This window comes from Streptomyces shenzhenensis (assembly GCF_021462265.1).
Classification (GTDB): Bacteria; Actinomycetota; Actinomycetes; order Streptomycetales; family Streptomycetaceae; genus Streptomyces; species Streptomyces shenzhenensis.
The window spans coordinates 1-57,671 of record NZ_JAJONF010000003.1 but is presented as its reverse complement, the minus strand read 5'-3'; the positions used below and the strand labels follow the sequence as shown (position 1 = coordinate 57,671).

Genomic DNA, 57,671 nt, shown 5'->3' with positions numbered 1-57,671 from the left:
GTTTCAGTTCACCTTCTATCCCGACCCGAACGCGACCGGGCCGGGGCTGGGGCAGTACGCCGCGAAGGCCGACCTGCACCAGATCGGTGGCGGCTACGACGGTCACTTCTGGTACGCCCATGAACGTTCCCCCGATCAACTGGGCGGGGCCCACGGCAAGATGACCATCGACGGCTCATGGAAGCTGAGCGGGCCTCTCGACAAGAACCAGGCCATGGTCTACGTGAACATCCCAGACACGGGAGCGCAGACCCAGGGAGCGGTCTACGAGGTCGTCACCGCCCTGGGCATCGAGAAGGTGACGATTGATCAGTCCGCGAACTCGTCCAACAAGTGGGTTCCCCTCGGCGCTTTCCGGTTCAACGGCATGACTCCCGAGGTAAGGCTTTCGAACACCACCAGCAATGGAACCGCAGACAAGGACATAGCCTGGGGTGCGGTCGCCTTCGTTCCCGGCGACTTCGACGTGCCCGGGGGCAGGATTGCAGGTCTGGAACTACCTGATCCGGACGACAACGCACCGGACGTCGACTTCGTCGATGACGACCAGCAGAAGCAGCCCACCCCCGTCGGTCTGGAGTCCAATCCGCTGTTCCGCTCGCTCACAGGGGACGACTCGTGCTCTGGAAGCCTGGAAAACGGTCAGGGTCGCCAATGCGTCACTTTCAAGCCGCTGGCCAAGCCGACGACAGCGGTGGGAGTCACCCCTGCCGTCAGTGTTCCCTCCACGACCCTGGTCACATGGTGCGCTCAAGTAGGTCTGACGCAGACCTACACGATTGAACGGCGTGAGGGGTGCCTGGCGTTCACCACAGTGGTCCACTGGACGAAGAAGGACGCCGACGGAGCCGTGGAGACCGCTTCCGCCGCATTCAACGTGTTCGTCGAGACCAAGACGGCGAACTCGGCGACGTTCACGGAACGCATGTCGATCGTTCCCGTTGATATGGATGCCGTTCTCGGCGCCGTATCAGTGGACTACTGGGACACCCCGTGTACCCCTGACTGCGATACGACATACACGACGAACTGGAGTGACGCGACGTGGGCCAGCGTGGTCGACAACCACTGGGCCAGTGCGACGAAGGCGAATACCTGGAATACGCCGACAGCCGGCACGTCCCAGGAGTTCGATCGTGGAGTGTATCTGAGCTTCAAGGCCGACAGTCCCGAATGGAAGGGCCTCGTTCCGGTCGACAAGCCAGAGGTATCCCTGTTTGATCAGGTCCGCTGTGACAACGGGGTATCGGTCCCGAACTCAACCGGTTGCATCTTCGCCAAGCACATTCCGACGTTCACCCTGAACACCGCGAAATACCCCGCTGCTGCCGCCTACTACTGGCTGCTGAGGGAGGAGTTGCCGTCGCATCCGGGTAGCGAGGAACACGGGACACCGCTCCACCGGGAGAGGGACGGAACAGTGCGGGAAGCGAACAGGCGGAAGGTGTGCCCCACGTCATACACGCCCAACACCGCGGCGACGCCCGAGGCGACGACGAACAGTCCCGACGGCAGGCAGTGTGACGAGTTTCCGTTCGCCGCGACGAAGGAGAGCGGTGGCCAGTCCATAACCAACGGAGATGAGTGCGTCCAGCTGTACGCCCAGAAGAGCGATAGCGACGGGAAGTGGCGCTTGTACCCGGACGGGGGATACCCGCCATCGACGTGGAAGGAAGTCTGTGGCCGGGCTTCGATGTCGGCGAAACAGAACGAGGCCGCGGGTCGGGGCCTCTCAGCCTTCTACACGAAGGCGCGGATGGCCGACAATGATGCTTTCTACATCAAGGCGCCGTCAGTGGAGGGCTGCCGTCCCGATGAGATTTGCGTGGTCACCCCGTAGTTCCTGATCCGCTTGGCAGGGCGGTGGTCCGACGCGTCCGCGCTTCGGACCGCCGCTCCCTCCTATCCCCACATTACGAAGGCATGGTCATCGCTGCCGGAGAGACGAGGTGTTACCGGATCGGCATAGCCGGGCAGGCGGATTTCTGTCCCCTCGGTCAGGGCGGCGAGGAGATCCTGGAACATGTGCGACAGGCTGTCCCACACCTTCACCGGGCCCTCCGTGTCCCCGGCTTGCAGGCCGTAGAGCACGTTTCCGAACCGGTCTCCATCACGGTGATCGACGATGAGCTTGCCTCCGGTGATGTCCGTGGCAATCGGAACCCACCGGACATGGAAGGCGTATCCGTACATCCCGTCATAGATATCACGCAGGTCGGGATCTTCCGACTCGTTCTCGTCTACCCACTCCGCAATCGCTTCTTCCAGGGCTCGTTGACCTGTACGCATTCCCGCCGCGTCGTGCAATATAAACCCTTCGGGGAGAATGACGCCGGGGCCGTTGTGGCCCTTCGCGGCCGTGACGCCGTTGTGACGTTCCAGCCACGCCGCCAGATCGGGGTGTAGAGGGAACCGACGGTCGGCGATGGCATCGATGTCCTCCCGCGTGGCCGGTGAGTTCAGGGCGGCGTGGTCAGCGGGTGCGTTTTCCTCCAGCCATGCGTCGAGGCGGTCGAGCACAACGTTGAGGTCGTCAGTCATGTGAGAACTCTACGAGTTACCGGTGTGGTTCGTCCCTGTCCCCGGCCCCGCGGTGCCGTGGGACCCATGCTCAGCTCGCCACCCGGTTCGGGAGAGCGCTGGCGACCGCTTGTCGCTCAGGGGAAGCCGTCGGACATGGCTGCGTTCTGCTCATAGGCGCGAAGGATGACACCGCGGAGGGCCGACTGCTGCTCGGCACCGTGTCCTTCATGTCCGCGTGGACACCTGTCTGCGAAGGGCCGCAGGGTCTGGCGTGGCCCAGAGCGGATCACGGCGTCGACCGAAGAGGCGTTCCTTGTGCGGTTCCTCGCCCAGAGTGCGGTGCCCGACGCGCGCATGGCCGCTGTCGGCGAGGCGGTGCGCTTGGTGGACGTCGTCACCGGTTCCGCCGCCATCCTTGCCCCCGACGGAGAGGACTGGCTTGCGCGTGGGGGCGGACCGGTGAGGCTGCGGGAGCGGGTCGAGTGCGTCCTGGACGACTGCGACGCGGCTGGCGCGCCGGGCGGAGGCCTTCACCCCAGCACGTGTACGACGGCGGACAGCATCTGCGGCAGCCACAGCTACCCGACCCGCCGTTGCCCAGGCTTTGAGGCGACCGCAGGCTGCATGCTCCGGGCGCAGGCGGTCTGGGAAGCCTCGCGGGATCTCACGAGGGGCCTCAGGGAGTGCCATGCGTACGCTTTGTCAGCGTACGCACACGTTCTGTGGACAGTACGCGAGGCCTTGCGTCACGCTGGGTGCCGTCGGGCGTGGGGCGACGGACAGTGCGTGACGTAGGTACTGAACGGGAGGTGGCCGCGTATGACGGGCGGTATCGACATCATGGCCGATGGCAGCGACGGGGAGCCGGCCGGCGGTGAGCCGGATCGTGAGCCCGATCCCTCGGACAGTCTGCGGACGTTCGGGGCGGTGGCCCAGGCTCTGCGCGAGCACGCGGGGTACAGCAGGGCCGAGTTCGCGGAGCTGGTGCGGTACTCCAAACACACGGTCGCGTCCGTGGAGTTGGGGCGACGGCTGGCGGACGAGGCGTATGTGGAACGGTCGGAGGAGCTGCTGGGGAACACGGGGGCGTTACGGAAGTCGTCGCAGTACGTGACGCGGGGACGCGGGGATGTGGGGCTTGCGGCGTGGTTCCGGCAGTGGGCCAAGTTGGAGCGGGTGGCGGAGAGTCTGTGCACGTATGAGTGCAGGCTGGTGCCGGGGTTGTTGCAGTCGGAGGGGTATGCGCGGGCGGTGTTCGAGGGGACCGTTCCGGTGGCACCGGACGACCAGTTGGACGAGTTCATGGCCAGGCGCATGGAGCGGCAGCGGATGCTGTTCGAGCGGCCGACCATCCCGTTCAGCTTCATCGTTGAGGAGCACGTCTTCCGTCGCCGGTTCGGGAACGCGGACCAGATGCGGGAGATGTTCGATCGAGTGTTGGAGCTGAGCGCGCCGCGCAACGTGACGCTTCAGATCGTGCCGCTTGAGGCCGGGTTGCACGCGTGCCTGGACGGCCCGTTGCAGCTCTTGGAGACCCCGAAGGGACAACGGCTTGCGTACTCCGAAGGGCAGCAGAACGGCCGTCTGATCGCCGACCCGAAAGAGGTGAGCCTCCTCTACCAGCGCTATGACACACTGCGCTCGCAGGCCCTCAACTCCAAGGATTCCCGAGGCCTGTTGGAGCGACTCCGAGGAGAGCTATGAGCGTGACGGAACTGGCCTGGTTCAAGTCCAGCTACAGCGGCAGCCAGGGTGACAGCTGCGTCGAGGTCGCCCTCACCGAACAGGCCATCCACGTACGGGACTCCAAGGACGTGACGCGCCCGCACTTCGCCGTCGGACGTGCGGAGTGGTCGCGGTTCGTAGGGTTCGTGGCGGAGGCCTGAGCAGAGCGGCGTGCGCGTTGGCGCTCAGAAGATCTTGCAGAGTGTCATCGCACGCATGTCCAACTCTCCTGGCGATCCGAGGACAGAGTTGCGTCCTACGTAGATGGTGTCCCAGTTCGAGGTTCCGGCCGGGCACGCGCCGGAGCTGATGAGCAGGCCGCCGGAGAGGTCGGGGCCCGTTGTGCTGGCATCCGGTATGCCGAGGGTGGCCGGTTCGGCGGACGCGCCGGGCTCTCCCTGGTCGCCCTTGGCGCCCCGTTGGCCTTGCAGCCCCTGCTCGCCCTGAGGCCCCTGCGGTCCACGTGCCCCTTCCGGTCCCGCCGGGCCCCGCGCGCCGGTTGGACCGGTCGCGACGAAATAGGCGCCGGCCACCGCTCCGGCCGCGCCGGACAGGGTGACGACGGCTGCAGTGGCGGCTATGCCGATTGCGACGCGACGACGGTTCGTTCTCATGTTCTTTCCTTCAGGTCACCGGCGGTGCCAGCAGCAGCACTGTATGCCGCGAACGCTCGGGCCTGTTCCGTCTTCCGGAGCTGGCCCAGTTCGATGGGACGCAGGCCGTGGGGCCGTCCGAGGCGTTTGAGGATGGCGTCGAAGTACGGCACGGGCGTGTGCTCGGAGGCGACCACGAGGGAGGAGAGCAGCACCCCGTAGGTGGGCGGGCTGTCGACCGATACGAGGATCGCTTCCCTGGCCCGGTCGGTGAGGTCCGTCGGCTTGAGCCCGGCGGCAGCGGCGAGCGTGTGCCAGCCCACACAAACCTGGCGGCGGGCGGCGTCGATCAGTGCCCGCCGAACGGCTACGACCACGGCTGCCTTGGTGGTCCCGAGCTTGCCCCAGCGCACACGGCCGTCCTCGGTGGGGCGCTCGGCGGAAGCGCTCCGGGCCACCGGTACGGCTCGGTCGCCCCGCGCGTGGGCACGGTCCACGGCGGCCCGCCAGGCTGCCGCTACGGTCGGGGTGGCGGCGTCGGGCTTCCAGCCCAACTCCTTCAGCACGTCGCCGAAGAACGGGGCCGGGCCCGGGGTCTGCCCGTCCGCCTTCACCAGGGCCGACAACAACCGGCGCCCGGGAACGTAGGACCTGTCCACTGCGACCAGCAGCCGAACGCGGTCCGGATGAGACAACGTGGACGGCGAGATGCCCTGCTTCTTGAGCAGGGTCGACCACTTGATGGTGCCGTGCCCTTTGGCGACGACTTCCAGATGTACGCGGAGCCGGGCCACGAGCCGCGCCTCGTTCAGCACGTCTGCGGTACCGGCCTTCGCCTCTGACCCACTGGCCGAGGACTGTTGTCGTGCGGGTGTCGATTCGGCGAGAGCGTAGGCGGTCTTTCGCTCACGCTCCCAGATTTCCACCACCTTCGCCTCGGGCAGGTCGGATTTCCAGCCGAGGCCGGCCAGGACGTCGGCGAAGTACGGGGCGGGTGCGTCCGGGGCGAGGGCGGGTTTGACGAGCGCCGAGAGCACGGGCTTGCCGTCGGCTCGGGGGTGGTCCACCGCGATGAGCAGGCGGACGCGTTCCTCCGGTGTGATGTCGCCGGGCGTTGCTCCCGCGTGGCCGACGAGCGTCTCCCAGTTGATGAGGCCGCGGGCGCGAGCGACGAGGTCGAGCCTTGAGCGGAAGACGCGTATCGTCTCGGCCTCACCGAGGGGAAGCGGGCGGGGTGTGGAGGCGGCCGGTTCGGTCGTCGTGGGGGTTGGTGGGGGCGACTCGGGCGGCGGAGATGCGGGGCGCAGGTCCGGCCAGCGGGAGTCGGTCTGTTGAGGGAGGGGCGAGGCACCGTCGGCGTGTATGAGCCAGGCGGGCTCGGAGGAGGTCGCTTCGGTGAGCGGCAGCAGGTGGGCTGAGGAGTAGATGACGTGTAGTTGGTGAGGAGAAGGGACGGGGTGGGCGTGGGGCAGGGTGATCCGGGCCCGGACGACAGCTGAGCCGAGCGGCTGGAGGTCGGCCTCGTAGAGGCGTACGGGGGTGCCGTCCGGGTCGGGACGGGGTGCGGGGAGTTCGGTCGCAGCGGTAAAGGCGATGGTGCCCGGAGCAAGCGGGAAAGCCAGGGGCGTAGGGGCGCGAGCAGCCGTGCTGCTCGCGGGTGGTTCGGCGTCGAGGCGGGGCGTGATGATCCCCTCGTTCGACAGACGGCACTCGGTGAGGGCCGACCACGCGAGGCTGTTGTCCGGGTACTGCGTGCCGACGTACACCTCGCGGGTATCGCCCTCGGTGCGGCAGGAGATGCGGATGGCATGCCCGGCGGCGTGCACCTCGTTGTGCGAGAGCCCGCAGTAGGGTCCGTACGCCCAGTGGACGTGGGTGTGCCGGCCGGCAAGGCGTTCGCGGGTCTCCTGCCACTCGCGGAGGGAGAGGCGTGCCAACTGGACCCGGATGAGCCGGGACCGACCCTGACCGAACCGGACCTCGACGGCTCCACCATGGACCGAGCCGGGGTCCAGGTAGGTGACCTCGGCGTCCTGGTAACCCTGCCGCAGCAGCCAGCGCCGTAGCGCCTGCCCGATGTAGAGGTGGTCGGCGCTGGCCTCACCGGTCTCCGTGCGGCGGCAGTGCACGGGCGGCCGGTGGGCGAAGTGGCACTTCTTCTCCGTGTACCGCTTCGGAGTCAGCTTCTTGCCGCAGCCGCCGAGCAGGACTCCGCAATAGAAGTCGTCGCGGGTCCGGCCCCGCATGAACCGGTCGAAGTCGTCGTGGTCGTACGGCAGGAACATCGGCCAGTCCGACTCGGCCTGGCCGATGACCGCGGTCTGAACCTTGCGGGTGTCTTCTTCGGAGGTGGGCGAGACCATCCTGGCTCCTGGCTCGGGCAGCGAAAGACGTTGGGGCAGGTGCGGTGGCGGGGCCGTGGCCTGGGGAAGCGAGGGTGGAGGTGAAAGTCAGGCCTCCAGGGTCCCTTCGGGGTCGTCCTTGCTCTCAGCCATTACCCTGCCCCCGACAAAAGCCACGCCCAAGGCGAGTGCAGCGCCACCGACCAGCATGACTTTCTTGAGCGCCCCATCCAAGAAATTTTTATTCTCGCTGTCCTTCTGGGACTCCTCCCTTACAGCTTCCTGCATCTTCTCGATGAGTTCCCTTTTCTGTTCCCAAGTCAAGTCATCCTTGTCGAGCTCCCTCTTGAGAGTCTCCCTGAGATCCTGATAGGCTCGATGGACGTGTTCCTGACTTTCCTTGTTAGCCGAGAGCGTGGACTCATGCGATTTCTTTATCGCATCCACAACATTCTGGGCGAACTCCTTGAACGCGGGAAATTGTTCGACGATCTTCAGGGCTACCTCGGTACCCATGTCGGGCATCATGGCCACGAACCTGACCATCTTGTCCTTGGAGAGGTGTCTCCAGGAGTCGATTCCAAGCGCGCGCTTGATCTCATCTTCGTCTTTGTATTTCATGCCGCAGTTCCGTCCGAAGTCTTTGCTGGGTGGCGGGGGCCATGACCGGGAGGCGGGTTGAGAGTGGAGGTGTAGTTCCCGCCTTCGACGAGCGGGTTCTCCAGGGTGAGGCCAGCGACGGCCATGCGGTCGTACTCGGCGAGGATCAGTTCCTTGGTGCGGTACGTGCCGTACTTGGCCTCGTCCTTGCGGCGGACGATGGGGAAGGTGTCGAGGATGTAGTCCGCGTCGTCACGGGTAATTCCGTAAAGATGAAAGAAGAGGGCATCCAACTCGGAGCGGATGGCTTGTCGGCGCCCCTCGCTCCATCGGAAAGGCGCACCAATTTCGCCCATTTCAAGGGCGAAACCCTGCATGTCGTATGCGGTATATGCAAGCTCTAGTACTCGAGGGTTAACAAAAGCAGCGTGACGTTCGGCGTGCGTTGGCAGCAGTGTGGGCAACTGGGCGAAGATGAAGAAGTTCAAATTCACACCTCCCAACTTCTGCCGGGCGACATAGTCGAAAGCGAAAGACGAAAGCTGGGCATAGAGGACTGATACATGCTCAATACTTCCTGGGAGGATCACGTTTGCCGAATCTGCCACTCCCCCCCTAGGCGCTAGGAAGGCGATTACGCTCCGCTCGTCCAGGGAGCTAGTAATCTTCCTGAACCCGATAACCCATTCGCTTCGCCACCCCTTTTCGGTCAGTTTCGAGTCAACGGATGCCTCGGGAATCCAGTAGCGGGGTTCTGTGCAGTAGCCTGGGGTGTCTAGCTGGGTGGCTGACGGGGTGGGAAGTGCGCGTACACCCTTACCCTTCGAGAGATCGGCAAGTGCATAGTCGCCGAATCGATGGTTGTACTGGTGCAGCATTTTTGCTTCGTAGAGTGGAAGCATTCGTCTGCCATCGGCGGTAAGTTTATTTCCTTCGCTGCGCCAACCTTCTTCGCGTAGCTCGCCGCCCTCCCTGAAGAGATGCGAATCAGTGTTGGTCATGAACATGAGCTGGAAGTCGAGATTCCAAGAATTTCCGTGATTAGTACTCTCGTTGATTAGTACAGGGAGCCTCTTATATGTGCCGATTGTGATTTGTGCGTCACGTGAGCTCTTGAAGATCGGGCATGTTCCGGTGTTGGGGTTGACGAGTTGAATCTCTTCCGGGGTAACCTGCACGTGTCGGCTTGCATCATCAAGCTCCGCGACCGATTCCAGGCGAAATGCGAGGTCGAGCGGTTGGGTGTTAGGAATCGACCGCGAGACTAGCAAGCAGAACCTGTTTCCCTGAGCCCCTGCGACATCGCCAAAGAATCCGGTGTTTCGGAAATCATACAGGGAGACTAGCGACTTTCTGTTGATCAAATCCTTGAAGAAGTGCTGATTGAATGAGTCGGTTGCGATGCCGGACGGGATGATCTGGCCGACTGCACCTCGCCTCCCTGTCAGCTTGTGGGCAAGTTCGGAGAAAAGCGAGTACGTGTTCAGGCGACCATACGCTGTGAGTGGGAAATGGGAAGAAGAGTGAACGAAGTGCTTAAATCCGTCATTGGCGCGCTGCTCTTCCGTAAATGCCGCGAACAGTTCCGGGTCCTCAGTGGCAAGTTTCTTGATCATGCGGTTACGGGCGGCCATAGTTGAGGCCTGAGCGATGTCTGCTCGCGTTGCTGCGAAGAACTCTCTGGCGTCAACCTGAACTTGGTCCCACGGTGGATTTCCCAGCACACAGTCGAAACCGCCGGCCCATCCCGTACCCTTGTCCACCCCCGCACCCGACTCCGGTACAGAGAACACATCTGGAAACTCCAGATGCCAATGAAAGAACCGGTAGCGGTCCCTCAACCGGATGATCTCCTCGTGCGTGGTCTGCGGAGCTGCGTAAGTCGTCGGATCTTGGAGGGTGCGGAATACATCCTCGGTCACCGCAAGTGGCGCATCGGGTGCCTTGCGCCACATGAACGTCGCGCACCAGGCGTCGGATGCGTGGAGGGCATGAACGTAGGCGGCCGACTCTGCCCAGTTCTGGTAATCAGCCTCCTGGCGTTTCACTTCCGTCAGAGTGTCCGGCGACGCACCCGTGATACGGCGCAGTCCCGTTGCGAAGGCGGTATTGGCGACGTGTGCTTCGGTATGCAGATCGAACAAACCCCGCTGGCCGCCCCGCTCCAGATGATTTTGGCGTTCCAAGGCCTTGGCGAACTTCTTGTCGTCGCCTTCGACCGGCTTGAAAGCGGCGTCGGGGATGCCACCCTGCAATAGTGCCGGCGTTGCCCCGACCAGAGCGTTGCCGCACTTTACATGCGCGTCCAAGAACCCGAGTGGTTTGCCCGGCTCCAGGGCCTCCAGCCACAGAGACACCTTGGCCAGGTCCACAGCCATCGGGTTGAGGTCGACACCGTAGATGCACCGGGCGACGACCTCATGCAGGGCGTGGCGCACAGCGTCCAGCGTGGGCTCCGGGTTGCGTTCCCGGACCGCCGCGACCTGCTTGGCGATACGACGGGCCGCCGCCACGAGGAAGTGCCCGGAGCCGCAGGCCGGGTCGCAGACAGTCAGGGACAGCAACTCGTTGACGATGGCGTCGGCCGGATCGGCGGCTCCCGATCGCGCCGCTTCCTCCTCACCGCGCCGCACAGCATCCTCTATCACCGGGTCAAGCGTGGAGTTCAGCAGGCACTCGATCAACGACGACGGAGTGTAGTAACTGCCCGTCGTCTTACGGGTGTTGCCCGCCACCTCGACCAGCGTGAACATACGATCGGCCACGCTGTACTTCGGCTCCAGCTCCAGCAGGGACTCGTAGACCGACCCCAGTTCCTCCGCGTCCAGGTGCCGGTAGTCCACCGCCCGCCAGCGGCCCGAGCTGCCGTCGCGGACCTGGGAGAGGTGCCGTACGGCCGTCAGCAGGGCCTCGTTGGAGAGCTTCAGGTCGCGAAGCGGGGCATCCGCCTCCGTGTCGTTGAACAGGCCGCCGAGGCCGGGCAGGCCCAGTTCGGGGCGGCCCTTCTCGTCACCGAGTGCCGTGAGGACGATGCGCAGCGCCTCGTACAGGTCGCCGTGAGCCGTACCTCGCCGTTTCCTGGCGTGGGCGCGCAGCCTGGCCGACGAGAAGTACGTCTCGTAACGCTCGCGTGCCTGCGGGTCCGCCTTCGGCGACAGCAGCGCGTCGCGGTCCTCGGCGACGAACACGAAGAGCAGGCGGTACACCATGCGCAGCAGGGCGGCCTGCAGCGCCTTCGGGCGGACGTCCTCCCGCAGCGCCGTGTTCTCCGGGTGCCGCAGGAAACCCGTGCCCAGCGCGGTGATCGCCTCCTGGACGCCTTTGCGGAGCTGGTCCAGCGCGCGGGTGCCCGAGGCGATGGCCTCCGTGCGCCACTTTTCCAGCCAGCAGGACGATGGCGCCGCCCCCTCCGCCACCTCGAACCGCGACGCGTGCAGCAGCCGGTACAGCAGCACGAACTCGCTGAACAGCTCGCCGTCGAAGATGGCTTCCAGGTCGAACTCGACGTACGACGCGGTGGCGAGCGCGCTGGAGTCGCGGAGCAGGCGGACCTGACGGCCGTTGGTCAGGACGCCCCACAGGTGGGCCTCGGTGCGGTTCAGGCACTCCTGGAGCATCGACTGCGGCGGGACCGTGCCGGCGCCGCCGGGCCGCTTGTCCAGCTCGGCGTTCCAGGCCGCCTGGTGGATGAGGGCGTGGTGCCAGCGGTGGGAGACCGGGAACTTCTTCTCCGCGTCGGAGTCGGCGGTGATGCCTGCCGCACCGATGTGCGTCAGGCGGCCGAAGCCCAGTTCCCGCCAGAGCGGGGTCAGCCAGTCGTTCTCCGCGAGCCCGGTGGGGTCACTCGCCGGTACGCCCGTCACCCGGTCTTCCGGCAGGCGCTTGCGCAGCTCGCGCCACAGCGGCTTGAGGTACTCCCAGCTGCGCTCGGCCTCGTCCCGTACCGAACGGGACGACGGCAGGCCGTAGTCGGCGGGCTTGGAACCGGGGACATCCTTGCCCTCGGAGATCCGCACCAGCATGTCAGCCGGCAGCAGCCCCCCGACCGTGTGGACGGCGGTGAACACCTGGTTGCGGGTGGTGGCGGACATCAGGCGGACACTCCAACCGGAACAGAAGCAGAAGCAGAAGCGGCGGCGGGCAGGTACACGTAGGCGCCGAGGATGTCGGCGGGCTTCTGGGCGGTGACCGACAGGCCCCGGACGATCTCGCCGGAGGCGGTCCGCACCCGGCGGTGGGCGGCGTCCAGCTCGGCGGCGAGTTCGTCGCCGTAGGTCTCCAGATGGCCGTTGATGTCAGGGAGTTGGCCGAGGATGCGCGTCATCGTGCGCTCTCCGAAGTGCGGGTCGGTGTTCTCCGACGCCGTCGCCTCCAGCAGGGCGGCCGCCTGCTCCGGCGCGAGCCACGCCCCGTTCTTCGGCGCACCCTCGAACGCCAGCAGGCGCGCGTCCTCCGCCACCAGCTGCCGTTCGCCGCTCCGGGACGGCAGCGTGAGGTGGAAGCGGTAGCGGACCAGCAGCAGGGTCGTCCTCGTGGTCACCGCGTCCGTCGTGATCACCCCGCAGCGGCGGGCCGGGCGGGCGCCCTCCGCCTGGGTGTCCAGCGCGGCGTTGAGGACGTGGGACGCGAGCGCGCCGACCACCGGGTCCGTGCGGACCAGCGCCGCCTCCCCCCGCGCCACCGCCGGATCGCTCCGGAACGGGATCTCGCGGTCCTTCTCGACGACCTCCACGCCCACCACCGGCGCGAGCGCGTCCCGCAGGCCCGCCGGAGTACCGCCGACCTGCGCCGTGAAGTCCTCGGCCGCAGCGTCGGCGCCCCGCAGCACCGCGCCCAGCGCACCCAGCGCCTCCCGCACGAACGTCCGGACCTCCCCCACCCCGCCCAGCGCCTCCCGGATCGACGCGACCTCGCGGGCCACCTCCTCCGGATGGATCGAGCGCTGCGCGAACCGGGAACGGGACGTCCGCTCGCGTTCCGCCGCCGAGTTCCAGTCGCTGTCCAGCTTCGCCGTGCTCACCTTGAACGCGTCCGCGCTGAACAACGCGTCCTCGTTCTCCCGGCCGCGCATCAGCAGCCACTCCACGATCGCGTCCGTCACGCCCGTCGACAGCTCGTCGGGGACGGAGACCGAGATACCGAGGTCCTTCTTGATCTGGCGGTGCTTCTTGATCAGCACCTCCAGGACCTTGCCGTCGATCCCGTTGTCGTCGCCGTACAGGGTGATGACGCGGACCTCGTCGCGCCGCTGGCCGTAGCGGTCCACGCGGCCCTCGCGCTGGTCGTGGCGGGTCGGGTTCCAGGCCAGGTCGTAGTGGACGACCGCGTCGAAGTGGTGCTGGAGGTTGACGCCCTCCGACAGGCAGTCCGTGGCGATCAGAACCCGGCGGGCCGCCGCGTCCTCGCCGGCCTCCGCCGCCAGTGCCTCGATCCGCTCGATGCGCTGCTGCGGGGACAGCTCACCGGTGACCGCCTTGACGACCGTCTTCGCGCCCAGCGGGCCGCGCTTCTTGGTCTCCGGGTCGTTCTCCAGCTGCTCGGCCAGGTACTTCGCCGTCGGGATGTAGCGGCAGAAGACGATCGGGTTGTAGCCGTCGGCCAGCAGCGCCTTGAGGTGCTTGATGAGCGCCTTCAGCTTGAGGTCCTTCTCCGGGCCCTTCAACTGGGCCGCCAGGGATGCCAGTTCGGACAACCGCGACTTCACCGGCCCGTCGTCAGCCCCCTCGCCGGCCCCCTCCTCCGTCTCCGCGCCCGGGGCCACGTCCATGCCCTCCAGTGCGTCGCTGTCCGCCGCGTCGCTGTTGAGCGGGGCGCCCAGCTTGTCGGCCTCCTCCGCCGACGCCGCGATCGCCGCCGCGGAGCGCGTCGTCAGGGTCTGCGCGGCCGCGGCCGGGGACGACACCAGCGAGCGCAGCAGCGCGATCGCCGACCACCAGGCGATACGGGCCTCCCGCCTGCCCTGGCCGCCCGCCTCCTCGACGCGTTCGCTCGCGTAGGCGATCGCGTCGTCCAGCAGGGCCCGGTACTCGGGGGACAGCTTGTACGTCTCGTCCTTGAAGAAGCGGTCCGAGGGGAAGGCGGTGCGTTCGGCGAGGGAGTCGTCCGCCAGGCCGTCCTCCTTCGTGAGGTACTGACGTACGTCCGCGCGCTTGCGGGCCACGAAGTGCTGGGCGAGCAGTTTCCGGCCCGTCTCCGACTCCAGGTTCACGTGGGCCAGGTCCGGCTTGACCAGCCCGAGCAGGTTCCGGAACGCGGACTCCTTGCCGCTGTGCGGGGTCGCCGTCACCAGGAGCAGATGGCGCTCGGCGTCCTGCGCCACCCGGCGCAGCAGCTCGTAGCGCAGCTGGCTCTGCGCGCTCGCCGAGGTGTCGTCGGCGGCCACGCACGTGTGCGCCTCGTCGACGATCACCAGGTCGGGACAGTGGCGCACGAAGTCGTCGCGGTGGCGCGTGGACTTGATGAAGTCCGTCGACACGATCACGTTCGGGTACCTGTCGAACAACGACTGCCCGAGGTCCAGGCCGCGCTCCAGCCGCGACACCGTCGAGGACAGGACCAGCTCCGCGTCGATGCCGAACTTGCCGCGCAGTTCCTGCTGCCACTGCTCGGCCAGGGCCGGTGAGCAGAGCACGGCCAGGCCGCTGGCCTCGCCCTGCGCCAGCATCTCGCTCGCGATCAGGCCCGCCTCGATCGTCTTGCCGATACCGACGTCGTCGGAGATCAGCATGCGTACCGTCTTCTGGCGCAGGGCCATCAGCAACGGCACCAGCTGGTACGCGCGCGGCTCCACCGCGATGCCGGCCAGCGAGCGGAACGGGCCCGCGCCCGAGCGGAAGCCGACCCGCAGGGCCGTACGCAGGAGTCCCGCCGCCCGCTGGTCGCCGAGGTCGGCCGGCTCGGGCGGCGCGAAGCGGGCCTCCTCGACGGGCTCGAACGGGAGCACGGCGGCGATGTCGTCGTCCGAGCCGCCGAGCGGACGCAGGACGAGCAGGTCGGGCTCGCTCTCGGGGAGCACCACCCACTCGCGGCCACGGGCCTTCACCAGGGATCCGGCAGAGAACGTGAATGCCATAACGATCGTCAAATCCTTCTGGTGAGCGCCTAGTTGGCGGCCGGAGAGCCGAAGTAGCGGGTGTTGGCGGCGGCGATGGCGTCCCAGTCGGCGCCGTGCGGGAAGCGGACCACGTCCCAGGTGGCGTCGAACAGCCGTTCCTCGGCGTCGGCGTCTCGCATCGCGTCAGCCTCGGCGCCCGGGTCGTCGACGAACACCGCGACGTTCGCGCCCGGCAGCCGGTAGACGAAGTCCGGTGCCGCGTTCGCCTCCGTCAGGAACACGTCCTTCTCGTCCGGAAGCCGAAGGCCGCGTGCCTTCGCCCAGCCCAGGAAGTCGCCCTGTGCGGCCAGTTCGGCCAGCGCGGACGCCGACGCCTCGACCGGCGTGGGTTCGGCGGGGGATGCGGCCAGCAGCCGCCGGTACTGCTCCGACCGGGACTCGCCGCGCGACTCCCGCTGAGCCGTCGCCGACGCCAGCCGCACCAGCAGGGCGGCCACCGTGTGCCGGTTGATCTGGGCGTGGTCGAGCTGGTTGCCGTAGGTGAGGAGGCACTCGTAGCAGCCGCGCGCGCAGGCCCGTCCCGGGCGGTGGGCCTCGTCGCCCTCGTCCTTGCCGTCCGCCGAGAAGTGGCAGATCTCCAGGGCGCGGCGGGCCGCCTTGGCAACGGCGTCGTCCTCGGCCTGGAGGCGGCGCAGCACGCCCGCTCCGCCCTCCGCCGCCTCCATGAAGAGGATGCGGCGCCTGGGGCCGTCGTCCGGCGGCAGCAGCTCGCTGGACAGTTCGGCGTCCTCCAGCTCGAAGGCGGCCTCGATGCCCCGCTCCAGCGCGTACATCAGAGTGAGCGCGATCGGTTCGGGCAGCGCCTCGTCGAGGGTGACGACGAGGATGTTGCGGCGGTCCTCCACGAACGGGATGACCCGCTTCTTACGGCGCCGCTCGTTGCCGTCCTCGTCGACCGGCGGCAGCTCACTGAAGTCGCCGACCGCCTCGGCCGCGTCCTTGTCCTTCATCCAGCGGCCGTCGGCCAGGTCCAACCAGTAGCCCGGCGGCTCGTCCGTACGGGCGCGCACCCGGCCGGTGTTGGTGATCCGGACGGTCGCGGAGTCGCCGTAGGCGATCTGCGCCAGCTGCCCGTCCGGGTCGGCGATCGTCGCGTTGAGGCGGCCCTTGCGGATGCCGTGGTCGTGGAAGCGGTACGACGTCTCCAGCCGGAAACCGGCCCGGCGCCGCTCCTCCTCGTCCGAGGAGATCCGCTCCCGGCGGGTGGTGTACACGGTGTGCAGGTGCAGCAGGCCGTAGGTCGCCGCGCCCAGAGGCTCGCCGCAGAAGCCGCAGCGGTCCTCGCGCTCCTTGGGCTCGTGGTGGTAGCCGCAGTTCGCGCAGCGGCGGGCCTCGCCCGTGGTCAGCTCGCCGGAGGAGTCCGGCGGCAGCTGGATGCGGGTGACCTGGTAGCGGGCGCCCTCGTGGTAGATGAGCGCGCCAGGGCCGAACTCGCGGATGGCGAGGAAGCGGGGGCGCTGGAGGTAGTCGCCGTCGCCGCGGCGGCGGCCGATCGTCGGGATGTACGCGGCCAGCGGCAGGCGCGGGAAGCTGTAGCCGGGCAGGAAGCCCTCGGAGGCCAGGTAGCGGTAGGGGTTGAAGTCGGAGAGGACCGACTTGCTGTCGGCACTCTCGTTCATGAGGAGGTTCAGCTGTGTCTCGGCCTCGCGGCGGCGGGCGTTGGCGCGGATGCGGTCGCCCTCGGTGAGGCTGTAGTCCAGGCGCCGCTTGTTCTGGACGTACTGGTCGTCCAGGGCGGCCCGGAACAGGCTGCGCCAGCGGTCGAAGGCGCGGTCGAAGCGCTCCGCGACGGTCCGCACCTTGTCGTCGATCCAGTCGTCGTGCCACCACGTGGTGTCCGCGAAGTCCCCGAACAGCGGGCCGAGGACGCGCAGTGCCGCGCCCACCGTGCGCCGCTGGGCGCCGTCGTCGTGCGCCGCGTCCCGGATGTCCGGCAGCAGGTGCAGGGCCGGGTCCGGGCGGTCGCCGGAGTCCGGGTACGACACGTCGAGCACGTCGGGGACGGAGCGGCCCAGGCGCAGGCCGGCCTCGGCGATCCAGATGCCCTGGAGGTGGGAGAGGACCAGGTCCTCGTTGGCCAGGTCCAGGCGGGGCGGGGCCACCGCGCCCGCCACCATGCGCCAGGGCTGGCGGAAGTAGTACTGGTCGTGGCTGTTGCCCGTCGCGCAGTACGTCGTCACCAGGGCGGGCTGGCCGCTGCGGCCCGCGCGGCCCGAACGCTGGGCGTAGTTGGCGGGCGTGGGGGGCACGTTGCGCATCATCACCGCGTTGAGCTCGGAGATGTCGACGCCGAGCTCCATCGTGGGAGAGCAGTACAGGAGCTTCAACTCGGCCTTGCGGAAGGCCTCCTCGCGTGCCTCGCGGTCCTCCGGGGACACCTGGGCGGTGTGCTCGCGGGCGTACAGGCCGGACAGGGCGTCGGCGGTCTCCCGGTACAGCTTGAGGAAGAACGTGTTGATGCGCGGGCCGTCGCCGCTCTGGTAGGTGCGGGTCAGCGGGTCGTGCGCGCCCGACTCGCCCGTGCCCGCGCGCCACACCAGCGACTGGGCGGCCACCCGGTAGCCGGTCATGGCCGCCGAAGACGCCCTGCGGTAACGGCCGGCGCGCTGCGGGGCGACTTCCACCTCCTTGACCAGGCCCGCCTTGGCCAGCACCTTCAGCAGCTCCGCGATGATCAGCTGCAGGTCGTCCTGGTCCAGGTCGCGGAAGGTACGGTCGGTGCGCCGCAGGAACTTGCCGAACCTGCCCCGCGCCGACAGGAACAGGCTCGAACGGTCCGTGCCCCGCCGGGAGGGGTGCGGGTAGGCGGTGCCGACCCGCGGCTTGTCGGCGGAGGACAGCACCCACGGGTCCACCAGCCGCTCCTCGCTGGCGCGCTGGAGGGAGTCGAAGGCGTCGTCACGGAAGTACGACACGTCGATGGCGAGGGAGCGGCGCATCTCGTCCAGCAGCGCCTTCATGACCTCGGCCCGCAGCGCCGGGTCGGCGTCCCGCAGCGCCTGGTGCGTGCCCTCCCAGCGGTCCTGCTTGGCGGCGACCCAGCCCAGGTCCTCGTAGTCGATCTCCAGCAGACCCGTCTGCTCCAGGTTGGGCATGGTGATGCGCCAGCCGCGCTCCAGGTCCAGGTAGAGCCGGAAGGCGATCACGTCCCGCAGCGTGCGGGCCGCGTTGCGGGCCAGCGACGGCGGCAGCTCGCTCTCCCCGGTGTAGTCGGCGGGGGCGATGGCGAGCGCGTTGGTCACCGCCGAGGCCAGTTCCTCGTGGTGCAGCCCGTCGTCGCCGGCGTCCAGGGCCGCCCGGTACAGGGCCCCGCGCAGCTGGGTGATCTGCACGAAGTCGTTGAAGTGGCCGGCCTGGAGGGAGGCGTCCTGCCGGTTGTCGACGAAGGTGAGGAGCTTGCGCGCCCTCTTGTCGAGGGCCTCCTCCGGGACCGACTTCAGCGAGCGGACGATCGACGCCGAGACCAGCGAGGTCGCGGAGGAGCGGCCCTCCTGGTCCAGCGTCGCCAGCTTGGCGAAATCCCGGCCGCGCGTCTGCTCGTACGCCACACCGCAGTGCAGGCAGAACAGGAACGGCGACGGGATGAACGCGGCCTTCAGCTCGCCCTGGCCCTCGCGGCCGAACGTGTCGACGGTGACGGCCCTCGGCACCCGGTCGCGGTAGGCGCGCTTGACGACCTCCTGGCCCTTGTCGTCCAACTCCAGCCAGGATTCGGGCAGTCGGCGGTCGTCCACCGCGTACTGCACGTTGGACGGCCACTCGCGCTCGTGGTCGACGTAGAGGTAGCCGTCGCCCTGGCGGCCGCCGGTCGCCGAGGTGTCGCGGCGGGCCTCGTAGCGGACCTCGCCGTCCTTCTCCGTGCGCCACACGGTCAGGTACTCCTGGCCGCACTCCCGGCAGAAGGCCAGCGGCATCAGCAACTTGCCTCCGCTGCCGGGCTGTTCGAGCTGGTAGGAGCGGGTCAGGTGGCGGGAGGACTTGTCCTCCAGGGTGACGTAGACGGTGTCGCCCTTGGAGAGGAACTGGTGCAGGCGGAACGCGAACAGCGGCCGTTCGTTGCGCGGGTTGAGCGCCTGTGAGCCAGCCTCCAGGGTGGCGCGGATCGCCTTCGCGCACCTCTCCTCGTCGACGCCCGAGGTCTCGTGCAGCTCGCGTGCCGCGACCTCGATCTGGGTCGGCGGCCTGCGTACCAGGCGTCCCGTGGCGTCGTCCGCGACGAGGCCGAAGCGGTCCTCGATCCAGCGGGCCAGCGGGTCGCGCGCCAGGTCGTCGTAGGCGCGCGGGGCCGGGGAGGTGAGGCGCTCGGCCGGTACGGTGGCGGGCGGCTCGCCGGTCGCCCGGACCAGGGTCTCGCCGATGACGTGCTCGGGGCGGACCGTGGTGCCGAACAGGGTGCTCGCCACACCGGCGACCACCTGCCGCTGGTCCTCCAGCGTGCCCTCGGTCGACATGGTGGCCGACGTGCCGATGCACTGCAGGTTCTCCGCCTGGCAGGCCTCGCGGACCCGGCGGATCAGCAGGGCGACGTCGGCGCCCTGGCGGCCGCGGTAGGTGTGCAGTTCGTCGAAGACCAGGAACTCCAGGCCCCGCGCCATCTTGATGAGGCTCGCCCGGTCGGCCGGGCGGGTCAGCATCAGCTCCAGCATCACGTAGTTGGTGAGCAGGATGTCCGGCGGGTTGTCGCGGATCTCCTTGCGTTTCTCGTCGTCCTCCTGACCCGTGTAGCGGGCGAAGGTGACCGGCTCACGGCCCGCGCCGTAGCCGTCGCGCAGGTACTTCTCCAGCTCCCGGAGCTGGCTGTTGGCGAGCGCGTTCATCGGATACACGATGATCGCCCGAACACGCTTCGGAGCGTCCGGGCCCTCCTCGTCGCGCTCGTGCAGCACCTTGTCGACGATCGGGACGATGTAGGAGAGCGACTTCCCGGAGCCGGTGCCGGTCGTCAGGACGTACGACGCCCCGGAGGCGGCGGCGTCGATGGCGTCGCGCTGGTGCCGGTGCAGGAGGAGCGGCCGGCCGTCGCAGACGCTGCCGCCCTCGGTCTTCTTGGCCTGGAAGATACGGGCGCACTCGGGGTGCAGCACCTTCTGCTGGGCGAGCTCGACCACCGTGCCGCCGCCCTGGAAGAACGGGTTCAGCGACAGCCAGGGGTTCGGCCACTGGGACTTGTCGTCCAGGTCCTTCTCGACGTAGGCCTTGATGCGCTCGTCGCGGATGACGGTGCCGCCCTCGGTGAAGGAGCGGTAGTCGCGGATCAGATTCTGGTGGACCCCGAAGACGTCCATGCCGGCGCCGGAGCCGGTCACCGGGGCGGGCTGCCGCGGCGGAACGGTCACCGGGGCCGGGGCGGCCTCGCGCAGGGGGAGCGTCGGGTCCTGCTCGCTCCAGGAGGGGACGAGGCAGGTCTCGTCCGCCGGTACGGCGAGGGGGAGCAGGGCGTCCCGTACGGTCACGGCGTCGGCGGGGCGGTTCGCCGGGTCCTTGGCCAGCAGCCGGTCGACGAGGCGGGCGAGTTCGGCGGGGACGTCGCCACGGATCGCGCGGACGGGGCTGGGCTCCTGGTGGACATGCCGCTCGGCGAGCTCGTACGCCGACTCGCTCGTGAACGGAGGAACACCGACCAGCATCTCGTAGAGCACGCAGCCCAGCGCGTACAGGTCGGCGGCCTGGGTCACCTGCTTGGCCTGGCACTGCTCAGGGGCCATGTAGCGGGCGGTGCCCACGCTGACGCCGGTGCTGGTCAGGCGGGTCTGGTCCGGGTCGTCGACGATGCTGCCCATGCCGAAGTCGAGCACCTTGACCGTGCCGCCCCGCGTGAGCATGACGTTGGCGGGCTTCAGGTCCCGGTGGACCACGCCCTTCGCGTGCGCGGCGGCTAGGCCGGCGGCGATCTGGGCGCCGACGGCGGCGGCCCAGGCGACCGGGAGCTGTGACTCCTCCTCGATGAGGTCGCGCAGCGACTCGCCGTCCAGGTACTCCATGGCGAGATAGGGCAGGTCGTCGCAGTCCGTGGCGATGCCGCCCGCGACGAGCCGGGTGAGGTTGGGGTGCTCCAGCAGGCGCATGATGTTCACTTCGCGGGCGAAGCGCTCCACGGCCTTGGTGTCGCCGCCGGTGTCGATCCGGCCTCCGGTGCGGCGACGCAGGATCGTCTTCACGGCGACGGTGCGCTCGGGCGAGCCCTCGGGAGCGCGCAGGTCCTCGGCCCGGTGGACCTCCCCCATGTTGCCCCTGCCGATGACGCGCCCGATGCGGAATCTGCCGTCGACGAGCTCGTGGCTCACTGCCGCTCCTCTGCCTACTGCTCGCGTTCTCGCGGTTCCGGAACGGAACGCGCCCCCTGGTCTGCTGCCGCACGGCCCATCGTGTCAGAACGGACAGTGAGACAGCCGTCACAGTACACGAATCGCTTTGCGTTGCACAGAACAGTCATCCGTTGACATCGTCAACACGTCACCCTTAATCTCGCCGTGAAGCGAACGGGGGTGGGTGGCGTGCAGGATCGAGTCGCCGGTGAGGCGGGCGGGCCCGGCTTGAAGGGCGCGATCGGGGAGCTGCTGGCTCGACTGAGGCATGCGGCCATGGACGGCGTCGTGCCGGAGTCGGCCTTCGCACGGCACGTGCGCCCCCTGGGGCTCGGCCAGGTCGAGCAGGACCGGCTGCGAAGCGAGCTGGCCCGACTGGGTCTGCATGTCCGTGACGCAGGTGTGCATGTAGACGCGGACTCGCCAGATGCGGAAAAGGTTGCAAGATTCCGTGAAGAAAATGTGTCGGCCCGTGTCGGGCGGGTGCGAGCGCTTCTGATGCGCTACGCGGACGCCGACGGATATGTGACGTCCCAGACGCTCGACGGAGTGATCCGGCTGGCCGGGCTGACCGCCCGTGAAGCGGACGAGCTTCGGTCCGGGGCAAGGGTGAGGGATGCCGAAACCGGGGCCGAAGAGCCCAACACAGCGGAGGTGGTCACGTCGCCGCCGGAGGGCGAACCGGAGGCGGCGGAGGGCGAACCGGGAACGGCGGAGAGTGGGCCGGGAGCGGCGGAGCAGGAGGTCCTGCCGGAAACCGGCGAATTCGCCGACGCCGTGGCGGCCGCCATGTCCGTGCTGCGCGTGGACCGCGTTCAACCGCGGCCCGACAGTCGCCTCCTCAGCGCGGAGGCCGAGGTCGGGCTGGCCGTACTCGTGCGCGGCGGTGCGGACCGCGTCGCACAGGAGCCCGAGGAGGCGGAACTGTGCGCGCTGCCGCCCGGCGACCTCAGGATCCGGGCCCGGGACTGCCTCGTCCTGCACAACCAGCGGCTGGTGCACGCGCTCGTCCGTTCCTACCTGGAGCAGGGGCTGGACTACGAAGATCTGTTCCAGGTAGGCGTGCTCGGACTGATGCGGGCGGCCCGCAAGTTCGACCCGACGATGGGCAACAAGTTCTCGACGTACGCGACCTGGTGGGTACGGCAGCAGATCGGCCGGGCCATCGCGGACGAGGGCGCCCTCATCCGCGTCCCGGTCCATATGCACGAGCAGATGCGCAAGGTGGCGGCCGCGGAACGCACGCTCGCCGCGCAGGGTCGGCCTGCCGGGGTCGTCGACGTGGCTGTTCTCTGTGACCTGAGCGTGCAGAAGGTGGCGGAGATCCGAAAGCTGAGTCGGCGCACCGATTCACTCGACCGGGTCATCGGCGACGGCACCACCCTCGGCGACTTCGTCGGGGAGCGCCAGGCTCTGCCGTCGGTGGAGCAAGGTGTGGTGACCGCACTCCTGATGGAAGACGTCATGGCGGTGGTGGACACCTTCCCCGAGCGCGACGCCCGGATCCTGGTCCGTCGCCTGAGCCTCGACGGCGACGAGCCCTCGACGCTCGATGAACTGGGGCGGGAGTTCGGCGTGACCCGCGAGCGCATCCGGCAGGTGGAGAGCAAGGCCCTCCCGGTGTTCAGGGAGCGTCTGCGGAAGGCCGGGATCACCAGCGCGCATGAGGGCGGGGGCTCGCCGGACGCCACGGAGGGCAGGAAGCAGGCCCGGCCGGCGAGTCGGCTCACCCATGGCAGGGCGGTGCCCGTCGCCTCGGTGGACCGGACGTCATCCCGAGCCGACGACGACCCGGCGCAGGCCGATGGGCCGGCGCAGGCCCATCGGCCTGCGCATCGGAACCACGAGGAGGCGCATCGGAACGACGAGGAAGCGGCCGCGGCGGTGGAGGATGTGGTGGAGGAGAACAAGGGGGATGCGGGGAAGGACAGGCTCGACGGGGTCGTGGAACCCCCGCCTCCGACCGCGGCCGCCCAGGCCGCTGAGCGAGCGGGGCTCGACGAAGCCGACGAGCCTGAGTCGCCCGGGGAGCGTGGCCCGGCCGAGTCGGGGCAGCGCACCGCGGACTGGGAGAGGGCCCTGCGCATGGGGGCGAAGTTCGAGGGCGGCATCGACTGGCTGGCTGAATACGCGCTGCTGGCGCTGGGACAGGACCGGCTGGCGCTGGTCCTCGGTCCCCGGGCCACAGCGGACGTCGTACGCGCCGCGCGGGAGCGCAGGATGCCGGACCGCCAGGTGCTCGCCGCTCTGGAAGTCCTGCAGCGCGTCTTCGACACGCTGAGAAGGGCCCGGCTCCGACCCGAGGACTTCTTCGAGCGGCCGTGCGAGGCACTGGTCGGGCTGACGCCCTCGGCATACCTGGCCAGGAAGCCGCTGGTGAACTCGGAGTCCCGCCTCGCCGTGCGCGACGCACTGCGGGAGCTCGTCGCGGGCCTCCAGAGCCGACAAGAGCCCGAACAGCCACCGCCTGCGTCCGACGCTCACCCGGGCGGCGAGTCCGCGGGCGCCTCGGATCGTGAACCCGTGGTGCCGGAGGAGGCGTCGTCCAGCGATGGACGGTCCCTCCCACCCGGGCAGGCCGATGGGAGGGGGCAGGTCGAGACGGTCTCCCACCATGTCGCGTGTCCTGACGAGCCGGCGGCGAGTCATCACGTACCAGGGCACGATGAGGTGCTGGACGACGCGGGAGGCTCCCCGGCAGAGGACACCGGGCTGCCCTCTGAAGACCAGGGCGAGGCGGCACCGTCCGTCGCCGTCCAGGAAGAGGAACAGGGGAGCACTGGCGACGCGCGGATCGTCGCCGGGCTTCGCCGTGACCACGAGGCCGAGCTGGAGCGTGTGCGGCTCGAACACCAGGAGCACCTCGCTCAGGAGCGCCGGGCGCGGCAGGCGGCCGACGACAGGGCCGCCGCGGCCGAGGCGGAGACCGCACGGCAGCTGGACACTCTGGATGAGACGCTGCTGCGCCGCGTGGACACCGCGCTGCTCCGTCAGGAGCGGCACCTTCGAGGACAGGCCGAGGAGAGACTCGCGCGCCTCAGAGAGGAACACCACGAGGCACAGCGGGCCACCGCCGAGCAAGCGGAACGCCTGGAGCAGCAGCTGATCCTCGCCACTCGGCACACCTCCCGCGACGATCAACAGGCGGCCATGTCGCGCCTGCGCGCGAGCCAGGCCGAGCAGCGGGCGGCCGAAGCGGACCAGCGGGCGGTGGAGGCCGACCGTCGCGGGGCCCTCGCCGAGCAACGGGCGACCGAGGCCGAGCAACACGCAACCCTCGCCGAGCAGCGGTTGACCGAGGCCGAGCAGCGGGCGGCCCGTGCCGAGCAACGAGGGTTCGAGGGCGACCGACGTCTGCGCAGGTATCGCGAGGAAGCCGAAGCCCGCTTGGAAGAACTCGAAGAGCGACTCAGCCTGGTCGAAGCCGACCTGGACCAGCGCGACCGTGCCCTCGCGGCAGCCCGCAGAGAGACGGCGTTGCAGGTCGACGCCGCCGAGCAGCGGGCTGCCCAGCGCATTGCCCAGGCCGAGCACGACGCCCTGACCCGCATCGCCGAACTGCAGGAGCAGCTCGCCGAGCGTGAAGCCGCAGCCGGCCGGGGGTCGTTCAGAGACCGCTGGCGTAGGTCCTGACCTCGCCCACCACCCTGCCCTGCCCGCATTCCCAGAGGAACAGCATGGACCCCAGACAGGAACTCGTCACCTACCTGCACAGACAGCTCGTCGGCCCGGCGGGAGGCGCCGAGGAGACGCTCGACGCCCCGCCGGACCGGCAGTACCTGATGGGCACCCTGTATCCCCAGGACGCCGATCTGCGGCGCCAGTTGGACCTGGCCGCCGAGGAACCGGACGGTGCCGGCACGGAGCGGGCGGCCGAGGACACCGCTCCCGCCGCCGACCCGGTTCCTGAGGTGAACTCCTGGCTGCCCTCCTCGCTCGGCCTCAGCTTCTACACCGACGCCACCACCGTGGAGATCCGCTGTTCCGGTGCCCGCTACGAGACCCGCTCCGGTACGAGCGAACGAGGCCGGAGCTGGCAGCGCATCCCGCTGCCGGCCGAGACGCACACCCTCGGCCCCGACCTCGTCGAGGTCACCGTCCTCGACGCGCGTGCCGAACTCCGCGTCAGGCGGCGCACGTTCGGAACCGGTCAGCTGGTGACCGTGGCGCTGGTCAACGCGGCCCGGCACGAGCCGGCCCTCGGCAAGGCCGCCCAGTGGGACCGCATGCTGTTCCAAGTGGAACTGGAGGTACGGCCCGTGGACGGCAGGGTGCTCCAGTACCCGAGTGTCCGTCTCGCCAGCCGCGACCCGGAGGAGCAGGAACTGCGCCTGCAGTACCGGCACATACGCACCCACGCCGTCGGACACGGTTGCGCGGTCGAGGAGCGGTACGACGACACGGGAGAGCAGGTCACGACGCTGCGCGCGGCCGTCATGCCGGAGGCGGAAGTCACCGGTGTACGGGCAGCGGGACTCAGCGGCACCCCGGTGCTGAACCTCGGGCACCTTGCCGACGCTGATGTCTCCGTCGATCAGCTTCGTGAGGAACTCTGGGAGTTCGCCGCCGACTACCGTGCCTGGTACGTGGGGCAGCTGAACGCTGACATCCCCGAGTGGGGACGCGCCGCCGCAGACCGCGTCCTGGACCGTATCGCCGCCGCCGTCACCCGCATCGAGTCCGGCGTGCGCACCCTCTGCGATCCGTCCCGGCCCGAACTGCTGCGCGCCTTCCGCACCGCCAACCACGTCATGGCGCTTCAGATGCGCCACTCCGCCCCGGATCTGGCGGGAACGCGCCGATCCCGCCGCGACGCCGTACCCCCGGACCCGGCACCGGCTCCGGACGCCGCCTGGCGCCCCTTCCAACTGGCGTTCTTCCTGCTGGCCCTGGACGGAGTGGCCGACCCCCGGCACCGGGACCGGACCGTCACCGACCTGATCTGGTTCCCGACCGGCGGCGGCAAGACCGAGGCCTACCTGTTGCTCGCGGCCTTCACCATGGCACTGCGCAGACGCGAACCCGACGGCGGCGGCACAGCGGTCCTCAGCCGCTACACCCTGAGCCTGCTCACCACGCAACAGTTCCAGCGCGCGGCCACCACCGTCTGCGCCCTCGAAACCCTCCGCCGGGCAGACCCTGCCGTCTACGGTGAGGAGCCCTTCTCCATCGGCCTGTGGGTGGGCGAGACGACCACCCCGAACACGTACGAACGAGCCCGTGCGGCCTTCGACGACGTGCGCGCCGCCGCCCGACCCGACGACGTGTTCATCCTCGACCGCTGCCCCTGGTGCGGCACCCGCGTCCTGCCCGCCCACAAGTCACCCGACATCGGTGACTACGGCGTGCGCGCCGGAGCGGACTCCTTCGCCTTCTTCTGCCCGCGCGAGGAGTGCGTCTTCCACGACGAGCTGCCCGTCGCCGTGGTGGACGAGCACCTGTACGACCGGCCGCCCACGTTCGTCCTCGGCACCGTCGACAAGTTCGCCCGACTGGCATGGGAACCCCGCGCCGGACGGCTCTTCGCGGCGGGCGGCACGCAGCTGCCGCCGTCCCTCGTCATCCAGGACGAGCTGCACCTGCTCACCGGCCCCCTCGGCACCACCGTCGGCTTGTACGAGTCCGCCGTGCTGGGGCTGTGCACCAGGGCCGACGGCATCGGACCCAAGGTCGTGGCGTCGACGGCCACCATCCGCCGCTCAGGGGAACAGATCCGCGCCCTCTACGGCGGTGGCGTCCAGCTCTTCCCGCCCGCCGGGCTCGACGCCCGCCACTCGTACTTCGCGGAACCGGACACCTCCCGGCCCGGCCGCCGCTACCTCGGCGTCATGGCCCAGGGACACACGGCGGGCCGCGCCGCCGTCGCCGTGGCCGCCGCCCTGCTGCAGGGCGCGTGGGAGCTACCCGAAGAACACCGGGACGCCTACTGGACGCTCGTCGCCTACCACCACAGCCTGCGCGAACTCGGCCGGACCGTCACCGCCGCGGCCGATGACATTCCCGCCCAGCTCGCCGGACTTGATTCCGGCACGGGGACGAGGAAGTTGGCGGATCACCAAGTGCAGGAGCTGACCAGCAACCTGCCCCGTGCGGAACAACCCGTCCTGCTCGACCGGCTGGAGAGGCCGTGGGGCGATCCGGAGTCGGTGTCCTTCCTGCCCTGCACCAACATGCTGTCCGTCGGCGTCGACGTGAAGCGGCTGGCACTGATGCTCATGCAGGGACAGCCGAAGACGACGGCCGAGTACATCCAGGCCACCAGCCGTGTCGGCCGGCATGCCGTCCCCGGCCTCGTCGTCACCTTCTTCAACGCCACCAGGCCGCGGGACCGTTCGCACTACGAGACCTTCGACGTGTACCACCGCTCGCTGTACCGGCATGTCGAACCGACCAGTGTCACTCCGTGGTCCGTGCCCTCGCGGCGCCGTGCCCTGCACGCCGCTCTCGTCATCCTCGTCCGGCACCGCCTCGGCCTCGCCGCGGAGAACCAGGCGGGGGCGATACTCCACCACCTTCCCGAAGCCGAGGCACTCGTGGCGGAACTGGCGGCGCGAGCCGAGGCCTGCGAACCCGCAGCGGGCGACGCCGTCCGCAAGGAACTGTCTGACCTCCTCGCCGAGTGGGAGGAAGCAGCGCGCACAGCACGCAAGGACGGCCGCGAGCTGTACTACCGCAGTCAGGGCAAAGGCCAGTCCAACCTCATCAAGAGCTTCGAGCAGAGATACGGCCTGTGGGAGACGGCCAACTCGATGCGCAACGTCGACCGGGAATGCCAGGTGATGGTGAAGGGAGCCGACCTGTGAGCCGCACACTGCGGGTACGCCAGTCCCAGACGGTGGTGCCCTTCGGGGTCGGAGCCGTCTTCGACATCCAGGGCGAGTCGTTCGTCGCGACCGGAATCGGCGACTGGCCGAGCCGCGGCAGGCAGCGGGTCGACTCGCCCCGGCTGGCCTCCCGGCTCGGGGTGACCGGTTTCTACGCCGCCCCGGCGACGGCCAACGACCGGTTCGACACTCCGGACGCGCCCGGGGCGCCGTACATCCGCTTCCCGTCCTGGCTCTTCTGCGGCTCCTGCCGGCGCATGACCAGGTGGCGCATCGCGGACGAGAAGCCCGGGCGTCCGCCGCGCTGCCCGTCCTGCTCGCCTGGGCGGGCACTCGCGCCCATGCGCTTCGTGCAGATCTGCCAGGCCGGACACCTCAGCGACGTCGACTGGTGGTTCTGGGCCCACTCCCGGCAGGACGCGGGCGAGCGCCGGCAGTGCGGCGACCGCGACAAGCTGCGCTTCCTGGTCTCCGAACGCGCCTCAGGACTCGAAGCGCTCTCCGTGGCCTGCACCGCGAATGGCTGCGGAGCGGCCCGGGACCTGCTGGACATCCTCGGTACGCACGGCATGCACTGCTCAGGACGCAACCCCTGGCAGCGGGCAAGCGAGGCCGTGGAGTGCGAGAAGCCGGTGCAGGTGGTGCAGCGCACCGCGGGAAACCTGTACTACCCGATCGTGTATTCGGCGCTCGACATCCCCGAGACCGACGCGCCGGCCGTCACCGACGAGGCGCTCGCCGCACGGGTACGCGGGCACGATCTGTGGGTGTCGCTGTGCAGAGGGGCTGACTCGCCGCGGGCCGGGGTCTTCCGCTCGATGATCCAGGAGGACACCGGCGCCGACGACCAACTCCTCGACGCCCTCCTCGCGGAGGAGACGGGCCGGCCCGTCTCCTCCGCGACCTCCACCGGGACCGGTACTCCCGACCGCCCCGACCTGAGCCGGGAGGAATGGGCGGCCTTCACCGCTCCGACGCCGCCGGCCACCCGCGACTTCGCGCTGCGCGAGACCACGCTCGGTCTGGCCGGCGAGACCGCGGCCCCCTGGTCGGGCCTCAGCCGCCGGTTCGGCCGGATCGTCCTCGCCGACCGGCTGCGGGAGGTACGCGCCCTGTCGGGCTTCACCCGGGTGTCTCCGGACGCCACCGTCGTGCCCGCCGACACCGCGCGGCGCCTGAGGTGGCTGCCCGCCGTGGAGGTCTTCGGAGAGGGCATCTTCCTCACCCTGGACAAGAGCGAACTCGCCGCCTGGGAAGCGGACGCCCGGGTCCGACGCCGGATCTCCGGCATAAGAGCCGACCTCGACCGCTCCTTCCAGAAGGACCGTCTGGAGACCTTGACCGGTCCTGAGCTGTCCCCGCGATTCGTACTCCTGCACACCCTCGCGCACCTGCTGATCCGCCAGCTCTCCTTCGAATCCGGCTACACGACGGCGAGCCTGCGTGAACGTGTCTACGCGCGCCCTGAGCAGGATCAGTACGGCGTCCTCGTCTACACGGCCGCAGGAGACGCGGAGGGAACCCTCGGCGGTCTCGTCCGGCAAGGTGAACCGCCCCGGCTCGCCGAGACCCTGCTCCGGATGACGGAGGCCGCGGCCTGGTGCTCGGCCGACCCGCTCTGCGCCGAGCACACCGGCCAGGGCTTCGGCAACCTCAACCGCGCGGCCTGCCACGCCTGCGCGCTGCTCCCCGAGACCAGCTGTGAGACCGGAAACACCCTCCTCGACCGCGCCCTGGTCGTCGGCGGCGAACGGGTGCCCGGCTACCTGGAGTCCATCGTCACCGCGGCCCGCGCCGTGGCCGCCGACGCCGTGGAGGAGATGTGACCGTCACCTATCTCGACCTCACCGATGAGCAGCGCTCCTGCCTCGACGATCTGCCCTTCGACGGCAACCACCTCGTCAGCGGTCCGCCGGGAAGCGGCAAGAGCCTCCTGGCGGCCCAGCGAGCCGTCATGCTCGCCCTGACCGGAACGCCGGTGGTCCTGCTGACCTATTCCAACCTCCTGCACCAGGCACTCGCCGGAGCCGTCCACGCCCTGGGTCCCGCGGACCGCAGCGTGCGGGTGCGGACCGTGCACGCCTGGCTCACCGAGTGGTACGGCGGGAAACCGCCCAGCGGTGCGGACGGCTGGTTCGACTGGCCCGCCCTGTACGAGCGGGCCGCGGCCGCCGACCCGCCGCCCGGACTCACCCTCGTCGTGGACGAAGGCCAGGACCTGCCGCCGGAGTTCTACCGCCTGTGCCGACTGCTCGGAGCCCGCACGACGGTGTACGCGGACGAGTGCCAGCGTCTGACCGACACCAACTCCACACTCGCGGAGATCGCCGAGCGCCTGGGCCGCTGCACGCGCCACGAACTCGACGGCAACCACCGCAACACCCGACAGATCGCGTCCTTCGCGGCCCATTTCCACATCGGAGCCGGCCCGCCTCCGATCCCCGACCGGGACGGCCCGCCTGCGCGGCTGCACCGCCTCCCGCAGCGTGGCGCCGCCGACCTGGTGATGCTGCTGGCCCAGCAGCATCCGCAGCACACCATCGGCGTGATAACCCACTCCAAGCACACTCAGTTCTCTTTGCTCGGCACCCTGCAGAACAAGGCGCCCAAGCTCAAACCGCAGCTCTACACCTCCGACGCCTGGAAGGGAGGCGGCCGCTACCACCGCCTGGACCTCGGCCGTCCCGGCGTCGTCCTGGTCCATCGGAGAAGCGCCAAGGGCCTCGGCTTCGACACCGTCGTCATCCCCGACGCACACGCCGACGCCGCCACTGATCCGACCTCGGCCGCGCTGCGCATGGAGTACTACGTCATGGCCACGCGAGCCCGACGCGAACTGCATCTCGCTTACGAAGGAGCGTCCGAGCCACCGCTGTTGGCGCAGATAGGGTCAAACGAGCTGCTACGCGGCTGACGGCTGCGGGCATAGCTGACTGTACGTCAGATAACGAGGGGAGCGACGGAGCCGGCCGACGGCGCCGGAGATGTTGTTCAATTCGCAAGAGATTGACGGGCGTCGACAAGCTCGCGAGAATGCGGATCGCCTCACTGCGACCACAGTGAGTGAAGTGACGCCAGGGTTGAGCCACGCCGCCTTCCGCCGGCCTGTGCACACCCCTCACGCACGACCACCTCCCACACCTAGTTTCCGCAAGGGCACATCTTGACGCGCTTCTCACGCCCCAGAACGTCGGCCGTCCTCGCCGCAACCGCTTTCCTCGCCGCCGCGCCCCTCGCCGGGGCCACGACCGCGAGCGCCGCCACCGCGGGCGACTGCCAGACGGCCACCGTGCAGTACCGCATCGTCGACACCGACGGAAAGCCGGTCGGCGCCGACTGGACCTCCCAGGGCGGCTTCCACCAGTGGAGCAGCGCTCCCGGCACGGTCGAGGTGCGCCTGGCCCCCGGGCAGAGCGTCGGCGCCGGCTGCACGTACCCGGTGTCGCTGGCCGAGTACACCACCGAGGGCTCCAACTGGTACACCTCCGGCCACCAGACACTCGTCGACCACGCCACGGTGTACCTCACCGCCGACGACGTCGCCGGCGGCGACCAGGCCAAGCAGACCTGGCAGAAGCTGGCCGTGAAGAGCCCCGACTGCTTCGGGCAGATCGACCTGTACGGCGACGACGTGATCTACGACGGCAAGCCCGGGGACGGACACGGCCCCGCTCCCTACGAACCCGGCAACATCGTCACCCCGTACCACCTCATAGCCGCCTGGAACGGCGGCGACAAGCCGTGCACCCCCGCCACGCCGGAATCCCCCACGCCCTCCGCGTCGACACCGGCCAGCCAGCCGCCCGCCCCGGAGACCTCCGCACCGGCCACCCCGACGCCCTCCACCCCCGCCTCCTCCACCCCGCCCGCCTCCTCCTCCACCCCGCCCACCACGTCCCACGTCCCCCCGATGAAGTCGCCGCCGCCCACCACCCCGGCGCCCTCCCCCAGCACCAGCACCCCGCCGCTGGCCGAGACCGGCGCCAGCTCCTCGACGCCCCTGATCGCCGGCGGCGCCGCCCTGGTGATCGCGCTCGGCGCCGGCACGCTCTACGCCACCCGCCGGACCCGTCGCTCCTGACCCTCCCCGTGAGGCCGTGAACATCCGCAGCCTCCCCGTGAGGCCGTGAACATCCGTCGGCTCCGCCCCTCCCAGGGCGGAGCCGACGCTGTTGGGGCCGGGCCGCACCTGCCCCCTTCCACCCTCCCGCGCTCACCCCTAATCTGACGGACCGTCAGGCAAGCGGCAGAGCCGGGAGGTCAGCTATGTCACTACTGGAGGGCAAGACCGTCGTCGTCTCGGGAGTCGGCGCGGGGCTCGGGCATCAGATCGCGACGGCCGTCGTACGGGACGGCGGGAACGCCGTGCTGGGCGCGCGGACCGAGGCGAACCTCGCGAAGAGCGCGGCCGGGATCGACCCGGAGGGCACCCGGACCGCGTACCGGGCCACCGACATCACCGACGAGGGCCAGTGCGAGGCGCTGGCGGAGCTGGCCCGGGAGCGGTTCGGCGGGATCGACGCGGTGGTCCATGTCGCCGCCTGGGACTCCTACTTCGGCGGGGTCGAGGACGCGGACTTCGCGACCTGGGCCTCGGTGATCGACGTGAACCTGCTGGGCACACTGCGGATGACCCGGGCCTGCCTGCCCGCACTCAAGGAGAACGGCGGCTCGGTCGTCTTCATCGGCACCCAGTCCGCCGTCGCCGCGCCCTCGCAGGTAAAGCAGGCCGCGTACGCCGCCTCCAAGGGCGCGCTGACCAGCGCGATGTACTCGCTGGCGCGGGAGCTGGGGCCGTACCGGATCCGGGTCAACACCGTGCTGCCGGGCTGGATGTGGGGGCCGCCGGTGCAGGCGTACGTCCAGTTCACCGCGCACACGGAGGGGGTGCCGGAGGACGAGGTGCTGGGCCGGCTGACCGGCCGGATGGCGTTGCCCGACCTGGCGACGGACGGGGACGTGGCGGACGCGGCCGTGTTCCTGGCGTCGGACCGGGCGCGGGCCATCACGGGCCAGTCGCTGCTGGTCAACGCGGGGGAGCTGATGCACTGAGGGGGTTGGTTCCCAGCCAACCGACAAGTTCATATCCATGAACTAAGGTCAGCAAGGCGAACGATTTTGCTTTGCCTTGACCTTACGCCCGCTTGTCGTGCCCGCGTAACGGAACCCACGATGAGCGGGCACTTCGCGGCCTTCCCCGTCCCCGCTCCGCTTATGCGAAGTGCCAGCCAGCTGAGCGGAGTTCAGTAGGCGGACCCTGGAAGGGGGGCGCATGAACGGGCTCGACTGGGCCGTGCTCATCGGCTACTTCGGTGTGATGGTCGCGATCGGCATCTGGTCGCACAAACGCGTGGACAACGTCAGCGACTTCTTCACCGCGGGCGGCAAGATGCCCTGGTGGCTGTCCGGCATCTCGCACCACATGTCGGGCTACAGCGCGGTGATGTTCACCGGGTACGCGGGCATCGCCTACACCTACGGCGTGACCTCGTTCGTCACCTGGTCCTTCCCGATCGCCCTCGGCATCGCGATCGGCTCGAAACTCTTCGCCCCGCGCATCAACCGGCTCCGCTCCCGCCTGCACGTGGCGTCCCCCCTCGAATACCTGAAGAACCGCTACAACCTCTCCACCCAGCAGGCGCTGGCCTGGTCCGGCATGCTGCTGAAGATCGTGGACGTGGCCGCGAAGTGGGCCGCGATCGCCACCCTGCTGTCGGTGTTCACCGGGGTCTCCCTCAACCAGGGCATCCTCATCACCGGCGCGATCACCGCCGTCTACTGCACGATCGGCGGCCTGTGGGCGGACGCTCTCACCGAGCTGGGCCAGTTCGCCATCCAGCTCCTGGCCGGCATCTCGATGTTCGTCGCCGTCGTCCTGAAGCTGAACGACAAGGGCATCGGTCTCTTCGACGCGTTCAGCCAGCCGGCCCTGCACGGCCACGGCAAACCGCTGGTCGGTCCCTACGGCACGGTCTTCCTGCTGGCCTTCCTCTTCATCAAGCTCTTCGAGTACAACGGCGGCATGCTCAACCAGGCCCAGCGCTACATGGCGACGGGCAGCCCGAAGGCGGCCGAGCGCAGCGCCCGCCTGTCCGCCGCCCTCTGGCTGATCTGGCCGGTCGTCCTCTTCTTCCCGATGTGGATATCCCCCCTCCTGGTCCACGCCCAGAAGCCGGACGGCTCCGACTCCTACGGCCTGATGACCGAACAGCTCCTCCCGCACGGGCTGCTGGGCCTGGTCGTCGTCGGGTTCTTCTCCCACACGATGGCGATGTGCTCCTCCGACGCCAACGCGATCGCGGCCGTCTTCACCCGTGACGTGGCGCCGGTCCTCTCGCAGCGGGCGCGGGCCTGGAACGAACGCTCGGGCCTGATCGCGGCCCGCGTCACCACGGTCGTCTTCCTCGGCCTGTCCATGACGGTGGCCACCCAGGTCAACTCCCCCACCTTCAAGGACATCATCACCATCGTCATCAAGTGGGTGGCCGGGCTGATGGGCCCGATCGCGATCCCGATGATGCTGGGCCTGCTCCGCCCCTTCCGCCGCTCCGGCCCGACGGCCGCGCTCACCAGCTGGGCGGCGGGCCTGCTCACCTTCTGGCTGGTCAACTACCCGATCAACTGGAACGTCGACGGCGGCGTCCCGCTCCAGTACCAGGTGTCGATCCCCCTCGCCGTCTCCCTCGTCCTCTACGTCCTCATCGGCTACCTGAAGCCGGAGGACACCCCCGAACGCCTGGCGATCATCGAGAGGGTCAACACGGACGGCGACGCCATGTCGGCGACCGCGGTACCCGCCGGAGCGGGGGCCGGGGCCGGGGACAGCGTGCCGGCGCAGTAGGCAGCTGGGGGTAGGCCGTGGCCCGGCGGCGGGCCGGTGGGGGGCTGGCCCGTGGCCACGCGGCGGACCGGCGGGGACCGGACCATGGCACGGCAACAGACCGGCGGGGACTGGACCGCGGCCCGGCGACGGACGAATGGGGACCGGACCGCGGCCCGGCGACGGACCGATGGGGACCGGACCGCGGCCCGGCAACAGACCGGCGGGGACCGGACCGCGGCCCGGCAACAGACCGGCGGGGGCTGGAGGGCGCGCACGCGGCGGCAGGCGCACATCGACTACGGCCGCCCCGCGCCCCTTCCGGGCGCTGCCGCTCAGCCGCTTCGCGGATACCGCGCCAGCCACCCCGGAGCCGCACCCGCCGGGTTGTGCAGCGCCGGCCCCTGGGTCATCTCCATCGCGAAGTCGTCGGCCAGTTCCAGGATCGTGGGACGGCCCTCCAGTTCGGCCACCCAGGCCGGCGGGAGGGCCGTCTCGCCGTGCAGGGCGCCGAGCAGGCCGCCGGTGAGGGTGCCGGCGACGGCGGAGGGCCCGGCCTGGTTGACGGCGAGACACAGCCCGTGGCGTACGTCCGCGCCGACGAGCGCGCAGTACACCGCGGCGGCGAGCGTCCCGTCCGCCGCCCCGTCCCCCGTCAGCTCCTCGACCCGCGCCGGGGAGGGCATCCCCTGCCGTACGGCCCCGAGCGCGTGCTGCAACGCGTCGGAGACGGGCTGATGCCCCGGCCGGGCGGCGAGCAGGGCGAGGGCCTGCTGGACCGACCCGTCGAGGGACTGGCCGCGCGCCAGCCCGTGCACGATCACGGCGTACGCGCCCGCCGACAGACAGGCGGTCGGATGCCCGTGCGTCTGCGCCGAGCACTCCACGGCCAGCTGTACGACGAGCTGCGGCTCCCAGCCGACGAGCAACCCGAACGGAGCGGACCTGGCGACGGCCTCGGGCCCCATGTCCTCCGGGTTCTTCGGCGACTCCAGGGTCCCCATCCTCTTGTCCCCGAGCCCGAGCAGCAGCGACCGGGTCGGCTCCCGTCGCGCGTACAGCCACTCCTCCCGGGCCAGCCACCCGTCCTCCGCGCGCCGCTCGTCCGGCCCCCAGTCCCACTGGGTGGCCGCCCACCGCAGGTAGGCCCGGTGCAGGTCGGTGGGCGGATGCCAGGCCCCCGTGTCCCTCCTCACCTGGGCCCTTATCAATCCGTCCACGGTGAAGAGAGTCAGCTGCGTGTGATGAGTGACGGTCCCGCGCCGCCCGTACCCGACCCCGAGGTCGACCAGCCCCTCGGGCCCGTAGGCCGCCTGGATCTCCTCCAGCGTCAGCCCGTCCACGGGCCCGCCGAGCGCGTCCCCCACGGCGGCCCCGAGGAGCGTCCCCCGCACCCGGCTCCGGAAGTCCTGCTGCTCGGTACGGCCCCAGACGGCACCCGACGTCACACTCACCACCACGACCTCCTCACGGGCACCGTCCGTACATACGAGCGCTCAGCACTGTATTCGACCGGGCACGGTCCGTTCAGGGCACAGTTAGGTATGCGGAGTGTGGGTTGTGTGGCCCCGGGTGACCGGGTTTCGGCCACCCGGGCCGGGCGGGGCCGGGGATGCTCAGCCTTGAGCGGCGTCCGCCGATTCCGCCCGGCCGAGGGTGTCGGCCACCGTCGCGCAGGCGAGCCTGGCCACGGAGCGCAGCTCGGCGTCCGAAGCGCCGGCACGGCTCAGTACGGCCAGCGACTGGTTGACGGCGACAACGAATGTGGCGAGTTCGTCGAGCGTCCGGGGGTCGGCCGAGGAGTCCGCCAGTGCGGTGCGTACCCGTTGGCGCTGCAGGTCGAGCAGGCCGCGCACCTGGGTGCTGTTCTCCTCCTTCAGAGTCGGTGACTGCGCGGCGGACTGCGCGATGAGGCACCCCACGGGGACCGACGGGTCGGCGATACGGCTCAGGATGACGTCGAAGAACGCCTCGACCGCGCGTACCGGCTCACCGGGGTGCGCCGTCAGCGCCTGCTCGTACTGCGCGCCGTAGATCCGCGCGTAGCGGTCGAGGCACTGGCCGAACAGGGCGTCCTTGGTGCCGAAGGCACCGTAGAGGGAGCCGCGGCCGAGTCCGGTGGCGGACCCGAGGGCATCGAGTGAGGCGTCCGCGTATCCGCGCTGCCAGAACACCCGCATGGCCTGGTCCAACGCCACACCGACGTCGAACTGCTTCCGGCCGGCCATGGCGCGCACCTCCCGTTTCGACTCCGCCACGAGCCTACCCGCATCTTGGACCGATCGGTCACAACATCTTTGACCGATCGATCCAAGATGGCTAGCGTGAGGAACGGCGGTTCCCTCACCCGAAAGGCCGCACGATGATCGACGATGTCGCGCCAGACGTCCGCACCCACGTCGTTCCACCCGTCCACGGGCGCCGGGCGCGCGCCGGGTTCTGGCTCGTGGCCGCGGTGTACACCCTGGTCATGCTGGGCGGGACGCTGCCGATCCCGCTGTACGCGTTCTGGGCGCCGCAGATGGGCTTCGGGCCCTTCACCACCACGCTGGTCTTCGCCGTCTACGCCTTGGGGACGGTGCTCGCGCTGATGGTGTTCGCGTCGCTCTCCGACCGCGCGGGCCGCCGTCCCCTCCTGGCCGCCGCTCTCCTGGCCGCGGCGGCGAGCACCGTGCTGTTCCTCGTCGCCCGCGATGTCGCGACCCTCCTGGCGGCACGGTTCCTGTGCGGCCTGAGCACCGGCGTCTTCACCGCCACGGCGACCGCGGCGCTGGGTGAGCTCGCCGGAGCCGAGCACACCCGACGGGCGTCGACCGTCTCCACGGTGTCGAACATGGGCGGACTGGGACTGGGCGCCGTCGCCGCCGGCCTGTTCGCGCAGTACGGGGCGGATCCCACCCATCTGGTGTTCCGGGTCTACCTCGTCGGCCTGATCCCGGCGTTCCTGGCCGTCGTCGTCACCCCCGAGACCGTCATGGCCCGGCAGCGCCCCGCGTTGTCCGTTCGCCGTCCCGCCGTTCCCGACCGGGGGACGGGGCGGACCGAGTTCCTGCGGGCGGCCGCGGCCGTCCTCGCCGCGTTCGCGGTCAGCGGACTGTTCTCGTCGTTGGTGCCTTCCTTCCTCCGCGAACAGCTGCACGTCCACAACGTCGCGGCGGTCGGCGTACAGGTCGGGCTGCTGTTCCTCGTCGCCCTGGTCGCGCAGGTGGCCGTCCCGGAGCGGTGGATCTCCGGGCGCTGGCCGGCGCCGGCGTTCCTCATGGCGGGCGTCGTGGTGTTCGAGACCGGCCTGTGGGCACGGTCACTGCCCACGTTCGCCGCCGGAACACTTCTGGCGGGTACCGGCATCGGCCTGGTCTTCCGGGGCGGCGTCGGCGTCGCCCAGCGGCTCGCCGATCCGCTGCGCAGGGCGGATCTGCTCGCCACGTACTTCCTGGCCGCCTACACGGGCACGATCGTGCCCACGCTGGCCCTCGGGCTCCTCGACCAGATGATCAACCAGGACGTCGCGACCCTGCTCCTCGCCGTCACGGTCGTAGCGACCACCCTCGCCGGCGCGCTGCGCCGCCCCGCCGCCACCGCCTGAGCGAGGGCCGCGCCGCGTGGCACCGCTCCCCTTCCTTCTGTCCACTCCATGAACCCCCGTCAACCACTGCCGACCACTGCCGACCACTGCCGACCACTGCCGACCACTGCCGCAAAGGATGACCGTGAGTCTGTCGTCGACCCACCTGCCCACGCCCGAAGGCCCCGGTTCCGTCTCCGGGGCGGCCGGCCTCCCACCCGGGTTCACCGACACCTTCACCAGCCGGTACGTCGACACCGGGGAGCTGCGCCTGCACGCCGTCACCGGCGGCGAAGGCCCCGCGCTGCTGCTGCTCGCGGGCTGGCCGCAGACCTGGTACGCCTGGCGCCTCCTGATGCCCGCGCTGGCCCGGGACTTCCAGGTCGTCGCGGTCGATCCGCGCGGTGTCGGACTGTCCGGCAAACCCCTGGACGGGTACGACACCGGCACGCTCGCGGGCGACTTGGTGGCGCTGATGGACGCACTCGGGCATCAGCGCTTCGCGATGGTCGGTCACGACGTCGGGATGTGGACCGGCTACGCCCTGGCCGCGGATCACCCTGACCGGCTCGAACGCCTGGCCGTCGCCGAGGCCGCGATCCCGGGACTTTCCCCGACGCCGCCTCTTTTCGGCAGCCAGGAGGCCAACGACCGCCTCTGGCACTTCGCCTTCAACCGCCTCAACGGCGTCAACGAACAGTTGGTCAGCGGACGGGAACATCTCTACTTCGCCCACCAGTTCGCCACGAAATCCGCGAAGCCACTGCCCGACCACGCCGTCCGGTACTACGTCGACATCCTCGCCGCCGACCCGGAAGCCCTGCGATCCAGCTTCGAGTTCTACCGCGCACTCGACACGACCATCGAACAGAACCAGCGGCGCAGGACTCGACGGCTGTCCCTTCCCGTCCTGGCGATCGGGGGTGCGGAGAACCTGGGCGCGTCGGTCGGCGCGACGATGAAGCTTGCCGCCGACGACGTGGAGAGCCTTGTCATCCCCGAGTGCGGCCACTACCCCGCCGAGGAAGCCCCGGAGGCGATGCTGTCGGCGCTGACCGCGTTCCTGGCGCCGTACCGTGACAGGCCGGCCGTGTGAGAGCTCGCGCAGACAGGCGGTATGGGGAGCCGTCCGTCTGCGCGACCCCTAAGAGGTCGTCTCAACTGGCTTGATCATTAGACTGGCTGTCGTGATGGCGTGGGTGGGACGTCTGGTTCCAGACGGGCTGTGGGAGTTGTTTCAGCGGGTAGTCCCGGCTGCTCCCGTGCGTCCGCAAGGCGGTGGCCGACGGCGGTACGGTGATCGCGAAGTGCTGGCGGCAATCCTGTTCGTGGCCACGACGGGCTGTACCTGGCGGCAACTGCCGCCGGTCTTCGGTCCGTCCGGGCCGACCGCGCACCGCCGGTTCACCGAGTGGAGGCGGGCCAGGGTGTGGGGCAAGCTCCACCGCCTGGTCCTGGACGAACTCGGCGCCCGAGGGGAGTTGGACTGGTCGCGGTGCGCGATCGACTCTGTGAACATGCGGGCCCTCAAAGGGGGGACCTGACAGGTCCGAATCCCGTAGATCGCGGCAAGAAGGGTTCAAAGATCCACTTGACCACCGAGCGGTCCGGCCTACCCCTCTCGATTGGGATCTCCGCCGCGAACACTCACGACAGCCAGGGCCTCGAACCCCTCGTGCGCGGCATCCCGCCCATCCGCTCCCGCCGCGGGCCGCGTCGGCGACGCCCCGCCAAACTCCATGGCGACAAGGGCTATGACTACGACCACGTGCGGCAGCGGCTGCGTTCCCGGAACATCACCCCGCGCATCGCCCGGAAGGGCATCGAGCCCTCTCAGCGCCTGGGCCGCCACCGCTGGACCGTGGAGAGGACGGTGGCCTGGCTTGCCGGCTGTCGCCGTCTGCACCGGCGCTACGAGCGCAAGGCCGAACACTTCCTCGCCTTCGCCGGCATCGCCGCCACCCTCATCTGCTACCGGCGTCTGGGTGGGTGAACCAGTTCATACAACTCCGAGAAACCCCGGATCGGCGCCGTCGAACTGAAGGCACGAGTTGCGGCTCAGGCTCAGGAGTTCCGCCATGGGCACCGGACGACGGCTGGCCGCCGACAGATCCTGGCGGGCCTCGGCCGACCACAACGGCGGGAAGAACGACAACCCCTGCCGGCCATTGAGCACAGAGACTTCGTCGCGCCAGCCGTCCCACCGCAGGTCCTCATAGAACTCCTGGAGCCCTCCGGAGAGAATCCAGGACAGCCATGCCGAGTGGCCGGCGCCCAGGGCCTGCCAGCCAAGGGCATCGGGGGCGAAGTAGAGGATTTCACCCGGCTCGCCGGGCCGACCGGCCTGACGGGGGTTGCCCCCGTTGAGGGTGAAAACCCCGCCCAGCACGTCGTGCGCGACCACGAGTCCTGCACCCGACAGCCATGCGGGATCGAACGTCGCGGGCATCGCGTTGATCTCGGCCAGGCCGGGCAGTCCTTCGGCGTCGGCACCACTCGGGCTTCCGAAGATCCGCAACCACCCGCTGTCCACGAGCATGCCGCCGCAGTTCAGTACGATGCCGCCCAAATTTGATCGGGCGGAGACCTGGAGTTGCAGCAGCGAGGCGCGGCCCGTCTCGGGATCGCCGGGCAGCACCTCAACTGGTACGCCGGTGCCGGACAGCTCCTGAAGGAGGAGCGGCCAGGCTGGATCGTCGACGTTGATCAGCTCATTGACCTCGCGCATCCCCGCATCGTCGCACCAGCGCCCAATGGCTCAGTCCGCCGGGTAGCCCGCGCCTCGATCCACCAATCGAGATGACCTCTAAGAGGTCATCTCATTTGGCTGGGCGGGCTGTTCGCCGTGGTGGGGATTGTTGCGCAGCTGGTGCCCGACGAATTATGGGAGTTGTTCCAGCGGGTGGTGCCGGAGGCTCCGTCGCGGCCGCCGGGTGGTGGCCGACGTCGACATGGCGATCGGGAGGTTCTGGCGGCGATCGTGTTCGTAGCGACGTCGGGCTGCACGTGGCAGCAACTGCCCGCGGCATCGTTCGGGCCGTCTGGTGCGACGGCCCATCGCCGGTTCACCGAGTGGACGAAGGCCAGGGTGCGGGCCAAGCTCCACCGCCTGGTCCTCGACGAACTCGGTGCCCGTGGCGACCTGGACTGGTCCCGTTGCGCGATCGACTCGGTGAACATGCGGGCCCTGAAAAGGGGGACCTGACAGGTCCGAATCCTGTCGACCGGGGCAAATACGGCTCGAAGATCCATCTGATCACCGAGCGGACCGGTCTGCCCCTGTCTGCCGGCATCTCCGGCACCAACGTCCACGACAGCCAGGCCCTAATCCCGCTCGTGAAGGGGATACCTCCGATCCGGTCCCGCTGAGGACCTCGCCGACGCAAGCCCGGCAAGCTCCACGCCGACAAGGGCTATGACTACCGCCACCTGCGGCAATGGCTGGCACAGCGAGGGATCCGGCATCGCATCGCCCGCAAGGGCGTGGAGACGTCACAGCAGCTCGGACGACACCGCTGGACCGTCGAACGGACCATGGCCTGGCTCGCCGGCTGCCGCCGACTCCACCGCCGCTACGAACGCAAGGCCGAGCACTTCCTCGCCTTCACCAGCCTCGCGTGCACCCTCATCTGCTACCGCAGACTCGAGACGACTCCATGCGTTGTGAAAGCCGCGCCATGATGGCCCGCGTGAGCGAAGAAACTGCGGTTGAGGCCGTATCACGCCTGTACCAGGAGTTCATGAAATTGCCCTTTCCTCCCAGGTTGGCCGGCGCGGACCGGGCCGGCTTCGACCTGGTGATGCTGGACTCAGACACCGCATCCTGGGTTTTCATCTGGATCAAGAACGGCGGCGAGCTAGAAGCGCAAGGTCGAAGCGGCCTGCTTCGCTGCATCGCCCGCCTGGACCAGGTCATACCTGTACTCAGCGAAGCGGACGACCCCGAGTACTGGCACCACCTGCACGAGATGGCTCGACTGGTCGCGGATTCCCCACATGTAGTCACCAAATGAGATGACTTCTAAGCCACCGCGCCGAGCGCACGGCAGTCCCGGCACCGTCCCGGCTCCGGGGCGCGGAACGGGCGGTCGCAGCCGTCGCAGTCCTGCCAGGGGTCCGGACGACGGGCGGGCGCGGAAGGGGACGCGACCGGGAGCGGCACGGGTGGGGGCAGGAGGCTGGTGAGGCGGTGCGCGAGGAAGGCCGCCGGGTGCTTGATCGGGTCCTGGGGCAGGCCGGTCGTCAGCGCGCGCTCCACGGCCGTCGCCGGAACGCCCCGCTCCAGCCACTCGGAGACCTCGGGCACCAGCCGCCGTACGTCACGTTCGGAGAGCAGGAGGCGGGAGTCGTAGGTGCGCAGGCGGGTGAGGAGGGTGGCGGCAGGGGCCGGGGCCTTCGGGGCGGACGCCTTCGGTGGAGCCGGGGGTCCGGGGACCGAAGCCGGTGCGGTCCGCCCCTTGCCGGGCTTGTTGTACGAGGTCGTCCGGGTCGTCACCTGTCCCGATTGAAGACGCTCCCTGGCACGCGTGAGGTATCCGTGTTCCTCCAGCTCCCGCAACGCTGCGGCGATCCGGATCTCCCCCTCGGGGAACTTCGCGGCCAGCGTCTTGATCCCGATCGGCGCCCCGGCGGGCAGCGACTGGATGTGCACCGCGAGACCGATGGCCATCAGCGACAACTCGGGGTGCTGGAGGAGGTGATTGCCGACCACGGTGAAGTTCTCGGTGTGGGGTTCATTCACGTGAATCACACCGGAGTGGGAATGCCGGGTCTTGGCGGACTTGGGCGCGCTAGGGTTCTTCTCAGTCATTGGGAAGGCTCTTCTTCCTTGATGATCAGGCCCTCGCAGTGGGATGGCAGTCCCCGCGAGGGCCGAAGCATGTGTGGGCTTGTCGCAGCAGACGCTGCCGCACAACTGCCCCGCCGCGCCAGTTGAGTTCGGCATATTCACTCCGGCGGGTGATCGACGGGGACGGTAGGGCGGGTTGGGTTCTTTCCCCGGTTCTTTGGTCTTTGACGTCGGGAACCGCCGGGTCATGGGCCGTCGCGACCCGGTGCCCCCAGCTCCGCCCAGACGACCTTGCAGCCGGCGGGTGCCTCGTCCACGCCCCAACGGTCGGCGTACGCCGCCACGATCAGCAGGCCCCGCCCCGATTCCGCGTCGCCGGACACCGGATCGTGAACACGCGGGACGCGGTCGCCCCGGGCGTCGGTCACCTCGATACGGAGCGTGCGGTCGGCGACCAGCCGTAGCCCCAGCCGGAAGTCCCGCCCCGCCACGCGTCCGTGCAGCACCGCGTTCGACGCCAGTTCGGCCACGACCTGCGTCGCATGCGCGGCGAAGGGGATTCCCCAGTCGTCGAGTTGGCGTTCGGTGAGCAGCCGCGCGAGTCGAGCGCCCCTTCGAGTGGCGGACAACTGCACCGTGAAGTGCTGTGCGGGGGCCAGGACTTCCGGGAGGGATTTCTGGGTCATGTCACCCAGCGTGCTCACCTCTCCCTACTCTGACCAGTGATGACCCCGGCACAGAGCGTGACTGTCCGGGCGTCGGTCGGTGCCGTACGGGTCGTACGTCGGAAGGGGCGGGTGTGGAGGACGAGGAGGCCGAGGCCGTACTCAGGGCGGTCGGGCGGCAGATCAAGGTGTGGCGGGAGGCCGCCGGGCTGCGGCAGGGCGAACTCGGGACCGCCATCGGCTACAGCGAGGAGATGGTCTCGGCCGTGGAGCGGGGACGTCGGATCCCCAAGCCGGATTTCCTGGAGAAGGCCGACGAGGCGCTGGGGGCGGGCGGGAAGCTCGCGTTCATGAAGGAGGACGTGGAGCGGGCCCGGTATCCGAAGAAGGTCCGGGATCTGGCCAAGTTGGAGGCGGAGGCGGTCGAACTGGGGGCGTACGCCAACCACAACATGCACGGCCTGCTTCAGACAGAGGAGTACGCGAGGGCACTGTTCGCCATGCGCCGACCCGCATATCCGGAGGATGAGCTCGGACGTCAGGTCGCCGCGCGCATGGCACGCCGCCGCGTCTTCGAGCGGGTTCCCCCGCCACTCCTGACCTTTGTCCAGGAAGAGGTGACGCTGCGTCGGCCGATCGGGGGCAGAATGGTGCTACGCCAGCAGCTCGAACACCTGCTGACACTTGGCAAGTTGAGGAACGTGGAAATCCAGGTGATGCCCACGGACCGCGAGGACCACGCCGGCATGGGCGGTCCGATCCGACTGCTCAAGCTCCAGGACGGCAAGACCCTCGGGCACTCGGAAGCCCAGCTGCACAGTCGTGTGATCAGTGATCCTCGGGAAGTCCAGATCATGGATATGCGCTATGGAATGATCCGGGCGCAGGCTCTCCCGCCCCGGGAGTCACTGGCCTTCATCGAGAAAGTGCTGGGAGAGGAAACATGACCCCCAACGCGCTGAACTGGTTCAAGAGCAGCTACAGCAGCAACGACGGCCCCGACTGCGTCGAGGTGGCCATATCCCCCGTCACCACCACCGTCCACGTCCGCGACTCCAAGGACAAGGCAGGCGCACGCCTCGCGTTCGGGGAGGTCTCGTGGGCGGCCTTCGTCCGCGGTACCGGTCCGGTGGTCGCCGCACGTCCCCGCGCATGACCTGCTTGAGCTCCGCCGGCCCTTGCCGGTAGGGCCGCATCGTCTGTTCGTACTCCTCGGACTCGGCGTCGAAGTCACGGCTGGCGAGAGTACGAGCGCCCCGGAGGCAGGTCTAGTTCACGCGTCCGCCATGCGCTGAAGGACCGCGGCCCGGTGTTCCAGGGCCCAGGGGTAGTCCGGGTTCAGCGCGAGGGCGCGGTCCAGGTCGGCGAGGCCCTCTTCGTGACGGCCCAGGTGGGACAGGGACACGCCCCGGCTCGCGTACGCGGACGCGTAGTCGGGGTCGAGTTCGAGGGCGCGGTCGTAGTCGGCCAGGGCCTCCTCGTCGCGGCCGGCGACGCGCAGGGCGTCGCCGCGTTCGCAGCGGCCCCAGGCCCAGTCGGGCTGCAGGGCGAGGGCGCGGTCGAGGTCGGCGAGGCGGCGGGCCTGGTCGCCGAGGCCGCGCCAGACACGGCCGCGGCGGGCCAGGGCCCAGGCGTAGTCCGGCTTGAGTCCCAGCGCGTGGTCGAAGTCGGCCAGGGCCGCGTCGAGATCGCCGTGGCGTTCGTGGGCGGCGCCTCGGGAGGCCCAGGCGAACTCGCTGGCGGGGTTGCGTCTGATCCCCTCGCTGAGGTCGGCCACCGCTTCGTCGTGGTGGCGGGCCAGCCGGTGGTGCTCGCCGCGCAGGATGACGTTCCACGGGTTGTCCGGCTCCAGTTCCAGCACCCGGTCGAGGTCGGCGAGCGCGCCCTCGTAGTCGCCCGTCCCGCCCCGGGTGACGGCCCGGCCGCGGTGGGCCCGCACCAGGGCCGGGTCCAGGGCGAGGGCGCGGCCGTAGTCCTCCAGGGCCTGCTCGTGCGCGCCGTCCCGGGCGAGCGCGTCGGCGCGCAGCGCCCATGCCGTCGCCCGCCACGGCTCGTCGCCGCGGGCCCGGCCGAGCAGCAGCCGGAGCAGTGCGGCGAGCCCGCCCCCGGCCAGCGCCTCGGCGAGGTCCGCGCCCCAGGTCCGTACGGCCTCCGCGTCCGCGTCCTCGCCCGCCTCGGCCAGCAGCCGCACCCAGGGCCGTACCGCGTCGTCGCCGTGGACGCAGGCGGTGACGAGGTCGGCGAGGACGGCCGGCAGCGCGGCACGGGGGCGCGCGCACAGCAGGTGGTACGACTCGCCGAGCCGCAGCTCCCGCCACTCCTCGTCCGCCCACGGCTCCTCGGGCCGCAGGTCGGCCTCGGCCTCCGCGCGCCGCCGGCCGTACGCGTCGGCGAGCCGGGTGTGCCGCTCGGTCCAGCCCCGGGGCGAGCGCAGCCGCTGCAGCCGGAGCATCGGCGCCCGGACCACGTCGTGGTAGCTCATCCGGCCGTCGCGCTCGCTGACGAACGGCATGCCCCGCAGCCATGCGAAGAGCGCGTCCGCCTGCTCCTCGGGGCCGTCCACGACGGAGCGGAACACGTCCTCGTCGAGGCGCCGGGGCAGCGCGCCGGCCAGCGCGGCCGCCCTGCGTACGGGGTCCCGCTCCCACTTCAGGAAGCGGTCCACCGCGGTGGCGCTCGGATCCCCCACCTCCGCGGGACCGACCGGCCCGGACTCCGCCAGGGTGGAGACGAGCACCGGCAGCCCGCCCGTCAGCCGCAGCACCTCCGCGACCACCGGCTCGTCCCGTACTCCCTTGTCGGCGAGCAGCCCCCGGGCCTCCGCCTCGGTGAACGGGCCGAGCGGCAGGTCCGTCCTGAAGTCCGCGAAACTGCCCCAGCGGGCGGTGTCGAAGGGGTGCTGGCCGGAGGTGACCACGACGACGTTGGCGGGCAGGGCACCGTACCGGTCGGTGGTCATCACGTCGTGCAGCCAGGGGTCGAGGAACGGGCCGGTACGCTCGTAGGTGTCGAGGAGCAGGACGACCCAGGGGGCGGCGTCGGCCGCGGCCGCCAGCTCCGTGAGCAGCACGGGGGTGAGTACCCGCTCGGGAGACAACACCAGCTGGACGTCCTCCTGGCTGCGGAAGCGGGCCCGGATACGGTCGGCTCCCTCGGCGAGCCGCTCGGCGTCCAGGGCGACGGCGAACGCGCCGGCCACCGGGACCATCCCCAGTCCCACCTGCGCCGCCCGCGCCACCGCGAGGCTCCCCGCCGACGGCCCCTCCCTCTCCTCCGCTCCGCCCAGGACCAGGGCGGACTCCGCCTCGTGCCGCCGCTCCCGGTGCGTGGCCAGCAGCCGCTCCAGTTCCTTGAACCGCCGTCCCTGAGTACCGAACTGACGTGCCATCACCGCCATCGCCTCGGGCAGGCCGGCCACGCCCTCGTCGACGTACGCGGTCAGCGCCCCGGCTTCCCGGGCGATCTGCTCCAGCTCCCGTACCAGGCGGGTCTTCCCGACGCCCGCGGCACCGTGCACATGGAAGAGGAAGCGATGCCGCTCGTCCTCGGGCGGCAGCCCGAGGTTCCGCCGGAACGCGGCCCGCTCCTCGACCCGCCCGACGAACCCGGCCCGCCGGCGCCGCCCGATCAGCTCCTGCATCGACGGCCGTGTCGACCCCATCCGCTGCACCCCCGTAGCGCTCCGCCCGCAGTCTGGCAGAGGACCCGGCGTCAGGGCACGGGCCACTGCCGGGTCCGGGGCTCAGCTGACATGCTGCCCCCATGCCGACACCGCCCCCGCGCCCGCCCGCGTCCGTCGAGGCCTCCGTCCCCGCCCCCTCCGCCCCCTCCGCCCCCTCCGCCCCCTCCGTCAACGGGCTGCGCCTGCGTGCCCGCCGGGTGAGCCGGGAGGTGCGTGGGGGTGGGCGAATACTGAACGGCGTGTCGGTCGATGTCGCTCCGGGGCGGCTCACGGTGATCGCCGGGAGCAGCGGGGCGGGCAAGACCGTGCTGTTGCAGACGCTGGCGGGGCTGACCGCGCCGAGCGAGGGCGAGGTGCTGCACGACGGGGTCCGGCCGGGACCGCCGGGGCCGGACTTCGGGTTCGTTCCGCAGGAGGACATCATCCACCGCGAACTGCCGCTGCGCCGCACGCTGGTGTACGCGGCGGGGCTGCGGATGGCTCCGGGTACGGCCGCCGAGACCGTGCTGGAAACCGTCGACCGGGTGCTGGACACCCTCGGCCTGACGGAACGGGCAACGACTCCCGTGCGCGCGCTGAGCGGCGGTGAACGCAAACGGGCCAGTATCGCGGTCGAGTTGCTCACCCGGCCCAGAGTGCTCTTCCTCGACGAGCCGACGTCCGGGCTCGACCCGGTCACCGGCGCGGCCCTGCTGCGCACCCTGCGGGCGCTGGCCGAGGACGGCACCACCGTCGTGCTGACCACGCACGTCCTCGCCGATCTGCTCCGCGCCGATCAGGTGGTGTTCCTCTCCGCCGGCGGCGAGGTCGCGTACGCGGGCGAACCGGCCGGACTGTACGAGGCCTTCGGGGCCGGCACCGTGGAGGAGGTGTACGAGGCGGTGGCGGGCGGTGCGCGCGTCGAACCGGCCGTGGCGGAGGAGGCGGCGGGCCCCGTCGCCACGTCACCGGCCGTACCGGCGAGCCGTGCCGGTGCCGTTGGTGCCCTGCGCCAGTGGGCGCTGCTGACCCGGCGCGGTACCGCGCTGATGCTGCACAACCGCCTCTCGGTCGCCGTCCTGGCGGGCTCGCCGGTGATGATCGTGGCGATGTTCGCGGTGCTGTTCCGCGCCGGCGCGTTCGATCCGGCGGCCCCGGATCCGGGCTCGTCGGCGATGATCATGTTCTGGATCGCGTTCGGCGCGTTCTTCTTCGGGCTGACGTACGGCCTGCTCCAGATCTGCGCCGAGCTGGCGGTCCTGCGTCGCGAATGGCTCGCGGGGCTGCGGATCGGCCCGTACGTCGCCTCGAAACTGACGACCATGCTGCCGGTGCTCGCGGTCGCGGACGCGTTGCTGCTGGTCGTGCTGCGCGCTCTGGACCGGCTGCCCGCGGCGGGCTGGGACACGTACGGATCCCTGTTCGTGTCGAGTGTGCTGGCCTCGGCCGCCGCCCTCGCGCTGGGGCTGCTCGCGTCGGCGGCGGTGTCGGAGCCCGGGCAGGCGACGCTGATGCTGCCGCTGCTCTGCTTCCCCCAGGTGCTGTTCTCGGGCGCCTTCGTGCCGGTGCCCCGGATGACGGTGGCCGGGAAGGCGATCAGCTGGGCGATGACCAACCGCTGGGCGTTCGAGGCACTGGGCAGCGGGGTGGGACTGGAACCGCTGTGGCGGGCGGGCCGCTCACCGCTCGGTCCGCCGCTGCTGGCGTCGTACGGGGACTCGTTCGGGCATCCGGCGAGCCGCGGGTGGCTGGTCCTGGCCGCCTTCGCGCTGGTGTTCCTGGCCTGGACCTGGCTGATTCTGGTGCGCAAGTGCCGGGACGGTGCGGCACGGAGCCGGGCGGGGCGGTGATCCCGGGCCGGCGGTTCCCGGGCCGGCGGTTCCCGGGCCGGTGATCCCCGGACCGGTGACCCGCGGTGAGGTGCCCCGGGGTCAGCAGCTCTCGCGCGCGGCCAGCCCGGCCACCCCCGGTACCCGGTCCCGGTAGGTCTGCGCGAGGAAGGCCAGGAACGTCTCGATGTCCCTGGGCTGGGACGCCACGCCCAGGGAGACCCGGACGGCGCCCGCCGAAGGCAGTCGCAGCAGCTCCAGGTACTCGTCCAGGGAGCCCACTTGCTGCTCGGCCGCCGAGCGCAGCCGGGCCAGGGGCAGACCGAACGCCTCCTCTCCGGCGCCCGGGTTGCAGAAGCACCCGGTGCGCAGGGATATGCCGTGTGCGGCGCTGTCGCGCGTGACGACGCGTTCGTCGACGATCCGGCCGTCCGCCCCGAGGACGTTCAGCGCGACCGTGCCGCCGCGGTTCGCGCCGGCGCCTTCCCGGCCCTCCGCGCCGTCGGTGCCGTACACCCGGACCAGCGGGGAGCCGTCGCTGTGCCGCAACTCCCGCAGGCCGGCGAGCAGTTGGTGGGTTAGGCGGGTGACGTGGGCGTGTATGCGGGGCATGCCGATGCCGTCGATCCAGGCGAGTCCGGCGGTCACGTCCGGCAGGGAGAGGAAGTTGACCGTGCCGTCCTCGAAGGCGGCCTCGTCGGCGGCGAGCACGTGCCACTGGGCCTGGGCGCTGACGGCGTAGATGGTGCCGCCCGAGAACCAGGGGCGGCGCAGCTTGGCCAGGGCCGCGCGGCGGGCGATCAGGCTGCCGATGCCGGTGGGGTGCCCGAAGACCTTGTACCAGCTGACGGCGGTGAAGTCCGGATGGTGGCGGCTCAGGTCCAGGACGTTGGTCGGCGCGAAGGCCGCCGCGTCGAGGAGTACGTCGTAGCCGTGCGACCGGGCGGTGTCGATCCAGTCCAGGGAGTGCTGGACGCCGGTGAAGTTGCTCTGCGCCGGATAGGCGAGCAGGCCGCCGGCGCCGCGCCGCGGGCCGGGCGGGGACAGGGCGGCGAGCAGTCGCGCCTCGTCGATGCGCAGGCCCGGTACGTACACGGTCGCGGCCCCGCGCGCCCGCGCGTACTCCCGTAATCCGTTGACCGAGTTGTGGTTGTCGAGCGACATCACGAGCCTGCTGGCGCGGGTGAACGGGTAGGCCTCACCGACCAGGCGCAGTGCGCCGGTCGCGTTCGGGGTGAAGACCACGGCGTACTCGGCGGGATCGGCGTTGAAGTGGCGGAGCACCGCCTGCCGGGCCTCGGCCAGCAGGAGTCCGGAGGCGCGGGAGGCCGGGCTCTCGGAGTGCGGGTTGCCGAACAGTCCGCCGGTGATCCGGCGGGCGCTGCCCATGACGAGGGAGCGCGGCGGGAGTCCGGCGCCGGTGTGGTCGAGGTAGGTGTGGCCGCCCTCGTCGAGGTAGCCGAACTCTCGCGTCCGCAACTCCGCGAACTCGCCGCGGTCTTCCGCTCCGTCGCCGCGTATGCCTCCGGTGGCGTCTGCCGTGTCCACAAGGCCCCCTTCGCACTTCACATTTCGCACGAAACCTCGACCCACGGTACCGGCGTGCGAGCGGTTCGCCGCGGCGGCACGACGTCAGGCGCGCCCGGTGGCCGGTCAACATGGGGTGTAAACGGCCGAGTTGGGGAAGGACGGTGCCATGTCCACCTCCCACGCGCCTCGCGCGCTCTCGCTCGCCGCTGCCGTTCTCACCGGCACGGTCGCTCTCTACATCGCCCTCGTCGCCTTCGGGAACATCACTGACTTCGGCACCAACCAGGCCTTCGTCCAGCATGTTCTGGCCATGGACACCACGTTCAAGGACGACGACCTGATGTGGCGGTCCATCACGGACAAGGGCCTGGAGAACGCCGCCTACGTCGCCATCATCGTGTGGGAGACGCTGGCCGCGCTTGTGCTGATCGCCGGGACCTGGCTCTGGGTACGCCGTGACAACGTCCGCGCGCGGCGCGTCTCCACCTACGGTCTGCTGATGCTCGTGCTGCTCTTCGGCGCCGGGTTCATCGGGATCGGCGGCGAGTGGTTCTCCATGTGGCAGTCCAAGACCTGGAACGGCCTGGACGCCGCGACCCGGGTGCTGGTGCTCACCGGACTCGCGCTCATCGTCGTCCAGGTGAGCCCGTCGGACCGGGACGCCTAGGGGCTGTCCGGTGGATCATGCCGCAGACGCGGGGGCTGGCACGCCCACCTCGGCCGGCAGTCACCGTTGCTTTCCTGCGACTTGATCCGCCGGACAGCCCCTAGCCAGGGCGCTACGGCGACCACACGGCACGCCGGGAAGGCGGGGCGCAGCCCCGTCTCTTCCGGGGGCGCGGGGAACTGCGCGGCCGGCCACGAACCACCCGCGGCCGCCGTCTCACGGAACCCCCCGCCCCTTGGGCGAACGCCCCTGCACGCTCGTGCGACCCGGCGTCGGCCGTCCCGTCAGCGGAACAGGGACACGGCCGCCAGCAGGACCAGCCCCACCCAGGCGGCCAGCGTCCATCCCGCGCAGCGCAGGCGCAGCGAGCGGTACCGCTGCTCGTACTCGCCGCGCAGGGAACGGCACCGGGCGGCGATCCGTTCGAGATCCTGCCGCGCCCGGCGCAGGCTGTCCTCGACGTGGTGCCGTTCGACCTCGTCGCGCTGGGACGTGGTCAGCCAGTCCATGCGTCCGGTGAACTCCCGCGCCCGCTGTTCGGCCTCGGCGATCCTGGCCTGCCACAGCAGGTATCCCTCGGCCTGGTTGGCGAGGTCCTTGCCGGCTCCCGCCGGCTGTCCGCCGCCCACCCGGTGTCCCGCGCCGGTCATGTGTGGAGCCTCTGGGCCTCGGCCTCGGACATGGCGATGTCCGGGTGGTGCAGGTCGAACGCCGGGGACTCGGAGCGGATCCGCGGCAGCGTGACGAAGTTGTGCCGCGGCGGCGGGCAGGAGGTCGCCCACTCCAGCGAACGGCCGTAGCCCCACGGGTCGTCGACGCCGACCGGCTTGCCGTAACGGGCGGTCTTCCACACGTTGTAGAGGAACGGCAGCATCGACAGGCCGAGCACGAAGGAGGCGATCGTCGAGATCGTGTTCAGCGCGGTGAAGCCGTCGGTGGCCAGGTAGTCGGCGTACCGGCGGGGCATGCCCTCGGCGCCCAGCCAGTGCTGGACCAGGAAGGTGCCGTGGAAGCCGGCGAACAGGGTCCAGAAGGTGATCTTGCCGAGGCGCTCGTCGAGCATCTTGCCGGTCATCTTCGGCCACCAGAAGTGGAAGCCGGCGAACATCGCGAAGACGACCGTGCCGAAGACCGTGTAGTGGAAGTGGGCCACCACGAAGTACGAGTCGGAGACGTGGAAGTCCATCGGCGGCGAGGCCAGGATGACACCGGTCAGACCGCCGAACAGGAAGGTCACGAGGAAGCCGGCCGCCCACAGCATCGGCGTCTCGAAAGACACCGACCCCTTCCACATGGTGCCGATCCAGTTGAAGAACTTCACCCCGGTCGGGACCGCGATCAGGAAGGTCATGAAGGCGAAGAACGGCAGCAGCACACCCCCGGTGACGTACATGTGGTGCGCCCACACCGTGATGGACAGACCCGCGATCGCGATCGTCGCGGCCACCAGGCCCATGTAGCCGAAGATCGGCTTGCGGGAGAAGACCGGGATGACCTCGGTCACGATGCCGAAGAACGGCAGCGCGATGATGTACACCTCCGGGTGTCCGAAGAACCAGAAGAGGTGTTGCCAGAGCAGTGCTCCCCCGTTGGCCGCGTCGAACACGTGGGCGCCGAACTTTCGGTCCGCCTCCAGGGCGAACAGCGCGGCGGCGAGGACGGGGAAGACCAGCAGGGCCAGGACGGCGGTCAGCAGCACGTTCCAGGTGAAGATCGGCATCCGGAACATGGTCATGCCGGGAGCGCGCATGCAGATGATCGTGGTGATGAAGTTGACCGCGCCGAGGATGGTGCCGAAGCCGGAGAAGGCCAGACCCATGATCCACAGGTCGGCGCCGAGGCCCGGCGAGCGGACCGCGTCCGAGAGCGGGGAGTAGGCGAACCAGCCGAAGTCGGCCGCACCCTGCGGGGTCAGGAAGCCGCCGAGGGCGATGGTCGAGCCGAACAGGTAGAGCCAGTAGGCGAACATGTTCAGCCGCGGGAACGCGACGTCCGGCGCCCCGATCTGGAGCGGCATGATCCAGTTCGTGAAGCCGGAGAACAGCGGCGTCGCGAACACCAGCAGCATGACCGTGCCGTGCATCGTGAACGCCTGGTTGTACTGCTCGTTCGACATGATCTGCAGACCGGGACGGGCGAGCTCGGCACGCATCAGCAGCGCCATGACGCCGCCGACCAGGAAGAACGCGAACGACGTGGTCAGATACAGCGTGCCGATGGTCTTGTGGTCGGTGGTGGTCAGCCATTTGACGACGACATTGCCCGGCTGCCGCCCGCGGAGTGGCACTTCACTCTCGTAGTAGTCGGCAGCCGGGTGCTCCGGATCGTTGAGAACAGTCACAGGTGTGTTTCTCCAGACGCTCGCGGGCCTCCGCGACTTCGACGTGAGTCACCGGTCATCCTCGCGGCTCCGGGCGGAAGAGGAGGTGCCCGATCGGCCCCCGTACCGCCGATCGGGCAGCCGGTACCCCCGAGTGGAGCAGTCGGCCGCCCACTCCGGTCCGCTCGTGGACCCGGCCGAAGCCTGTGCTCGTGGCCGGCGGGCGGGGGCGGCGCGCGTGGCCGGCGGGCGGGGGCGATGCCGCCAGGCGGACGCCGGTGCGGAACGCCGGCGTTCCGGCGGCCTGCCGCCGAGCCGTGTTCGTCGGCCGCCCGGCCGTCTCGACCAGCCACGACACGCCGGCGCCTGCCGCCGGCGCCGCCCGCGCCCCGGCCCCGATGACCCCGCCGGACCCGAACGTATGCTCAAAGAATGACGACTTCCGCGACCCCCGGAACCGGCCCCACCGAGAACTCCATGCGTCGCGCCCTCAAACGCGCCCGGGACGGCGTCGCTCTCGACGTCGCCGAGGCCGCCGTGCTGCTCCAGGCGCGCGGCGCGGCCCTGGACGACCTCGCCGCGTCCGCCGCCCGGGTCCGGGACGCCGGTCTGGAACAGGCCGGCCGCCCCGGTGTCATCACGTACTCGAAGAGCGTCTTCATCCCCCTCACCCGCCTGTGCCGTGACAAGTGCCACTACTGCACGTTCGTCACCGTCCCCGGCAAGCTCCGCCGGGCCGGGCACGGGATGTTCATGTCCCCGGACGAGGTCCTCGACGTCGCCCGCAAGGGCGCGGCCCTCGGCTGCAAGGAAGCCCTCATCACCCTCGGCGACAAGCCCGAGGACCGCTGGCCCGAGGCGCGCGAGTGGCTGGACGCGCACGGTTACGACGACACGATCGCCTACGTCCGCGCCGTCTCCGTCCGCATCCTGGAGGAGACCGGCCTGCTGCCGCACCTCAACCCCGGCGTGTTGTCCTGGACCGACTTCCAGCGGCTCAAGCCGGTCGCCCCGTCGATGGGCATGATGCTGGAGACGACCGCCACCCGGCTGTGGTCCGAGCCCGGCGGCCCGCACCACGGCTCGCCGGACAAGGAACCCGCCGTCCGGCTGCGGGTCCTGGAGGACGCGGGCCGTTCCTCCGTCCCCTTCACCTCCGGCATCCTGATCGGCATCGGCGAGACGTACGAGGAGCGGGCCGAGTCCCTCTTCGCGCTGCGGCGCGTCGCGCGGTCGTACCACGGCGTCCAGGAGCTGATCATCCAGAACTTCCGCGCCAAGCCGGACACGGCGATGCGCGGCATGCCGGACGCGGAACTGGACGAGCTGGTCGCCGCGGTCGCCGTCGCCCGCCTCGTCATGGGCCCCGCCGGCAACATCCAGGCCCCGCCGAACCTCGTGGTTGGGGGCCCCTCCCAGACGGAGTCTGGGGGAGAGTACGAGCGGCTGATCGCGGCCGGGATCGACGACTGGGGCGGGGTCTCCCCGCTGACCATCGACCACGTCAACCCGGAACGTCCCTGGCCGCAGATCGAGGAACTGGCGTCGAGGTCGCGCGCCGCCGGCTTCGAGCTGCGGGAACGTCTCTGCGTGTACCCGGAGTTCGTCCGCCGCGGCGAGCCCTGGCTGGACCCGCGGCTGCGCCCGCACGTGGCCGCGCTCGCCGACCCGCGGACCGGACTGGCGCTGCCGGACGCGGTGGTCGAGGGCCGTCCCTGGCAGGAGCCCGAGGAGGTCTTCGACGCCTCCGGCCGCACCGACCTGCACACCGCCATCGACACCGAGGGCCGCAGGACCGGCCGGCGCGACGACTTCGACGAGGTGTACGGCGACTGGGGCGCGCTGCGCGAGGCGGCGGCCCCCGGGATGGCGCCCGAGCGCATCGACACGGACGTCCGCCAGGCCCTGGCCACCGCGGCCGACGACCCCACGAGGCTGACGGACGCCGAGGCCCTCGCCCTCTTCCACGCGGACGGCCCGGCGCTGGACGCGCTGACGCGGATCGCCGACGACGTACGGAAGTCGGCCGTCGGCGACGACGTCACCTACATCGTCACCCGCAACATCAACTTCACCAACGTCTGCTACACCGGCTGCCGTTTCTGCGCCTTCGCGCAACGGCGTACGGACGCGGACGCCTACACCCTCTCCCTGGACCAGGTCACCGATCGCGCCCAGCAGGCGTGGGAGGTCGGCGCGGTCGAGGTCTGCATGCAGGGCGGCATCCACCCCGACCTGCCCGGCACCGCGTACTTCGACATCGCGAAGGCGGTGAAGGAACGCGTCCCCGGCATGCACGTGCACGCCTTCTCGCCGATGGAGGTGGTGAACGGCGCGACCCGCACCGGCCTGTCGATCAGGGAGTGGCTGACGGCGGCGAGGGAAGCGGGTCTCGACACCATCCCCGGGACGGCCGCCGAGATCCTGGACGACGAGGTGCGGTGGGTGCTGACGAAGGGCAAGCTGCCGGCCGCCACCTGGATCGAGGTCGTCACCACCGCCCACGAGCTGGGCATCCGCTCCTCGTCCACCATGATGTACGGCCATGTCGACCAGCCCCGCCACTGGCTGGGCCACCTGCGCACCCTGGCCGGCATCCAGCAGCGCACGGGCGGCTTCACGGAGTTCGTGACGCTTCCCTTCATCCACACCAACGCGCCCGTCTACCTGGCGGGCATCTCCCGGCCGGGCCCGACGACGCGCGACAACCGGGCGGTGACGGCGATGGCCCGTCTCCTTCTCCACCCCCACATCCCGAACATCCAGACAAGCTGGGTGAAACTGGGCGCGGAGGGTGCGGCCGAGATGCTCCGCTCGGGCGCGAACGACCTGGGCGGCACGCTCATGGAGGAGACGATCTCGCGGATGGCGGGGTCGTCGTACGGCTCGTACAAGTCGGTCCGTGACCTGGTCGCCGTGGCCGAGGCCGCCGGGCGCCCGGCGAAGCCGCGCACGACGCTGTACGGGCCGGTCCCCGAGGAGCGGCAGCGGGCGGCGGCGGTCTCCGACGGGCACCTGCCGGAGCTGCTGCCGGTGCTGGACTGAGCGGCGGGCCGGGCGGGCAGCGCACAGTACGATGATCCGACCCCTGTGCGAATGGGCGGGGGCCCTCATAGCGCTCTTAGCGGAGGAGATGCGTACCCGTGGCTGCCCGACTGCTGCCCTCCTGGGTCTGGGTCACCGGTCTGACGGCCGGGGCGACGGTCGCCGTCGTCTTCCTCGCCGTCCAGGCCGACAAGGGGCCGCACCCCACGGCCGCGGCGGTCCGCCCGTCGGCGAGCGCGTCGGCGGGCGCCCACCCCTCCGCGTCCCCGGCCCCGGCCAAGGCACCCGACGTACCGGCGGCCTCCGGCACCGGCCGCCGTATCGTCTACTCGGTCGGCGCCAGGCGGGTGTGGACGGTCGACGCGAGCGACAAGGCGACCCGCACGTTCACGGTGTGGCCGGGGACGGTCTCTCCCGACCCCGGCACCTACACGATCTCCAAGACCCTGGCGTCCACGACGGGCTCGGACGGCGTCCAGATCGAGCACATCCTGTACTTCGCGTCCAAGTCGGGCCTGTCGGTCGCCTTCTCCAACGCGGTCGACGGCTCCTCCCCGCCGCCCGCCGCCGGCAAGCAGACCAGCGGCATCCGGATGCGCACGGCGGACGGCGCGGCACTGTGGACGTTCGGCACGGAGCCGGACACCAAGGTGACGGTGGTGAAGTAGCCCGCCGCCAGGGCACCGGGCCGGTTCCGCGCCCTGACGCCGTCCGTGGTCACGGCGAGGCACGGAAAGCGGACGCGAGTCGCCTC

General features: G+C 70.1%; 37 protein-coding genes and 1 pseudogene (1 of these 38 running past the window's edge). 21 read left to right on the top strand and 17 right to left on the bottom strand.

Annotated features, from left to right (window positions below; translation table 11 throughout):
* A protein-coding gene (locus LQ326_RS04880; RefSeq protein WP_234532941.1) for a NucA/NucB deoxyribonuclease domain-containing protein crosses the window boundary here: on the top strand, positions 1-1,840 show its 3' end. 2,414 nt of this gene lie to the left of the window's left edge; 1,840 of the gene's 4,254 nt are visible here — the last part of the coding sequence; the start codon falls outside the window, past its left edge; the stop codon is at positions 1,838-1,840.
* Between the two features lie 62 nt (positions 1,841-1,902).
* Here LQ326_RS04880 and LQ326_RS04875 read toward each other — a convergent pair whose 3' ends face one another.
* Positions 1,903-2,541 (bottom strand): SMI1/KNR4 family protein, encoded by a 639-nt coding sequence (locus tag LQ326_RS04875; RefSeq protein ID WP_234532939.1) that lies wholly within the window; start codon positions 2,539-2,541, stop codon positions 1,903-1,905.
* 801 nt (positions 2,542-3,342) lie between these two features.
* Between LQ326_RS04875 and LQ326_RS04870 the strand changes: the two genes are divergently transcribed.
* Together LQ326_RS04870 and LQ326_RS04865 are read left to right on the top strand one after the other, a co-directional pair.
* Entirely contained in the window at positions 3,343-4,227 is an 885-nt protein-coding gene (locus LQ326_RS04870) for a helix-turn-helix domain-containing protein (RefSeq protein ID WP_234532937.1), read from the top strand.
* Positions 4,224-4,409, top strand: a complete 186-nt coding sequence (locus tag LQ326_RS04865) for a DUF397 domain-containing protein (RefSeq protein ID WP_234532935.1) — start codon at positions 4,224-4,226, stop codon at positions 4,407-4,409. The genes LQ326_RS04870 and LQ326_RS04865 overlap by 4 nt, the downstream gene beginning before the upstream one ends.
* A gap of 24 nt (positions 4,410-4,433) precedes the next feature.
* On the opposite strand, the gene LQ326_RS04860 is transcribed toward LQ326_RS04865, so the two are convergent.
* The 7 genes from LQ326_RS04860 to LQ326_RS04830 all read right to left on the bottom strand — a co-directional run bounded on the left by LQ326_RS04860 (position 4,434) and on the right by LQ326_RS04830 (position 21,589).
* Entirely contained in the window at positions 4,434-4,862 is a 429-nt protein-coding gene (locus tag LQ326_RS04860; RefSeq protein WP_234533639.1) for a collagen-like protein, read from the bottom strand.
* On the bottom strand, positions 4,859-7,204 hold the full coding sequence (locus LQ326_RS04855) for a competence protein CoiA family protein (RefSeq protein WP_234532933.1): 2,346 nt from the start codon (positions 7,202-7,204) through the stop codon (positions 4,859-4,861). Before LQ326_RS04855 ends, LQ326_RS04860 begins: the two co-directional genes overlap by 4 nt.
* A gap of 87 nt (positions 7,205-7,291) precedes the next feature.
* Positions 7,292-7,804, bottom strand: coding sequence for a hypothetical protein (locus LQ326_RS04850; RefSeq protein ID WP_234532931.1), 513 nt, complete (start codon positions 7,802-7,804; stop codon positions 7,292-7,294).
* Positions 7,801-11,874 carry an Eco57I restriction-modification methylase domain-containing protein gene (locus LQ326_RS04845; protein ID WP_234532929.1) on the bottom strand — a complete coding sequence of 1,358 codons (4,074 nt, stop codon included), beginning with the start codon at positions 11,872-11,874 and terminating at the stop codon, positions 7,801-7,803. The genes LQ326_RS04850 and LQ326_RS04845 overlap by 4 nt, the downstream gene beginning before the upstream one ends.
* The gene (locus LQ326_RS04840) at positions 11,874-14,855 is read right to left on the bottom strand and encodes a DUF8741 domain-containing protein (RefSeq protein ID WP_234532927.1); all 2,982 of its coding nucleotides are present in this window, start codon (positions 14,853-14,855) and stop codon (positions 11,874-11,876) included. The genes LQ326_RS04845 and LQ326_RS04840 overlap by 1 nt, the downstream gene beginning before the upstream one ends.
* Positions 14,856-14,884: 29 nt before the next feature.
* A complete protein-coding gene (locus LQ326_RS04835) occupies positions 14,885-21,181 on the bottom strand; it encodes a protein kinase domain-containing protein (RefSeq protein ID WP_234532925.1) in 6,297 nt (2,098 codons plus the stop codon).
* Positions 21,182-21,289: 108 nt separating this feature from the next.
* Positions 21,290-21,589: a hypothetical protein gene (locus tag LQ326_RS04830; RefSeq protein ID WP_234532922.1), complete on the bottom strand. Its 300-nt coding sequence runs from the start codon at positions 21,587-21,589 to the stop codon at positions 21,290-21,292.
* Positions 21,590-21,685: 96 nt separating this feature from the next.
* Here LQ326_RS04830 and LQ326_RS04825 point away from each other — a divergent pair, with 96 nt between their 5' ends.
* The 7 genes from LQ326_RS04825 (at position 21,686) to LQ326_RS04795 (ending at position 34,867) form a co-directional block, all read left to right on the top strand.
* Positions 21,686-24,835, top strand: a complete 3,150-nt coding sequence (locus LQ326_RS04825) for a sigma-70 family RNA polymerase sigma factor (protein ID WP_234532919.1) — start codon at positions 21,686-21,688, stop codon at positions 24,833-24,835.
* Between the two features lie 44 nt (positions 24,836-24,879).
* Positions 24,880-28,005, top strand: coding sequence for a helicase-related protein (locus tag LQ326_RS04820; protein WP_234532918.1), 3,126 nt, complete (start codon positions 24,880-24,882; stop codon positions 28,003-28,005).
* Positions 28,002-29,852, top strand: a complete 1,851-nt coding sequence (gene drmB, locus LQ326_RS04815; RefSeq protein ID WP_234532916.1) for a DUF1998 domain-containing protein — start codon at positions 28,002-28,004, stop codon at positions 29,850-29,852. The genes LQ326_RS04820 and drmB overlap by 4 nt, the downstream gene beginning before the upstream one ends.
* On the top strand, positions 29,849-30,940 hold the full coding sequence (locus tag LQ326_RS04810; protein ID WP_234532914.1) for a DEAD/DEAH box helicase: 1,092 nt from the start codon (positions 29,849-29,851) through the stop codon (positions 30,938-30,940). Before drmB ends, LQ326_RS04810 begins: the two co-directional genes overlap by 4 nt.
* 249 nt (positions 30,941-31,189) lie before the next feature.
* Positions 31,190-32,107: an LAETG motif-containing sortase-dependent surface protein gene (locus tag LQ326_RS04805; protein WP_234532913.1), complete on the top strand. Its 918-nt coding sequence runs from the start codon at positions 31,190-31,192 to the stop codon at positions 32,105-32,107.
* Between the two features lie 185 nt (positions 32,108-32,292).
* On the top strand, positions 32,293-33,078 hold the full coding sequence (locus LQ326_RS04800) for an SDR family oxidoreductase (protein WP_234532911.1): 786 nt from the start codon (positions 32,293-32,295) through the stop codon (positions 33,076-33,078).
* 220 nt (positions 33,079-33,298) lie between these two features.
* Complete coding sequence (locus LQ326_RS04795; protein WP_234532909.1) at positions 33,299-34,867, top strand: sodium:solute symporter family protein; 1,569 nt, start codon at positions 33,299-33,301, stop codon at positions 34,865-34,867.
* A gap of 314 nt (positions 34,868-35,181) precedes the next feature.
* Here the strand turns inward: LQ326_RS04795 and LQ326_RS04790 are convergent, their stop codons facing one another.
* Positions 35,182-36,300 carry an ADP-ribosylglycohydrolase family protein gene (locus LQ326_RS04790; RefSeq protein ID WP_234532907.1) on the bottom strand — a complete coding sequence of 373 codons (1,119 nt, stop codon included), beginning with the start codon at positions 36,298-36,300 and terminating at the stop codon, positions 35,182-35,184.
* 162 nt (positions 36,301-36,462) lie between these two features.
* Positions 36,463-37,074 carry a TetR/AcrR family transcriptional regulator gene (locus LQ326_RS04785; RefSeq protein WP_234532905.1) on the bottom strand — a complete coding sequence of 204 codons (612 nt, stop codon included), beginning with the start codon at positions 37,072-37,074 and terminating at the stop codon, positions 36,463-36,465.
* A 134-nt stretch (positions 37,075-37,208) separates the two neighbouring features.
* Between LQ326_RS04785 and LQ326_RS04780 the strand changes: the two genes are divergently transcribed.
* From LQ326_RS04780 to LQ326_RS04770, 3 genes are all read left to right on the top strand, one after another.
* Entirely contained in the window at positions 37,209-38,432 is a 1,224-nt protein-coding gene (locus LQ326_RS04780; RefSeq protein WP_234532903.1) for an MFS transporter, read from the top strand.
* Positions 38,433-38,550: 118 nt separating this feature from the next.
* Complete coding sequence (locus LQ326_RS04775; RefSeq protein ID WP_372496731.1) at positions 38,551-39,507, top strand: alpha/beta fold hydrolase; 957 nt, start codon at positions 38,551-38,553, stop codon at positions 39,505-39,507.
* Between the two features lie 94 nt (positions 39,508-39,601).
* Positions 39,602-40,404, top strand: a protein-coding gene (locus tag LQ326_RS04770) for an IS5 family transposase (protein ID WP_372496758.1) whose coding sequence is annotated in 2 segments (ribosomal slippage) — positions 39,602-39,941 and positions 39,941-40,404 — 804 coding nt in all. Because the reading frame shifts where the segments join, the coding sequence is not laid out codon by codon here.
* Between the two features lie 6 nt (positions 40,405-40,410).
* Here LQ326_RS04770 and LQ326_RS04765 read toward each other — a convergent pair.
* Positions 40,411-41,139 carry a DUF2625 domain-containing protein gene (locus LQ326_RS04765; protein ID WP_234532899.1) on the bottom strand — a complete coding sequence of 243 codons (729 nt, stop codon included), beginning with the start codon at positions 41,137-41,139 and terminating at the stop codon, positions 40,411-40,413.
* Positions 41,140-41,265: 126 nt separating this feature from the next.
* Here LQ326_RS04765 and LQ326_RS04760 point away from each other — a divergent pair.
* Positions 41,266-42,092, top strand: a pseudogene (locus LQ326_RS04760) (IS5 family transposase).
* 8 nt (positions 42,093-42,100) lie between these two features.
* Positions 42,101-42,424 carry a hypothetical protein gene (locus LQ326_RS04755; protein ID WP_234532898.1) on the top strand — a complete coding sequence of 108 codons (324 nt, stop codon included), beginning with the start codon at positions 42,101-42,103 and terminating at the stop codon, positions 42,422-42,424.
* 8 nt (positions 42,425-42,432) lie between these two features.
* On the opposite strand, the gene LQ326_RS04750 is transcribed toward LQ326_RS04755, so the two are convergent.
* Both LQ326_RS04750 and LQ326_RS04745 read right to left on the bottom strand, forming a co-directional pair.
* Entirely contained in the window at positions 42,433-43,221 is a 789-nt protein-coding gene (locus LQ326_RS04750; RefSeq protein WP_234532896.1) for a helix-turn-helix domain-containing protein, read from the bottom strand.
* A gap of 224 nt (positions 43,222-43,445) precedes the next feature.
* Positions 43,446-43,886 (bottom strand): ATP-binding protein, encoded by a 441-nt coding sequence (locus tag LQ326_RS04745; RefSeq protein ID WP_234532894.1) that lies wholly within the window; start codon positions 43,884-43,886, stop codon positions 43,446-43,448.
* Positions 43,887-43,999: 113 nt separating this feature from the next.
* On the opposite strand from LQ326_RS04745, the gene LQ326_RS04740 reads away from it, so the two are divergent.
* Both LQ326_RS04740 and LQ326_RS04735 read left to right on the top strand, forming a co-directional pair.
* Complete coding sequence (locus LQ326_RS04740; RefSeq protein WP_234532892.1) at positions 44,000-44,812, top strand: helix-turn-helix domain-containing protein; 813 nt, start codon at positions 44,000-44,002, stop codon at positions 44,810-44,812.
* The gene (locus LQ326_RS04735) at positions 44,809-45,021 is read left to right on the top strand and encodes a DUF397 domain-containing protein (RefSeq protein WP_234532890.1); all 213 of its coding nucleotides are present in this window, start codon (positions 44,809-44,811) and stop codon (positions 45,019-45,021) included. The genes LQ326_RS04740 and LQ326_RS04735 overlap by 4 nt, the downstream gene beginning before the upstream one ends.
* A 117-nt stretch (positions 45,022-45,138) precedes the next feature.
* Here LQ326_RS04735 and LQ326_RS04730 read toward each other — a convergent pair whose 3' ends face one another.
* Positions 45,139-47,526, bottom strand: a complete 2,388-nt coding sequence (locus LQ326_RS04730; protein ID WP_234532889.1) for a tetratricopeptide repeat protein — start codon at positions 47,524-47,526, stop codon at positions 45,139-45,141.
* A gap of 101 nt (positions 47,527-47,627) precedes the next feature.
* Between LQ326_RS04730 and LQ326_RS04725 the strand changes: the two genes are divergently transcribed.
* Positions 47,628-49,376, top strand: coding sequence for an ATP-binding cassette domain-containing protein (locus LQ326_RS04725; protein WP_234532887.1), 1,749 nt, complete (start codon positions 47,628-47,630; stop codon positions 49,374-49,376).
* Positions 49,377-49,457: 81 nt separating this feature from the next.
* Here LQ326_RS04725 and LQ326_RS04720 read toward each other — a convergent pair whose 3' ends face one another.
* On the bottom strand, positions 49,458-50,903 hold the full coding sequence (locus LQ326_RS04720; RefSeq protein ID WP_234532884.1) for an aminotransferase class V-fold PLP-dependent enzyme: 1,446 nt from the start codon (positions 50,901-50,903) through the stop codon (positions 49,458-49,460).
* 148 nt (positions 50,904-51,051) lie between these two features.
* Between LQ326_RS04720 and LQ326_RS04715 the strand changes: the two genes are divergently transcribed.
* A complete protein-coding gene (locus tag LQ326_RS04715) occupies positions 51,052-51,552 on the top strand; it encodes a DUF2165 domain-containing protein (protein WP_234532882.1) in 501 nt (166 codons plus the stop codon).
* A 284-nt stretch (positions 51,553-51,836) separates the two neighbouring features.
* Here LQ326_RS04715 and LQ326_RS04710 read toward each other — a convergent pair whose 3' ends face one another.
* Both LQ326_RS04710 and ctaD read right to left on the bottom strand, forming a co-directional pair.
* Positions 51,837-52,202 (bottom strand): cytochrome C oxidase subunit I, encoded by a 366-nt coding sequence (locus LQ326_RS04710; protein ID WP_234532880.1) that lies wholly within the window; start codon positions 52,200-52,202, stop codon positions 51,837-51,839.
* Entirely contained in the window at positions 52,199-53,893 is a 1,695-nt protein-coding gene (gene ctaD / locus LQ326_RS04705) for an aa3-type cytochrome oxidase subunit I (RefSeq protein ID WP_234532878.1), read from the bottom strand. The genes LQ326_RS04710 and ctaD overlap by 4 nt, the downstream gene beginning before the upstream one ends.
* 411 nt (positions 53,894-54,304) lie before the next feature.
* Here ctaD and LQ326_RS04700 point away from each other — a divergent pair, with 411 nt between their 5' ends.
* Together LQ326_RS04700 and LQ326_RS04695 are read left to right on the top strand one after the other, a co-directional pair.
* Entirely contained in the window at positions 54,305-56,917 is a 2,613-nt protein-coding gene (locus LQ326_RS04700; protein ID WP_234532875.1) for a bifunctional FO biosynthesis protein CofGH, read from the top strand.
* A 98-nt stretch (positions 56,918-57,015) separates the two neighbouring features.
* Positions 57,016-57,585, top strand: a complete 570-nt coding sequence (locus LQ326_RS04695; protein WP_234532873.1) for a hypothetical protein — start codon at positions 57,016-57,018, stop codon at positions 57,583-57,585.
* Positions 57,586-57,671 lie beyond the last annotated feature (86 nt).

What these genes read in the sequence shown, in the direction of transcription:
- LQ326_RS04745 (WP_234532894.1), bottom strand. Translation starts at nt 43,886, where the DNA reads ATGACCCAGAAATCCCTCCCGGAAGTCCTGGCCCCCGCACAGCACTTC.
- LQ326_RS04765 (WP_234532899.1), bottom strand. Translation starts at nt 41,139, where the DNA reads ATGCGCGAGGTCAATGAGCTGATCAACGTCGACGATCCAGCCTGGCCG.
- LQ326_RS04875 (WP_234532939.1), bottom strand. Translation starts at nt 2,541, where the DNA reads ATGACTGACGACCTCAACGTTGTGCTCGACCGCCTCGACGCATGGCTG.
- LQ326_RS04800 (WP_234532911.1), top strand. Translation starts at nt 32,293, where the DNA reads ATGTCACTACTGGAGGGCAAGACCGTCGTCGTCTCGGGAGTCGGCGCG.
- LQ326_RS04870 (WP_234532937.1), top strand. Translation starts at nt 3,343, where the DNA reads ATGACGGGCGGTATCGACATCATGGCCGATGGCAGCGACGGGGAGCCG.
- LQ326_RS04865 (WP_234532935.1), top strand. Translation starts at nt 4,224, where the DNA reads ATGAGCGTGACGGAACTGGCCTGGTTCAAGTCCAGCTACAGCGGCAGC.
- LQ326_RS04775 (WP_372496731.1), top strand. Translation starts at nt 38,551, where the DNA reads ATGACCGTGAGTCTGTCGTCGACCCACCTGCCCACGCCCGAAGGCCCC.
- LQ326_RS04710 (WP_234532880.1), bottom strand. Translation starts at nt 52,202, where the DNA reads ATGACCGGCGCGGGACACCGGGTGGGCGGCGGACAGCCGGCGGGAGCC.
- LQ326_RS04845 (WP_234532929.1), bottom strand. Translation starts at nt 11,874, where the DNA reads ATGTCCGCCACCACCCGCAACCAGGTGTTCACCGCCGTCCACACGGTC.
- LQ326_RS04840 (WP_234532927.1), bottom strand. Translation starts at nt 14,855, where the DNA reads ATGGCATTCACGTTCTCTGCCGGATCCCTGGTGAAGGCCCGTGGCCGC.
- LQ326_RS04735 (WP_234532890.1), top strand. Translation starts at nt 44,809, where the DNA reads ATGACCCCCAACGCGCTGAACTGGTTCAAGAGCAGCTACAGCAGCAAC.
- LQ326_RS04830 (WP_234532922.1), bottom strand. Translation starts at nt 21,589, where the DNA reads ATGCAGACCCAGTCGGGCCAGCTCGCTTCGCAGCCGGTCCTGCTCGAC.
- LQ326_RS04750 (WP_234532896.1), bottom strand. Translation starts at nt 43,221, where the DNA reads ATGACTGAGAAGAACCCTAGCGCGCCCAAGTCCGCCAAGACCCGGCAT.
- LQ326_RS04795 (WP_234532909.1), top strand. Translation starts at nt 33,299, where the DNA reads ATGAACGGGCTCGACTGGGCCGTGCTCATCGGCTACTTCGGTGTGATG.
- LQ326_RS04725 (WP_234532887.1), top strand. Translation starts at nt 47,628, where the DNA reads ATGCCGACACCGCCCCCGCGCCCGCCCGCGTCCGTCGAGGCCTCCGTC.
- LQ326_RS04715 (WP_234532882.1), top strand. Translation starts at nt 51,052, where the DNA reads ATGTCCACCTCCCACGCGCCTCGCGCGCTCTCGCTCGCCGCTGCCGTT.
- LQ326_RS04860 (WP_234533639.1), bottom strand. Translation starts at nt 4,862, where the DNA reads ATGAGAACGAACCGTCGTCGCGTCGCAATCGGCATAGCCGCCACTGCA.
- LQ326_RS04780 (WP_234532903.1), top strand. Translation starts at nt 37,209, where the DNA reads ATGATCGACGATGTCGCGCCAGACGTCCGCACCCACGTCGTTCCACCC.
- LQ326_RS04785 (WP_234532905.1), bottom strand. Translation starts at nt 37,074, where the DNA reads ATGGCCGGCCGGAAGCAGTTCGACGTCGGTGTGGCGTTGGACCAGGCC.
- LQ326_RS04855 (WP_234532933.1), bottom strand. Translation starts at nt 7,204, where the DNA reads ATGGTCTCGCCCACCTCCGAAGAAGACACCCGCAAGGTTCAGACCGCG.
- LQ326_RS04820 (WP_234532918.1), top strand. Translation starts at nt 24,880, where the DNA reads ATGGACCCCAGACAGGAACTCGTCACCTACCTGCACAGACAGCTCGTC.
- LQ326_RS04700 (WP_234532875.1), top strand. Translation starts at nt 54,305, where the DNA reads ATGACGACTTCCGCGACCCCCGGAACCGGCCCCACCGAGAACTCCATG.
- LQ326_RS04850 (WP_234532931.1), bottom strand. Translation starts at nt 7,804, where the DNA reads ATGAAATACAAAGACGAAGATGAGATCAAGCGCGCGCTTGGAATCGAC.
- LQ326_RS04730 (WP_234532889.1), bottom strand. Translation starts at nt 47,526, where the DNA reads ATGGGGTCGACACGGCCGTCGATGCAGGAGCTGATCGGGCGGCGCCGG.